General features: G+C 63.4%; 39 protein-coding genes and 2 pseudogenes. 29 read left to right on the forward strand and 12 right to left on the reverse strand.

Going from position 1 to position 40,510, the window contains the following annotated elements; genetic code table 11:
* Nucleotides 1–8 precede the first annotated feature (8 nt).
* Both gmtX and BO1_RS37330 read right to left on the reverse strand, forming a co-directional pair.
* The gene (gmtX, locus tag BO1_RS59730; RefSeq protein WP_156992610.1) at nucleotides 9–746 is read right to left on the reverse strand and encodes a gamma-mobile-trio protein GmtX; all 738 of its coding nucleotides are present in this window, start codon (nucleotides 744–746) and stop codon (nucleotides 9–11) included.
* Nucleotides 747–779: 33 nt separating this feature from the next.
* Nucleotides 780–1,310: a hypothetical protein gene (locus tag BO1_RS37330; protein WP_156992612.1), complete on the reverse strand. Its 531-nt coding sequence runs from the start codon at nucleotides 1,308–1,310 to the stop codon at nucleotides 780–782.
* Between BO1_RS37330 and BO1_RS58345 the strand changes: the two genes are divergently transcribed.
* Nucleotides 1,300–2,844 (forward strand): VPA1269 family protein, encoded by a 1,545-nt coding sequence (locus tag BO1_RS58345; protein ID WP_156992614.1) that lies wholly within the window; start codon nucleotides 1,300–1,302, stop codon nucleotides 2,842–2,844. The genes BO1_RS37330 and BO1_RS58345 overlap by 11 nt on opposite strands.
* 1,811 nt (nucleotides 2,845–4,655) lie before the next feature.
* Here BO1_RS58345 and BO1_RS37340 read toward each other — a convergent pair.
* Nucleotides 4,656–6,158 (reverse strand): tyrosine-type recombinase/integrase, encoded by a 1,503-nt coding sequence (locus tag BO1_RS37340; protein WP_028221934.1) that lies wholly within the window; start codon nucleotides 6,156–6,158, stop codon nucleotides 4,656–4,658.
* On the reverse strand, nucleotides 6,155–7,117 hold the full coding sequence (locus BO1_RS37345) for a DNA-binding protein (RefSeq protein WP_028221935.1): 963 nt from the start codon (nucleotides 7,115–7,117) through the stop codon (nucleotides 6,155–6,157). The genes BO1_RS37340 and BO1_RS37345 overlap by 4 nt, the downstream gene beginning before the upstream one ends.
* Before the next feature lie 285 nt (nucleotides 7,118–7,402).
* Between BO1_RS37345 and BO1_RS54370 the strand changes: the two genes are divergently transcribed.
* The 5 genes from BO1_RS54370 (at nucleotide 7,403) to BO1_RS37370 (ending at nucleotide 10,859) form a co-directional block, all read left to right on the forward strand.
* Nucleotides 7,403–7,897, forward strand: coding sequence for an HAD domain-containing protein (locus BO1_RS54370; protein ID WP_043288212.1), 495 nt, complete (start codon nucleotides 7,403–7,405; stop codon nucleotides 7,895–7,897).
* Nucleotides 7,894–8,412, forward strand: coding sequence for a 3'-5' exonuclease family protein (locus tag BO1_RS37355; protein WP_028221936.1), 519 nt, complete (start codon nucleotides 7,894–7,896; stop codon nucleotides 8,410–8,412). The genes BO1_RS54370 and BO1_RS37355 overlap by 4 nt, the downstream gene beginning before the upstream one ends.
* Nucleotides 8,413–8,507: 95 nt before the next feature.
* Nucleotides 8,508–9,089: a helix-turn-helix domain-containing protein gene (locus BO1_RS37360; RefSeq protein WP_028221937.1), complete on the forward strand. Its 582-nt coding sequence runs from the start codon at nucleotides 8,508–8,510 to the stop codon at nucleotides 9,087–9,089.
* Nucleotides 9,090–9,456: 367 nt separating this feature from the next.
* Nucleotides 9,457–10,176: a hypothetical protein gene (locus tag BO1_RS60645; RefSeq protein WP_063744743.1), complete on the forward strand. Its 720-nt coding sequence runs from the start codon at nucleotides 9,457–9,459 to the stop codon at nucleotides 10,174–10,176.
* 17 nt (nucleotides 10,177–10,193) lie between these two features.
* Nucleotides 10,194–10,859, forward strand: a complete 666-nt coding sequence (locus BO1_RS37370) for a hypothetical protein (protein ID WP_245643998.1) — start codon at nucleotides 10,194–10,196, stop codon at nucleotides 10,857–10,859.
* Between the two features lie 166 nt (nucleotides 10,860–11,025).
* Here the strand turns inward: BO1_RS37370 and BO1_RS54380 are convergent, their stop codons facing one another.
* On the reverse strand, nucleotides 11,026–11,457 hold the full coding sequence (locus tag BO1_RS54380; protein ID WP_052409739.1) for a hypothetical protein: 432 nt from the start codon (nucleotides 11,455–11,457) through the stop codon (nucleotides 11,026–11,028).
* 270 nt (nucleotides 11,458–11,727) lie between these two features.
* On the reverse strand, nucleotides 11,728–12,177 hold the full coding sequence (locus tag BO1_RS54385) for a hypothetical protein (protein ID WP_156992616.1): 450 nt from the start codon (nucleotides 12,175–12,177) through the stop codon (nucleotides 11,728–11,730).
* A gap of 456 nt (nucleotides 12,178–12,633) precedes the next feature.
* Between BO1_RS54385 and BO1_RS37385 the strand changes: the two genes are divergently transcribed.
* The 5 genes and pseudogenes from BO1_RS37385 to BO1_RS37410 all read left to right on the forward strand — a co-directional run bounded on the left by BO1_RS37385 (nucleotide 12,634) and on the right by BO1_RS37410 (nucleotide 16,982).
* Nucleotides 12,634–13,323 carry a hypothetical protein gene (locus BO1_RS37385; protein WP_028221939.1) on the forward strand — a complete coding sequence of 230 codons (690 nt, stop codon included), beginning with the start codon at nucleotides 12,634–12,636 and terminating at the stop codon, nucleotides 13,321–13,323.
* Nucleotides 13,324–14,084: 761 nt separating this feature from the next.
* Nucleotides 14,085–14,879, forward strand: coding sequence for a TIR domain-containing protein (locus BO1_RS37395; protein ID WP_028221940.1), 795 nt, complete (start codon nucleotides 14,085–14,087; stop codon nucleotides 14,877–14,879).
* A 55-nt stretch (nucleotides 14,880–14,934) separates the two neighbouring features.
* The gene (locus BO1_RS37400; RefSeq protein ID WP_028221941.1) at nucleotides 14,935–15,402 is read left to right on the forward strand and encodes a hypothetical protein; all 468 of its coding nucleotides are present in this window, start codon (nucleotides 14,935–14,937) and stop codon (nucleotides 15,400–15,402) included.
* Between the two features lie 778 nt (nucleotides 15,403–16,180).
* Nucleotides 16,181–16,603, forward strand: a pseudogene (locus BO1_RS37405) (MFS transporter); the annotation flags it as partial.
* 133 nt (nucleotides 16,604–16,736) lie between these two features.
* Nucleotides 16,737–16,982 (forward strand): hypothetical protein, encoded by a 246-nt coding sequence (locus BO1_RS37410; RefSeq protein WP_028221943.1) that lies wholly within the window; start codon nucleotides 16,737–16,739, stop codon nucleotides 16,980–16,982.
* Between the two features lie 139 nt (nucleotides 16,983–17,121).
* On the opposite strand, the gene BO1_RS37415 is transcribed toward BO1_RS37410, so the two are convergent.
* The gene (locus tag BO1_RS37415; protein WP_028221944.1) at nucleotides 17,122–18,120 is read right to left on the reverse strand and encodes a D-2-hydroxyacid dehydrogenase; all 999 of its coding nucleotides are present in this window, start codon (nucleotides 18,118–18,120) and stop codon (nucleotides 17,122–17,124) included.
* A gap of 302 nt (nucleotides 18,121–18,422) precedes the next feature.
* Here BO1_RS37415 and BO1_RS37420 point away from each other — a divergent pair, with 302 nt between their 5' ends.
* The 4 genes from BO1_RS37420 (at nucleotide 18,423) to BO1_RS37435 (ending at nucleotide 22,176) form a co-directional block, all read left to right on the forward strand.
* Nucleotides 18,423–19,613 carry a CaiB/BaiF CoA transferase family protein gene (locus BO1_RS37420; protein WP_028221945.1) on the forward strand — a complete coding sequence of 397 codons (1,191 nt, stop codon included), beginning with the start codon at nucleotides 18,423–18,425 and terminating at the stop codon, nucleotides 19,611–19,613.
* 15 nt (nucleotides 19,614–19,628) lie between these two features.
* Nucleotides 19,629–20,606: a hydroxymethylglutaryl-CoA lyase gene (locus BO1_RS37425; protein WP_043288216.1), complete on the forward strand. Its 978-nt coding sequence runs from the start codon at nucleotides 19,629–19,631 to the stop codon at nucleotides 20,604–20,606.
* A 10-nt stretch (nucleotides 20,607–20,616) separates the two neighbouring features.
* Nucleotides 20,617–21,000, forward strand: a complete 384-nt coding sequence (locus BO1_RS37430) for a VOC family protein (protein ID WP_028221947.1) — start codon at nucleotides 20,617–20,619, stop codon at nucleotides 20,998–21,000.
* A 276-nt stretch (nucleotides 21,001–21,276) separates the two neighbouring features.
* Complete coding sequence (locus BO1_RS37435) at nucleotides 21,277–22,176, forward strand: LysR family transcriptional regulator (RefSeq protein ID WP_028221948.1); 900 nt, start codon at nucleotides 21,277–21,279, stop codon at nucleotides 22,174–22,176.
* Between the two features lie 84 nt (nucleotides 22,177–22,260).
* Here BO1_RS37435 and BO1_RS37440 read toward each other — a convergent pair whose 3' ends face one another.
* On the reverse strand, nucleotides 22,261–23,709 hold the full coding sequence (locus tag BO1_RS37440; protein ID WP_028221949.1) for an MFS transporter: 1,449 nt from the start codon (nucleotides 23,707–23,709) through the stop codon (nucleotides 22,261–22,263).
* A 287-nt stretch (nucleotides 23,710–23,996) separates the two neighbouring features.
* On the opposite strand from BO1_RS37440, the gene BO1_RS54390 reads away from it, so the two are divergent.
* From BO1_RS54390 to BO1_RS37470, 7 genes are all read left to right on the forward strand, one after another.
* Nucleotides 23,997–24,992, forward strand: coding sequence for a LysR family transcriptional regulator (locus BO1_RS54390; RefSeq protein ID WP_043288218.1), 996 nt, complete (start codon nucleotides 23,997–23,999; stop codon nucleotides 24,990–24,992).
* 371 nt (nucleotides 24,993–25,363) lie between these two features.
* Nucleotides 25,364–28,255 carry a xanthine dehydrogenase family protein molybdopterin-binding subunit gene (locus BO1_RS37450; RefSeq protein ID WP_028221950.1) on the forward strand — a complete coding sequence of 964 codons (2,892 nt, stop codon included), beginning with the start codon at nucleotides 25,364–25,366 and terminating at the stop codon, nucleotides 28,253–28,255.
* Nucleotides 28,252–28,983 (forward strand): (2Fe-2S)-binding protein, encoded by a 732-nt coding sequence (locus BO1_RS37455; RefSeq protein ID WP_028221951.1) that lies wholly within the window; start codon nucleotides 28,252–28,254, stop codon nucleotides 28,981–28,983. The genes BO1_RS37450 and BO1_RS37455 overlap by 4 nt, the downstream gene beginning before the upstream one ends.
* A complete protein-coding gene (locus BO1_RS37460; protein ID WP_028221952.1) occupies nucleotides 28,980–30,224 on the forward strand; it encodes a cytochrome c in 1,245 nt (414 codons plus the stop codon). Before BO1_RS37455 ends, BO1_RS37460 begins: the two co-directional genes overlap by 4 nt.
* 150 nt (nucleotides 30,225–30,374) lie before the next feature.
* Nucleotides 30,375–30,761, forward strand: coding sequence for an aggregation-promoting factor C-terminal-like domain-containing protein (locus tag BO1_RS37465; protein ID WP_043288219.1), 387 nt, complete (start codon nucleotides 30,375–30,377; stop codon nucleotides 30,759–30,761).
* 581 nt (nucleotides 30,762–31,342) lie between these two features.
* Entirely contained in the window at nucleotides 31,343–31,705 is a 363-nt protein-coding gene (locus BO1_RS59735) for a hypothetical protein (RefSeq protein ID WP_156992618.1), read from the forward strand.
* A gap of 186 nt (nucleotides 31,706–31,891) precedes the next feature.
* Nucleotides 31,892–32,584 (forward strand): NnrU family protein, encoded by a 693-nt coding sequence (locus tag BO1_RS37470; RefSeq protein ID WP_028221954.1) that lies wholly within the window; start codon nucleotides 31,892–31,894, stop codon nucleotides 32,582–32,584.
* 311 nt (nucleotides 32,585–32,895) lie between these two features.
* Here BO1_RS37470 and BO1_RS37475 read toward each other — a convergent pair whose 3' ends face one another.
* Complete coding sequence (locus tag BO1_RS37475; protein ID WP_028221955.1) at nucleotides 32,896–33,624, reverse strand: maleate cis-trans isomerase family protein; 729 nt, start codon at nucleotides 33,622–33,624, stop codon at nucleotides 32,896–32,898.
* Between the two features lie 70 nt (nucleotides 33,625–33,694).
* A pseudogene (locus BO1_RS37480) lies at nucleotides 33,695–33,910 on the reverse strand (MFS transporter); the annotation flags it as partial.
* 36 nt (nucleotides 33,911–33,946) lie between these two features.
* Between BO1_RS37480 and BO1_RS37485 the strand changes: the two are divergent.
* Nucleotides 33,947–34,156, forward strand: coding sequence for a hypothetical protein (locus tag BO1_RS37485; protein ID WP_028221957.1), 210 nt, complete (start codon nucleotides 33,947–33,949; stop codon nucleotides 34,154–34,156).
* A 22-nt stretch (nucleotides 34,157–34,178) separates the two neighbouring features.
* On the opposite strand, the gene BO1_RS37490 is transcribed toward BO1_RS37485, so the two are convergent.
* On the reverse strand, nucleotides 34,179–34,445 hold the full coding sequence (locus tag BO1_RS37490) for a hypothetical protein (protein ID WP_028221958.1): 267 nt from the start codon (nucleotides 34,443–34,445) through the stop codon (nucleotides 34,179–34,181).
* Nucleotides 34,446–34,625: 180 nt separating this feature from the next.
* On the opposite strand from BO1_RS37490, the gene BO1_RS37495 reads away from it, so the two are divergent.
* Entirely contained in the window at nucleotides 34,626–34,895 is a 270-nt protein-coding gene (locus BO1_RS37495) for a MoaD/ThiS family protein (protein ID WP_028221959.1), read from the forward strand.
* 130 nt (nucleotides 34,896–35,025) lie between these two features.
* Complete coding sequence (locus tag BO1_RS37500) at nucleotides 35,026–36,240, forward strand: WD40/YVTN/BNR-like repeat-containing protein (RefSeq protein WP_028221960.1); 1,215 nt, start codon at nucleotides 35,026–35,028, stop codon at nucleotides 36,238–36,240.
* 162 nt (nucleotides 36,241–36,402) lie between these two features.
* Here the strand turns inward: BO1_RS37500 and BO1_RS37505 are convergent, their stop codons facing one another.
* Nucleotides 36,403–37,500, reverse strand: a complete 1,098-nt coding sequence (locus tag BO1_RS37505; RefSeq protein WP_028221961.1) for a branched-chain amino acid aminotransferase — start codon at nucleotides 37,498–37,500, stop codon at nucleotides 36,403–36,405.
* On the opposite strand from BO1_RS37505, the gene BO1_RS59740 reads away from it, so the two are divergent.
* The 4 genes from BO1_RS59740 to ctlX all read left to right on the forward strand — a co-directional run bounded on the left by BO1_RS59740 (nucleotide 37,501) and on the right by ctlX (nucleotide 40,443).
* Nucleotides 37,501–37,767, forward strand: a complete 267-nt coding sequence (locus tag BO1_RS59740; protein ID WP_156992620.1) for a hypothetical protein — start codon at nucleotides 37,501–37,503, stop codon at nucleotides 37,765–37,767.
* 7 nt (nucleotides 37,768–37,774) lie between these two features.
* A complete protein-coding gene (locus BO1_RS37510) occupies nucleotides 37,775–38,206 on the forward strand; it encodes an Lrp/AsnC family transcriptional regulator (RefSeq protein ID WP_028221962.1) in 432 nt (143 codons plus the stop codon).
* Between the two features lie 168 nt (nucleotides 38,207–38,374).
* Nucleotides 38,375–39,454, forward strand: a complete 1,080-nt coding sequence (locus BO1_RS37515; RefSeq protein WP_028221963.1) for an ornithine cyclodeaminase — start codon at nucleotides 38,375–38,377, stop codon at nucleotides 39,452–39,454.
* Nucleotides 39,455–39,501: 47 nt separating this feature from the next.
* Nucleotides 39,502–40,443: a citrulline utilization hydrolase CtlX gene (ctlX, locus tag BO1_RS37520; RefSeq protein WP_028221964.1), complete on the forward strand. Its 942-nt coding sequence runs from the start codon at nucleotides 39,502–39,504 to the stop codon at nucleotides 40,441–40,443.
* Nucleotides 40,444–40,510 lie beyond the last annotated feature (67 nt).

A 40,510-nucleotide genomic window follows, 5' to 3' on the forward strand; every position in this document is an offset into this window, starting at 1 on the left:
TATCTTGGTTAGCCACTGCGCTCGGGTAGCCCAACTGCTCGTCGTAATGCGTGGACAAAGCCGACCCGCGCGAGCCGTCGTCCGCTTCGGCCGAATAATTCGCCGGTCGCTTCATTGACACAGAATCCTTCTGCGTCGAAGGCCTCTATAAACTTACGTATCGCGTCTTGTTCGCCGGCAGTGAAATTGATCCCTGTGGGGCGCTTCGCCTCTTTTAGAAGCTCGGCCAACTGCTCCAAGCTTTCGATTTTATGCTGGGCGAGAGCCGCAGTGATCGGGCCGAGTGCTTCCACTCGTCGCATTCCAGCCCTCAAAGTTGAGACCTGGTTTTTTAATGATTGCAGTTCGGCCACTAACAACTGCACCTCTGCTCGCGCCATGGGATCCGATATCCGCGATAGAAGATCTTCTTTTTCTGAGTTCGGACGCTTCCGTTCGCTGCGGAGAGCCTGAGCGGCTTTGGCAAGAGTTATCAGCTTCGCATAGCCGCCCCGGTCGTTAGCTATCGACTGAGCCTGCGGTCCGCCCCAAGTATCTACGCAGAGCTTGCCAACAGCGGCCGTCGTCACCAGAGCATCGGCGCGGTCAAGCGTTGTAATCGCCCATCCAATACGATCCAGCGTGGACTGTGCCTTTTCAGTGCTTTTCTCGCCCCTAAGTTGCTCAAAGAATGCGGTCACAGTAGCCCACCGAGGCTCCTCGCGAAAGGTAATTTTCGACAGTTCGGGATTCCGATATTTTTTCACGATTGTGTTCCCATACGATTTGCGTGACGTCTCTCAGCTACCTGGGAGAAGGCCGGCCTGCGAATGGGATTGGGAAGCCAGTGAGATGGACGACCGTGGTACAAACCTTACGGGTTGTCCAAGTATTGTTTCGATTCCCTCTTGAATGCGTTCAATGCCGAAGGTCCGAAGTGAACGCGTTCCGTCGGCGATGCTATCGAGAATTTCGTCGCCGGCAAGTTCACCAAGAAATCTGCCAAAGGCATTGCCGGCCCTGTTGGCTTCTTCCGCAGGAAGCCGAAATAGCATCGCCTCAAATCCTTCTCTTTCCAGTAATTGATCAAGAAAGAGATTCCGCTTGAAGGTCGCAGATTTGCAGTCAATTTCAGGAAAAATCTCAATGCTGCGACTAAGGAAATCTAACATTCTGAAGTCGGTAACTTCAGTCAACGATGCCGTTACTTCGTTACGACCGCCCGGCGAGACCATGGAGAAAATTTGATCGTCTCCAGCCTTGTATTGGTTATCGGCTAGCTGGAGACTTGCCATCGCGAGCCGATAACGGGCTTGGAGCGTGCTGATCATCGAATCGATCTCGGCTTCTGTAGCGTCGATGGAATGCTCCACCGCTTCCCGCTTACCCTGGTTCATCCTTTGCGAAATGCGTCATCACGGCCTGCTGCTCTCAACCATAGGCTACGCTGCACAAGTTTTACCGCATCCGTTCGGCAAAACGCACTCCTCGAAACTCCTCGACAGGTTCACTCCGTTCGAACTCAGACTGGCGGAAAAAGAAGGAATAAGAAAGATGGACATGCTGGAGCTGCTGCTCTGTATGAGTCCCATTCACAACCTCTCCGATTTTCCAATTGACGATTTCAAGAAGACGCTTCTCGCAATGATGGAGCAGTTTCCGGAGGTCGATAGTGACCAACAGAAATTTCTTGGGTCCGTGCGCCGCCTTGCACGCGCACTTGACCGCGTGGCGCTCGAAGAGCGCAATCCTTATCATCCATTGGCCCGAGTTCAATTCGAACAGGTTTCGCTGGACGGAGGTTGGCGCAAGAAGGGAATGAGAGAAGACCCGCTTACTATGGCAATCAACCCTATCGTACTCAAATGGGGACGCTCGTTCCGCAAGTGGATTGACTCACAGCATTGGAAGGCACCCGGCAGTAAAACAGAGAGTTGCCGGGCAATATTGCACTATCTTGAGTGCCAGTCTGACCCACCCGAAATACACGCGGAGGATTTGCGCCGAAGGATGTTCGGGGCCGAGAACCGCCTCTATAATTGGCTCTGCAACAATGGGGCATCGTCTGGTGCGCGGCAAAGCATGCAAACCATCTTTAGTTTTTTTGCCTGGTACGGCGAACAAAATCCGGAGTTCGTCACACCACTTCGAAAATCGGAACTTCCTCCAGCGCCCAGTCGTTCCTCGAAGACCAACAAGGCACTCATTCCGCGCACTATTCTCGAAGAAGCCAAGAGAATCTGTCGCGAACTCATTGAGGTAACACTTTCCGGACAAACCGAGCTTCCGAATACCTTCCGATGTGTCAAGCAATTTAAGAACGTCTTGTCTTGTAATTTTGCCGAGCCAGGAGTTGGACTCGTCACCAAGTTGGTACCGGTACTCCCTGTACTCATGTACACGTTATTAACCCTTCCGATCAGGAGTATCCAGGCACGACTGCTGGATAGCGGAGAAGCCGACGATGAGTTCCCGATCGCCCCACCCGCCGATGCTCCGATCGGACAGCGTATTGAGTGGATATCTAACACGAGTCCGCTTGCAAGAAAAAAACGTGCCGAAGGATGGCTTCGACGCATGCACGACACCTCAGTTTCAAAAGATTACCTCGGATTCTGGATCAATTCGAACAAAACAAGTGCGGTGGGACGTGGCGAAGCTAAAGATTACGGATACCAAATTCCATGGCAACACGACGAACTCATCGGCATCTTGATGCGGCTTCGCGACTGGCAGATGTCAAATAATCCGATCGAAACTCTGAGCTCTCGGGGGGATCTGTCTGAAAGAACTTTACGCCCGACGGCGGCCCTTGCGAAATTGATGCCTCCATCGGTCGCCCCTCTCCCGTTCCTGAGAGGCTAACAAAGTAATAAGGATGGTTTGTCCGCTTGGGGCGGACTAGCTTGATATAGACTTGGTGCAACTGCCAGAAGAGGCGTCCGACCTCCGGATTGCGCCAATAGATTCGGGTCCGTGGACCGGTGAACCGCGTCTGTTCGTCTAATAACATTGATTTCCAACCTGCAAACAGCGGATCAGTAATCGACAAGCAATTGCGTGGGACAAGCTGATACCGCGCACGGAGATACTCGCTCCGTCGGGACTGCTCCCGATTCACCGGTCCAGTTTCCGGGTGATATAGGAATACCAATGCGCTACCAGGTTGTGCAGGGTCTGGCACGACATCCGACAAAAAAAGGTGTAATGGTTCGGATTTTCGGAGTCCCCCATACATCAGCAGAAGAAAGTAAAGTGTATCGCGCACCGTGTGAGGACAAATGCCGCGGATAAGATCGCGCTGCCGCCGCGAAATGAGTCCTTTTGCGAAGAACGCGACTTCCAAGGCCTTAGGAAAAGGAATGGGTCGGCCTCGCCCACGCCCCTGCGCGATTTGTCGTTCAAAAGGTGTGAATGAAGGTGGGTCAGGCTCATCGGTCTGATCCTTCAGGTGAGCCAGCATCGAGGTATTGCGTCGGATGGCGGATGCAAAATTCTTCCTCAGCCAATTGATTCGGCGTTTTGTCTTGGGATTGAGCGTGACGAGCGATCCCTCTTCTTCCAGGAAGCCGCCGAATGTTCGGATTGCATCAAGCATCCTTTTTGTCTGGTCGGCGCTGGCTGGTAACCAGTACAGCCCTTTGGGATCTGATCCATCAAGTCGTATGGTGCCTTTCAGAAGGGCTACGATAAAGTCAGCGATTAGAGCGTCTGCAGAACTTTGGGACACAAGTCCCCGTGCGCTCCCTGTAACCGCATAGAACTCGTAGAGCCGTCCCACCGCCTGTGCATGCAGGTGCTGCCATGTGCCGGATCTGCCTCGATATGCGGGTCGCATGAGAAAGCTGTAGAATTCGTAGCAGATCTCTCCGTCAGGAAAGAAGATCAATGGCAACGACGACCCGAGGGGACTTGCTACCGGCAGCCACGCGAGTGTCGTGCGCTGTAGAGCGTTCATGCGCTATCAGTTCTGAAATTTTGCGATCTTTGACGTGTCATAGTGAGGCGATTGAGACTTCTCGCGTCGCCAGCCGTGCGAAGTGACGGCAAACTATTCATACGTACGTGAACTACGATGACATTGGTGTGTCGCCAAAGGTGCTAGAGTTAGCGCCCACGTTCGAAATATGTCTGCTTGCTGACTTCTGGGAACTGTTTATCCGGTTTATCCAGAACTGGTTTTCGCGCGTGAGAGCTGTTCGCGACTCTGACGCTGGCATTGTCCTCAAGGCGAGCGAATTAACCCGGAGCACAGTCTGGACCACCTGGGAGGTCATTTCGGGCGGTACGCATCAAGGGGGACGCATCCAACCGGCTATCCTCTGGTCCGAGTATCCGGAGATTTATCCGGTTCGCAAGAACTTTATGGCGTCCATCGATGGTGACATTCGTTGGCTCTCCTGTGAATGCTTCCTGCATTGGCAGACAGCCACCAACCTCAGATTTAAGAAAGGGGGCGGACGCGGGCGTGGCCGTTCGCGCTCCTGTCAAAGATTCGAAAGATACACTGTGCGGCCGCGTCCTGGTTTGCTCGTGTGAATTCTGGTTGCGACGGCACATGGGCGCTTTGTGTCGGATTTCAAGAAGAGCAAATACTGACGATCTGTCATCCTAAAATTTTGCTTCAGGTTGAAGTGGTGGATGAAGCCAAAGCAGATACATGCTTCGCATGATCGCTACGATATCTTTCCTGGAAAACTCTCCTCCACAAACGCGCGCAGCTGCGTGGTGTCGGTCCGCGCATAGGCCGCCGTGGTCTGCACCGAGGCGTGACCGAGCAGCGCCTGGGCCACCGGCAGCGGCACGCGATTGTCGACGACCAGGGTGCGCGCATAGCCGTGCCGCAGCCAGTGCGTGGAAGCCGCGTCGAGCGCGGCGCGCATCGCGGTCTCCTGTGAAGGCAGCCGCGCGGCGGCCAGCGCAAACACTGCCCGCACCTCGTCGTACAGGCCGCTCGCACCCAGCGCGCGGCCGCGTTCGCTGTGGATGAGCGGTAACCGCTCGCCGGGCGGTGGATCGGCAGGCAGGCCGCGCAAGCACCGGTAGGCGCGCAGCGCTGGGAGGCAGGTTGACGGCAGGGGAATTGCGCGCTGCTTGCTGCCCTTGCCGACCACGTGCAACGTCCACTGTCGGGCCTCGTCCACGTCGATGCGCGGCAGCGCGAGCGCCTCATGCCACACCAGTTCGGCGAGCCGGATGCCGGCAAAGCGGTACAGCGCCCAGATCGCGCGGCGCCTGGCCCAGACCGTTGCCGGGACGTTTTCCGGTGCGTCGGCGGCCGCGATGGCATCGCAGTGGGCGAGGGCGGTGGCGGGCAGGAACCGCACCGGCGTCCACGTCATGCGGGCGCGCCGCCCGGCCGCCAGTCCCTCGGCCGGATTGACCGTCAGATACCCGGTGCGGTGCCACCACGCAAACAGGCTCGAGACCACGGCGAGCGCACGGGAGACGGTCGCCGGCGCGGCGCGCGTGCGCTTGCCGGTGGTGTCCTGTCGGGGCGCCTGCAGGGCGTCACGGTACGCCATCAGGTCCTGGCGGGTGAGGTCCGAGAAGGGCCCCAGGCGTTCGCGTGTGCACCAGCCCGCGAGCCGCCGCAGCTCGGTGACGTAGGCGCGCAGCGTGTGCGGCGAGTGCGACGCCCGCTCGCGCAGGAAGAGGCGTATCGCCTGCGCGTCATCGGCGACGCCCAGCGTGTTGGTGAGCGCTGTGGCATTCGCGAAGCGCCCGGCGCGGGCGAGCCACGCGCGATCGCCGCCGGCGGCCAGTACCACACCGTCTTCGGTGGCCGCGGGTGGAGCCGTCAGTACGGTATCCGGTACATCGTCGGGCGACGCCAGCCGGAAGCGCCGCCGGTGCTGCCGCAGGGTCTGCTCGAGCACGGTGGCGGCTGAAGGGGCCGAACTTTCCGGCACCACGCGCAGGCGCCCGCGCGCCCAGTACTCGATGATGGCGTCGTGTTCGAGCAGCAGGGCGAACACGGCGGGGTGCTCCCGTTTGGCGTCGGCGAGCGACGGGCAGCCCCGCTTGAGCGCCGTGAGCGTCCAGCGCACGTAGACCGGGTGGCCGAGCGCGTGAGAGAGGTATGCCAGCGCCGCTTCGGTCGCGTCCGGCAGGCGCTGCGGGGGCCGGCAGCCGGTATCGAGCCAGTGGGACAGACTGGACGGATGGGACGGCTTCATCGCGCTTTCCGCGTGGACGTGCCGGCGGCCGCCTTTGTCGCTTGGACCGCGCGGGCCGCGCTGTGCGCCGGACGCCGTGCGCCCGCAGTCTGCTGCTTCGCCGTCGCGGTGCCGACACGCGCCAGCGTCTGTCGCTGCGCGTCCACCACCGTGGTGAGCGCCGCCGCTTCGGCGGCGGCGTGCTGCCGGGCGTTGCGCTCGTCTCCCAGTTCGGTCAGCAGCCGCTCGCGCAGCGCCTCGAGCGCGGCGAGCCGCTCGCCCGCGCGCACGAGCTCCGCCTCGAGGCGCTGCCGTTCGGTCTGGAACGTTTCGCGCTGATGCGCGGTTTCGCGCAGCAGCTGTTTCGAGAGGCCGTCGTAGCGGGCGCGCTCGGCGGCGAGCGCCCCGGCATGTTCACGGACGGCCCCGGCTGCGGCCGTCTCTGCGGCGGCCAGCCGGGACTGCAGTTGCCCACTGGCCGATTCCAGCGCCTGGGCGCGCTCGGCGAGCGCACGGCTTTCGAGCCGCAGGGTGAGCAGGGCGTCGTCGCGCGCGGTGAGCTGGGCGCGGAGGTCGGCGAGCTCGGTGCGCAGCAGCTCCGTGCGCAGCTCCGCCTCGTGCCGCGCGGCATCCGCGGCTGCCTTGACCTGTTCGGCCTGCTGCCGCAGGTGCACGACGCCGTCCAGCTGCGTGGCGACGGCCGCTTCCCACAGCGCGCGCATCTGCGCGGCGATTTCGGGCGGCAGGTCGGGCACAGCGAAGCCGGTGAGGCCCGCCTGCACGAGCTCGGCCTCGATGGCGTTGAGGTGCCGCGACAGCATCGCCGGGTCGCCGGCGCCCAGGCGCGCGCGCAGCTTGCGCACCGAGACGATCTTGCGGAAACGCGCGTCGGAAGCGGGGGCGGGGTCGCCCGCCTCGGCCAGCATCGCGAGGACGGTGGTGCGGATGGTGTCGGCGGAGACGGCGGCGGGGCGGGCCATGGTGGGCTCCAGCGAAGGATTCCACGTGCCGCGCGGCGGAAAGTCCCGCCACGCGGGGCGCAGGGCGCATTTTCCAGTCTAGTTCACGCACAGGCCGAACGTTAGATGACCCGTTTTCGGGCAATGAAAACCGCGTGTGCCGCGATAATCCGCCGCTTATCACGGCGAGGCCACATGCCGCGATCGCTGGAAAATTGACGTTGGGTTACCCCTGGACACTTTACGCAAGTGATCGATTTTCGATCAAGAAACGCAGCAACCTCGACACCTCCTGAGATCCTGGCGATGACTAACCTGGTGCTGTTTCTGGATTTTGACGGCGTACTGCATCCGTACGATGAGCCTGCACTCGACGAAAACTTTCGCCTGATACAGAACCCGGATCTCTTCAAGTGGCGCCCAGTCCTTGAGCAGTTGCTCGAGCCTTTTCCTGATGTACGGATCGTGGTTAGCTCGGACTGGCGAAGATTGTTCGGCGATGCAGCCCTTATTGAGTTGCTGGGCCCGCTAGGAGAACGGTTTGCCGGTGTCGTGGAGGGTTATGGCCCGACGCGGGCCGTTGAAATCCTGACGGAGGTGCAGCGCAGGTCGATTGCTCACTGGCTGGCACTGGATGATCATCCGAGCGTTGTCGCGGCGGCGAGGGAGAATTCGCGCTTCATCGTCTGCTCCGGACAGACCGGTGTGGCATCAATTGACGTGCAACAGGCACTTCGTCAAGCGCTGGGAGTCGTTCAGGAGCCAGGTGAACCCAGCGCCCGGAGGCACGCTCAGTCATGACGGATACCCGCTTTCACGGCGCGCTGGTCTGGCCGGTCCCGCCCGAGGCTGGCAGCGGCTGGAACAACCGCTACTTCCTCGACACCGAGTTCACGGACTTCCAGCGCTGCCAGCTGATCAGCATCGCCATCGTGGGCGAGAGCGGCTATGAGTTCTACGGCGAGCGCACCGACTACGATGCGGCGCTGTGCAGCGACTTCGTCCGCGCGGTGGTGCTGCCGCAGCTCGGCCGCTTCGAGGAGCGGGCCATGCCGTTTGTCCGGCTGCGCGAGGCGCTGCAGGCGTGGCTTGTCGACATCCCGGCGACGTCCGGCCCGGTGCTCTGCTACGACTATGAAACGGACCTGAACCTGCTGCGGTTCCTGCTTGCTGGTCCGCTGCCGCGCGGCTGGACGCTCGAGAACGTCGCGGGCCGGTGCGACAGGGAGCGGCGCGCCGCGTACTTCGCCCGGCATGGCGGCGAGCACCACGCGCTGCATGATGCGCGGGCGAATGCGTACGCCTTTGCCGGCTGAATGCGGCGGACATGTCCGCGGGAAAGCCGCGTTCTTGCGGTCGGTCGCATGCAGTCTTTCGATGAACTTTGCAGGTATTCAGGCAGGAGACGAGGATGACCAGAGGCCGTGTATGGATTCCGCGACCCGATGCACCGCAGATTGCGCAGCGCCTGCGTGAGCGCCGAAGGTCGACGGGACTGACCCAGGCCGAACTTGCGGCCAGGGCGGATCTGGCGCACTCGACCTTCGTGCACTGGGAAAAGGGCAGGTTGCCCGACACCCTGGCGACGGCGACAGTGAACGCGCTCGAAGCAGCCCTGCGGGTTCCGCCAGGGTGGCTCATGAGTCACGAAGCGCCGCCGTTGCCGGATCCCGCCGTCCTCATGGACGACGCAGCTGCCTGTACACAGGCCGGGCCCGGCGGGCTTCCGGAGCGCATTCCTGCGGCCTGCTGCGAGGCAGTCGGCCCGCCCGCCGCGCGGCTGCGGGCGGAACTTGGGCTGTCGGTCGCGGAAGTCGCGCGGGCCTGCGGGGTGTCGCGCCCCACGCTGTTGCAGTGGGAGCGGGGCGCATTTCCGAAAGCGCTCACGGGGCGGCAACTTTGTGCCTGGGCGCGTGCACTCCGGCTTGTGCCGGGTCAGCTGCTGGCGCTGCCGGCCTCGCATCCTCGGGCGCACGATGGCAGCGCCACGTGAGCGCATTGAACGGCCGTCGATGTCTTGCCTGCATTGGTCGCTTCCTTTCGCGACACCTGTCTGGATCCGCCCTCATGAGCGGCAATGACGAAGCGGTCCCCGTCACACCGGATGTGCCTGTGCCATCGGGCGCAGCCTGGCCAAAGCGCCCTGTGCGGACGCGTCAATCGCCGGGCCCCGCGCCAGTAAATGGCCACAATGGCCAGGGGTTCGCCGCGCGTCTGGCCGACAGCGCCGGGTCTCACCGGAGCGCCTGTCCGGTCGCGCCACGGGGCACACAGGTGCCTGTCCTCACGGGCGCTCTCACGCCTGTCTGGAATTTTGCGGACGGGGTCCGCGGCACGACGAGCTACGAAAAGGGATAGCCATGCGCGAATACCGGGACAGGGTCATTGAGGAACTCGCGGTCTGCACATGCGACCGCTGTGGCCGGCGCATGACGCCCGACGAGCCAGCCGAGTGGTACGAAAGGGTGTCGCTCGGCTGGCGCTGCGGCTTCGATTCAGTTTTCGGCGATGGCGCACGTGTCAGTCTGGACCTGTGCCAGGGCTGTGTGCGGGACACGCTGGGCCAGTGGCTGTGCATCGATCCTCAGGATGCGTCCACCGACCATGCCAGCCTGCGCGGGCTTGCGGCGCTCACGCCGGTCCGGGCACAGCAGGTGAGCGCCAACGGCCTACTGACGACACTGAAAGGCGTGGTGCAGCACGAGGGTCAGGGCGCAGGCACGCAGTCGATGAATGCCGCGATCGCTGCCGCGGCGGCGGACGCTGGGGCCGGTAAACAACAATTGCCTGACGCCATGCAGCCGGCGCCGGAATTTCACTGGAACTACCGGGTCATGGAGTTTCATGAGGGTGGTGAGACGTGGAGGGAATTCCGGGAGGTGTATTACCGGAATGGCGAGCCGGAAGGCTACTCGTCCGTGTGTGCCAGCCCGTGCTGGGATGAAGACGACGAGGCAGCCAGACGGATTCTGGACCGGATGCGGGACGCCCTGGCCAGGCCAATCCTGCGTCCGGGGGATTTTCGCCGCCGTGACGCGGAGGGGGAAGCAGGCAATGACGGTGTGCGAACAGGATCGTGAGTGGATGCCGCGACCCGATGCACCACAGATTGCACCGTGCCGGCGTGAACGCGGCGGGGGCCTTCGGGCTGATCCCGGTCGGACTTGCGGCCAGGGTCAGGCGGGTGCACCCGACCCGCGTTCACCGGGAAAAGGGCAGGCTGCCCGCCCCCCTTGCAACAGCTGGGGGGAACGCGCTGGAAGCGGCGCCGCAGGTGGGGTCACGGTGGGGTTATCAAAAGGAGAGGGAGAGGCGGATGCTTCGAGTCACCATTGAGTTGCTGCCCGGTGGGCGGGAAAGCGGAAAGAGTGTCATCGCGACGGCGGATATCGCGCGGGTGAGCGACGCGCCGTTCGGGGCACGCGCGGATTACGGCGTCGTCCTGAAAGATGCGGTGCTTGGCGAGATCGGCGGGCGCGCCGTGGTGCGCAGCTATCCGCGATGGGCGACCAGTGTGTGGGACCTCGTTGCGCGTGGCATTGCCGCTGCGCTGAATCAGGATACCGAATCGTTGCCACCGCGACCGGTGAAGCCGGAGGTGACGGTTCATACGAACGAAGCAGGCTTTCGCTACGTGCGTCTGGATGAAATCCCCGAGCCGACCCGGACATTCTTCGACCGGAAGCTTGCCGGCTCGGGCATTCCCGATCACGGTTGCGCCTACGCGCACGACTGGTTCGACTTTCTCAACGGCCAGCGCTGAAGTCAGTCAGGGCGCAACGCTCACGTGACGCGCGGGTTGGGCCTGCGTGTGCCGGGTTCCGCCGGTTGAAATACGGGGAGAGCCGACGTGCATGCCCCGGCGACGTTTTTCATCAGGCGGATGCGGGCATGAATGAACCGGGCAGTGCGGCATGGTGTGTGCAGAACTACCCATGCACCGGGCCCACCACATGATCCTTTGCGGCGGCCACGACTGCCGCGGCGTCCGACGCCAGGACCTCGCGAGGACGCCTGCCATGCAGCATGCTGCAGGTCGACTCGAACCAGGAGGCCATCCGGAACGGGTGGTAGCCCGCACAAACGCGCAGAATCTCTGCGACCTCAGGGATCGGGTGGCCGGTGTCGTCAAAGAGGTAGGCGGGGTACAAGGTCTGGCCAGCCAGTTCGATGGCGAAAATTCTGGCGTCCTGCGTCCACCGGCTCGCCACTTCAGACGGATTGGCGGCTTCCGGGGCGTGCCGCTCGCCGACCGTTTGCGCCGTCATCCATTCCGTTCCGTTCATCACCGCTGCAACGGCCGCCGATAACGGATCGACGCTACGCTTGTCAGTCTGATCGATACCGCGATGTGAGTTCATGCCAGATCCTTCATGAGTTGCAGGTGGCCGGGCGGACCCTGCAGCACGCGGCCGGCGGAGCGGACCTTGAGACCGGATCCCGCCAGGACGAACCTCTGTCACCGCTGAGTACTTCCGGCCAGGACCGGCGCACGTTCAGGCAGCGGATTTGCTGTATGGAGGGTCCGCTCACCGCTTTCGTCAAGCGGCGCGGTGACGTGCTCCGTCGTCGTCTGCGAAGAACGCTGGCGTTGGCTTGTCCAGAACTCACATGCTGTTCGATGTCACGGGTCAACCCTTCATCGGGTGGCCTGGGCATCGGGTTTGCCGCCAGTCCGCGCCGATCGTTTCTCCGGGGTGGCCACATATTTCGCACAACCGGCCGCTCATCATCTCGGCCAGTTCAATGATGGCGCGCTGTTGCGCGTCGGCGCCGGAGACACTGAAGCGCAGCGTCCCGAACTTCTCCTTGACCTGCGCCACGACGACCTGCGGCGCACCGGACCGGGTAGTGAGCTGCAGCTTCGCGCACAGCACATCGATCAGATCGAACCAGCCGTCTCCGCACTCGAATCCCCACAGGGAGAATACCGTTGGCATGGCATCCAGAGCGTCGGTGACGGGCGGATTGACAGCGAAGATGAGCGGGTACTTTTCCCGCAGGATATTCGATAACTCCTCGCGCACCGCTTTTTTCTCCCGTCCCAGTTTTGTTGCTGCAGCGACAGAATCGATTGTCACATAGTGCCGCGTCCGGCGGGACTCGGCTGTCGAACGCGGTACGGCGCCGGGCGGCGGAGAACAGCCGAACGGCAGCGTCCTGCATCAGCGAATTCACACTCCCGACACGAAACGGCCGGTCGACCCATTGCAACATGTAGGGCGGCTTTCAAGGTCACTGCGTCCCTCGACTGGGCACACCGCTCGCCCCCTACTCATGTCTCATGCGGCAGGCATAACCGACCCGGGGGAGCCCGTCGCATGAAGAATTCGATGTTTCCAGGTTCTGCCTAAAAGCGGTCATTCGGAGACGTCACGCCGACGGTCGCAGTGCGTCGGCGATACGCGCTGCGCCAGAAATGCGGTGCTACGAACAGACGGCTGACCATTTCTGTGGTCATGATTTGGTGTGGCACGGGCGGCTTGTTGCTGACCGCTCGTTCAACACATGCCAAATGGCTTCATGAGGGCGCCGCCATGCTTGCTAGCGCCGCGATGTTGCGGAGGAGTGCACCCACATCCCTCTTTGGATTCGGCGCCATCTGCCGCGCGGCCGTGATGGTTGCCATGATGGCAAGCGGACCCTCCAGTTCTGTCTGGGCACAAACCCCAGCGACGACGAATCCTGTCGCGCCGGTTCCCACTTACCGGGTCGGCGACCGGTGGGTCCTTGTGTATGGCAAAACCGCGATCGAGTCTACGGTCACGTCGGTCACCGACACGCAGACGATATTTGCCGAAACCAAAAATTGGGGCACGCCTTACGAACTGGCTTTTGATGCGCAAGGCAATCTGCTTCGATCCGGCGACACCAGCTATGAGCCGTGTCTGTGTTCACTGAGCTTCCCGATGTCGGTGGGCAAGAGCTGGTATGCCCGATGGACTGTCCGAAACCCATCCGGCAGCCACCAGGTTGAAGCGCACGTCTCCGTTGAAGCGTTTGAACGTGTGAAGGTGCGGGCTGGCGAATTTGACGCCTTCAGGCTTGTCATGCACGGCATCTCAACGTATCAGGGAGTCAGTCTGTTTAATGTACCGTGGGATGCGACCTTCTGGTATGCGCCCGCGGTCAAACGGGTCGTGAAATCAGAGTCTGTGTCGTACGTGCGCTATCAGGGTTCAAGGACCGAGAAGTTCGAACTGTACGACTTTTCACTTGCACCCTGATGTGCGGGCGGTGTTTCCGCGAATCTCCATAAGAGCTCATCTCGGCACAGATCGACCACGCCGTGCGGCCTTCTCCGACGCCTGCCTTTACGCGCCGGAGGATAGCCATGAGTCGGGCATCGCGCTGACGACCAGCTGGCGTGAGCTGATTTCTAGCCTATGGCAGAATTATGAATGACCTCGAATGCCGGCAAAGGCCGCATTGAGCACTTTGTCTGACCGTCAGCTTCCGAGGGCTCTACGGCCGGTCCAAAGGCCCGTTTCACCGCTCGGAGAACGGCAGGTTGTGGCCGGTTCACCCGCTGAGCTAGGACGCCACAAAGCTGCCGCTCGTGGCCGGGAATGGGTTGAACGGCAGCTAACGGAGAAAGCCGGCGAGCGCGCGCGATCGGCCATGAAGCGTCATTAGCCAATCGTGTCGTTCGGTCGTTCAGACGACTGCTTCGCTCAGCATACGGCCATTCAATCGCTGACAGAGAATAATTGCTGATGCCAACGTTCGATTGACCCGTACGCCGAGATTGTCTGAGCCAGCGTTTCCGGCAAACCCTGCCCCGGGAGCGACGATTCCGCATCCAGCTCGGCGGTTCACATGGAGATCGGCACGTGGATCAAATCGGCATCGGCATGAACAACGAACAAGCTCCACGAGTGGCGGCAGCAGCATCGAATCTGCTCTCGGAAGCGTGAGGTGGAATCCGTCAGCCAAGGGCGAGAAATTCCCGGTAACATGCCATCAACAAACCAACATGGGGCTGGGAATGGATGACGTTGGAACTGCTATGGCAAAGCTTGCCGGCATTCGCAAAGCTGTCGCCGCCGCTTTGGATGAGAAGATTCTGACAAGAAGTCGTGAGGCGGACCCGCGCAGGAATTTTGATCCAGACGCGGTAGGCTACCATTTTAAGCAGACCGCGAATCTGGTAAACCGACTGCGTGAGTTGCTTCCAAACCTCTATTTAGACCTCCAGCAGATCGCTACGGAGCCAACGTCTGAGGTGGTAATGCTAGGGAAGTCAAACGAGACTCGACTTTTCTATGGGCGAGAACAACTTGAGCGGCTCGGCCGCGACATAGATCAGGTGCTAGAGATTCGTGCGAACAGCGAACTCTCGCAGCCAGCGGCCCGAGCCGCTAAAGAACTCAGGCGGATCTTCGTCTCCCACGGTCGATCAAACGACTGGCGCGAAGTTCAAGCGTATATCGAGAAGGATATTGGTCTTGCAACGCTGGAACTAGCGCAAGAGGCAAGTGCTGGGCAAACGATCATTGAGAAGTTGGAGAGTAACGCTGCTGCTTGCGACGGCGCAGTGATTGTCATGACAGGCGATGATATGGACGACGAGGGCAAGGCGCGTGTGCGCGAGAACGTCATGCACGAGATAGGATATTTCCAAGCAAAGTACGGCCGCTCTCGCGTCTGCGTTCTGCATGAAGATGGTGTCACCATCCCCACAAACCTAGGCGGCGTGGTCTATGTGCCGTTCCCCAAAGGTAGCGTCGGCGCTTCATTCGGTGTGCTCGTTCGCGAGTTGAAGGTCATGTACAAGCTTTGATGAACTCCATTCGGATGTCGCTTCCGGCGTCGATCATAATCTGGACGCACGCACAATGAAGTTGTACTTGATCGGAACAGCTCATTCCTTTCAAAAGAGGCTGCGCTGCGCGCCATCGGCGTGCAGCGATGAGTTCAAGAACTTTGTGGTCTATGCGGCGGTTTGCCACTCCGTCAGGACCATTGGTGAAGAACTGAGCAAGTCCGTTCTTGGTACCGATGTAATTTCTCTGTGCGCCGAGGTCGCCGGGGAGTTATCGATTTCGCATCTGTACTGCGACCCCGACAATGCCGAGCGAGTCGCGGCCGGTCTTCCGGTTGAGGATTGTCCATCCACTTGGGGACCGCGTGAAGAAGAATGGCTGGCAAGGTTGGATATAAACGAGTTCCCGGTCTTGTTCGTTTGCGGGGCTAACCACGTGGACTCGTTCGCGGAGAAATGCCGAGCACGGGGAATCGCCGTTGAAGTACTGAAGCATGACTGGGAACCGTCGGTTTCCGTAGACGGAAACACGATAATCTGACCGCCCTTGGGCGTTTTCCCTCGTCGAGATTGAGCATTTGCTGCCGTGGTATTTGCGTAGTATTGGCAAAAATTATTCTTTGAATATTAAAAGAAGTCAATTAATTTGATGGCTTATTGATGAGTGAACGGGAGTGAAGGTAGGAATCCAAAAATATAAATTGCAAATCGATTGCTTGATGAGTTGCTGCTGTCAGCAATCGGCCACATTGCTGACGTTCCTCCCGGCCCGCCCCAATGTCGGCTAAGGCCGAATTGCGCGCGTAGCGCGTCCGTCAGGTTACGGCGTCATGCCGGTCGATCGGGCGAGCGAGGCCGTGGGGCCGGTTGACGGGTGTCCCGCTGTCAGGGGGCGAGGGCACTGCTGGCCGTGAGAAGGGGCGTTATCACGGCCGGAGTTGGAGTCGAGCGAGGAAGAACGGGTGACGCTCGCGCTTCAAAAAACCATTCGGAGCGGAGGTGCCGTTTGTGAAGGGGACGTTATCGTGCTGATGTGAGTATTAATGTGATGAATGTGATTCGCCTAAGGTGCGCCACTTATCCGCGGCATGATCTTGTAGTCGCACGCTGACTTCGTCGGTCCGCCCGAAATGCGCACCGACTCAATTCTGAGCAAAACATTACAAAATGTAATTTCTCGGGCCGCGGTTTCACATCATGAAATGATGTGAAAAATCTACCCCAACCCCAATCACAAAAGCTAGTCAGTTCACTTCGTGAACAGATATAGATAAACCGGTGCAGCAGTCCTAAAAGTATCAATCTAACACCCCCCACAATCGCCCGTGATGGGCGCGTTGTCCGATCGCATCGGACGCCTGCGCATCATGCTCACCACGTCGGTTTTGCTGGCGGCGCTCACGTACCCCATGTTTGCACTGCTCAAGGCGCATCCGACGCTCGGATGGCTGCTCGTGCTGCAGGGGGCGGCGGGCATCTTCAAGGCCGCCTATTCGGGCCCGATGCCCGCGTTGATGTCCGAGATCTTTCCGGTGCGGATGCGCTCGGCCGGATTGTCGATCGCGTATAGCCTCGGCGTGACGCTGTTCGGCGGTTTCGCGCCCACTATCGCCGAGCTGCTGATTCACTGGACCGGCGATACGCTGGCCCCCGCCTATTACGTTTCGCTTGCAGCGGTTGTTTCGGGCATATCGCTGTCTATCGTGGGCTGGCGCATGCGCCAGCCATCACATGCCCATTGAATGCAATACAAAAATTCTTTTTTTGCCACGCGTGCCCGCGTCACTGAACGGATTGCGAAGCAGTGCTATATTCCCGATTTCGTCGCAATTTAGCGATGAAATGTTTACGTTTTGACAGGTAGCGGAGAGTGTAATGGCGATCGAATACCGAGGCTTTCAAATCAATGTCGATACGAAAGCGGACGCGACGGACACGCAATGGCTGTGCCGCGCGGAAATCAACGGGGCAGAGGATGAAGTGCGCGGCGTCGCACTGCCTGGCGTGGAGCTTGTGTTTCCCAAACTCAAGATCGACGTGCTGATGGTGGTCAGCATGGTGGAGCACAAGGCGCGTCAATCCGTCGATGAATGGTTTGCAGCGCAGCCGGCAATGGCGTGAGCGTCATGACGGAGATTGGCTTTCAAGTCTGAAAGACTGGGAGCCATTGCAGGGGCCCACAAGGGCCCCTTGTCATTTGTGTCGCGGCAACAGCTCGTCATCTGTCGCTTGTTTCCGGCAGGAAACGCCGGTTTCGTGATCAGTGCGGCCGCACGATATTACGTGGCTGGCCGGCGTAAAAGCCGGCGATGTTGTCGATCAGTTGATCGGCGAGCGCCTGGGTGGCCTCGTCACTGGCCCATGCCACGTGGGGCGTGAGGATGAAACCCGGGTGCGCGAGTATCGCCTGAAACGGGTGCGTGGCCGGCAGTGGTTCCTCCGACACGACATCGAAACCTGCCCCCGAAATTTGACCGGACTGCAGCGCCTGCACTAGCGCCGCTTCATCCACGAGCCCGCCGCGTGCGGTATTGATGAGCAGCGGGCGGCGCGCCATGCGCGCGAACGCGTCCGCATCGATCAGGTGGCGCGTCGCGGGCGTGAGCGGGCAGTGCAGCGAGACGATGTCGCTGTGCGCGAGCAGCGCGTCGAGCGGCATGCACTCGTCGTCCGAGTCTGTGCCACTCTCGTGATCCTTCTGCGTCTCATGAGCGGCGAATACCACGCGCAGTCCCAGCGCGCGCCCCATGGCGGCCGTCGCGCGCCCGAGCGCGCCGGCGCCGATGATTCCCAGCGTCGAGCCGGCCAGGTTGCGGATCGGAAAATCGAAAAAACAGAACTGACCCGATTCGAGCCAACGCCCGGCGCGCACGGCCTCGCGATAGTCCAGCAGACTGCGTCGCAGCGCGAAGATCAGCGCGAACGCATGTTCCGGCACCGTGTGCACCGCATAGTCGCGGATATTGCTGACGATGACACCGCGTGCCGCACAGGCCTGCAGGTCGATGTTGTCCGTTCCGGTGGCGGCCACCGCGATCATGCGCAGCCGGGGTGCCGCTGCGAGCGCCGCCGCCGTGATGGGTGTCTTGTTGGTGATGACGATCTCGGCGTCGCCAATGCGCTGCGCGACTTCGGCGGGTGCCGTGCGCTCGAACGTATGCAGGACATGCTCGAACGGCAAGGGACGCAACCGCGTTTGCGGCGGGAGCGTAGCGCGGTCGAGGAAGACGATCTGGGTTGGCGCGGCGGAGCGGGTCATGGGCGGACGCGAAAAAAATGAGCGGGAGCGGAAACGCGCGAAACAAACGGCGCGCTGGGCCTTGGCGTACGACGAGGCCGCATTGTGGAGCGCGCCGGGCCCACGCGGCTTGCTCATTGCGACACTCGACTTTCCGATGAGGAAATAGGCGGCCCCCGTTCCCGCTACGCGCGCCATGCGGGACGGCTCGGCGCCGCCCAGCCTTTCCATTTGATCAAGCCAGATTGAGCAACCGTCGATTATCAACGCGCACGATCGGGCTCATCATGGTGTCCAGAGTCGAAACCATTCTGGAGACAGCCATGTCACGTCCCCTCACCGGCATCCGCGTGCTGGAACTCGGGCAGCTCATCGCAGGCCCGTTCGCCGGGAAAATGCTCGCCGAATTCGGCGCGAGCGTCATCAAGGTCGAGCCGCCGGGCACCGGCGATCCGTTGCGCAAATGGCGCCTGCTGCATGAAGGCACTTCGGTCTGGTGGGCCGCGCAGTCACGCAACAAGCAGTCGCTCACGCTCGATCTGCGCTCGCCCGAAGGTCAGGACGTGATTCGCCGTCTCGTATCGGAAACCGATGTGCTGATCGAGAATTTTCGTCCCGGCACGCTCGAAGGCTGGGGGCTCGGCTGGGAAGCGCTCAGCGCGATCAATCCGGGACTGATCATGCTGCGCGTCTCCGGCTACGGACAGACCGGGCCCTATCGCGACCGGCCCGGCTTCGGCGTGGTCGCCGAGGCGATGGGTGGCCTGCGTCACCTGAGCGGCGAGCCGGGGCGTACGCCGGTGCGCGTGGGCATTTCGATCGGCGATTCGCTTTCGGCGCTGCACGGCGTGATCGGCGTGCTGCTTGCGCTGCGCCAACGCGAGCAGCACGGCGGCAAGGGCCAGGTCGTGGACGTCGCGCTCTACGAGTCCGTCTTCAACATGATGGAGAGCCTGTTGCCCGAGTATTCGGTGTTCGGCGCGGTGCGCCAGCCGGCCGGCAGCAGCCTGCCCGGGATTGCGCCGAGCAATGCGTACCGCTGCAGTGACGGCAAGTACGCGCTGATCGCGGGCAACGGTGACAGCATCTTCCGCCGCTTGATGGAGTTGATCGAGCGGCCGGACCTCGGCAGCGATCTGGCGCTCGCACAGAACGACGGGCGCGTGGCCCAGGTCGAGCGCATCGATGTGGCGATTGGCGACTGGTGCGCGCGCCACACGCTCGACGAGGTGCTTGCCGCGCTCAACGAAGCGCGCATTCCGGCAGGGCGCATCTATGACGTCGCGGACATTGCCGCCGACCCGCACTATCAGGCACGCGAGATGATCGTCGAAGACACGCTGCCCGACGGCACGCCGGTGAGCGTACCCGGCATCGTGCCGAAGCTGAACGCCACGCCTGGCGTCATCGAGCGTAGCGCGCCCACGCTCGGCGAGCACACGGACGCCGTGCTCGAATCCATTGGCGTGGATGCCGCGACGCGTGAAGCATGGCGTGCACGCGGTGTGATCTGAACGGAGACGAAGGCAATGACACAAGAGACCAAACAGGCCACCCAGGCGAAGCGCCTGTATCTGAACGAAGTCGCCACGCGCGATGGCTTCCAGAATGAAGCGGCGTTCATCGACACCGACGACAAGATCGCGCTCATCGACCAGTTGAGCGCATGCGGCTACGCGAAGATCGAAGTGACTTCGTTCACCTCGCCGAAGGCGATACCCGCGCTGCGCGACGCCGAGGCCGTGATGCACGGCATCGCGCGCGCGCCGGGCGTCGTCTACACGGTGCTGGTGCCCAACGTGCGCGGCGCGGAGCGTGCGCTGTCGTGCAACGTCGGTGAGGTGAACCTCGTGATGTCGGTGAGCGAAAGCCACAATCGCACGAACCTGCGCATGACGCGCGAGCAGTCGTTCGCACAGCTATCCGATGTGATCGAGGCCGTGCGCGGCACCGGCGTGGCCATCAACGTGTCGCTTTCCACGGCGATGGGGTGTCCGATGGAGGGCGACGTGCCCACTGCAACGGTGCTCGAATGGATGCAGCGCTTCGCGGAGCGCGGCGTGAACGGCTTTACCCTTTGCGACACAACCGGCATGGCGCATCCGGCCCAGGTTCGCGCACTGTGCGCCCGCGCGAGCGAGGCGTTCGGCGCACTGGAACTCACGCTGCATTTCCACAATACTCGCGGCATGGCGCTCGCGAACACGCTTGCCGCGCTCGATGCGGGTATCGTGCGTTTTGACGCCTCGCTCGGCGGCCTGGGCGGGTGTCCCTACGCGCCGGGCGCGACCGGCAATGTCTGCACCGAAGAGCTCGTTCACATGCTCGAACTGGACGGCTACGACACGGGCGTGGATCTTGCGGCCGTACTCGAGGCAGCCGCGCGTCTGCCGGCGCTGATCGGGCACGACGTGCCGAGCCAGATCCTCAAGGCCGGCCGCCGAATGGACCTTCATCCGTTGCCCGCCGGCGCGCAGGACATGCCGGAGCAACGCGCATTTCTTTAAGGAGCGAAGCATGGCACTGATCGATCACCTCGACCATCTGGTGGTGACCTGCGTGGACCCCGAGGCCACGAAGCATTTCTACACCGAGGTACTGCAGATGCAGCTCGAGACATTTGGCGCGGGCCGGATCGCGTTTCGCTTCGGCAACCAGAAGATCAATCTGCACGTGCGCGGCTCGGAGTTCGAGCCGAAGGCGCATGTGCCGGCGCCGGGCGCGCTCGATTTGTGCTTCATCGCAGCGGTGCCGCTCGACGACGTGATCGCGCATCTGGGCAAGTTCGACTGGCCGATTGTCCTGGGGCCGGTCGAGCGCACGGGGGCGACGCAGAAGATCCGCTCGGTCTACGTGCGCGACCCGGATCTGAATCTCATCGAGATCTCGGAGCTGATCTGACGATCCGGCACGCGACGTTTCCGATCGGGGAATAACTTTTCTCGTTTTCTCGATCGGTGCCTCGCCGCATTGCGCGGGGCTTGTCGCTTTCGTTGCCCGCACAAAGACGCGCCGTGTGCGCGTCTTTTTCATTCTCCGCCGGCCTGCGGTCCTTCACGACACCGCTTTGCGCATCTGGACGCGATGGCCGCATACCCTGCGGCCGGCTACTTTCGCGCGCGTCACGGATGCCGCACAATGGCCACTTCAAACGGCTTTTCCTCCAGCGTATCCACCATGGTCAATCCGCTTCATTTCGATCTGCAGTCGCTGCGGGTCTTTCTGCTCGTCGCGGAGCATGGCAGCCTGACCAAGGCGGCCGAGCATGGCCAGCTCACGCTTTCCGCGGTCAGCAAACGCATCGCGGAGCTCGAAAGCGTCACGGACTGCGCGCTTTTCATCCGGCGCGCGCGCGGCGTGGAGCTGACGCCGGCCGGTCTCGCCTTGCTCGAGCATGCGAGTCGTGTCATCGACCAGGTCAACCGCATGGCGAACGAAATGGGCGACTACGCCGCCGGCGTGCGCGGGCACGTTCGCATGTGGGCCAATACCTCGGCGATCGTGCAGTTCCTGCCCGTTGATCTCGCGGGCTTTCTCAACGGCCATCCGGGCATCAAGGTGAGTCTCGAAGAGCGCCTGAGCCACGAGATCGTGGAGGCGCTCGGCTCGGGCAAAGCCGACATTGGCGTGTTCGCCGAGAACGTGCCCGCGCAGGGCATCGAGCGGCGTCTCTACAGGCGCGACGAACTGGTGCTGCTCGTGCCGCAGGGGCATCGTTTCGCGCAGCAGGACATCATCCGCTTCGCGGATACGCTCGACGAAGATTACGTGGGCTTGAGCGATGGCAGTTCGTTGCTCGCGCGCATGACCGATGCGGCGTTCGCCGTCGAGCGTTCGCTCAAGTTGCGCATTCAGGCGTCGAACTTCGATGGCGTGTGCCGCATGATCGAGGCGGGCCTGGGCATCGGCGTCCTGCCGCGCGATTCGGTCAGCGACGAGCGCGGCAAGATCGGTGTTTCCAAAGTGAAACTCAGTGATGCGTGGGCGACGCGCACGCTCTGGGTCGGGGTGAAGGCGGGCAGTGCGTTGAGTTCCGATGTCCTGAGCCTGTTCGACTATATGTCGGCGCGCACCTAGCGCGCACTTGAAACGCACGCGGGCCGTGGCCACGCGAGGCGTGGCGCACGGCCCATGACACGGGAGCGGCGGCAGGTGTGAGCGTCAGACAGGATTGATCTCGTCCTGGCTGCGCCGCGTGGTGAGCGGCCCGAGCGTTCGCAGCGTGACGGCGACAATGGCGAGGGCGGCGGAAATCACGCCGAACATCGCGAGCGGGCCGTGCTGGTTGAGCACGGGCAGCAGAATGAACGGCAGGGCGCCACTGACGAAACGCGAGAGCGAGTAGGTGCTGCCGATTGCCGTCGAGCGCACGCTGGCGGGAAAGATCTCAGCCTGGTAGACGTGGTAGGCGTTGCTGAACACATTCGACGCGCACGTGGTCAGGACACCGAACAAGACGATCAGGCCGATGTGGTTCGAATAGGCGAAGCCGAGGCCGAACAGGGCGATTGCAACGAGCGAGGCGATCACGAGCGTGCGCCGCTCGATCCAGTTGAGCAGCGGCACGGAGAGCAACGAGCCGATGGGGTAGCCGAGAAACGAGAGCGCGACGAAGAGCGTGCTGCCCGTCACGTCGAAGCCGCGGCTCTTCACCACGACGCCGGCGAGCGTGCCGAAGCCGTAATAGCCGAAGCCCTGGAACAGGTGGAAGATGGTGAGCATCAGGTAGCGCTTGCCGTACGGTGCACGGCGCAGCAGGGCGATGCGCTCGCGCAGCAGCAGCGGGTGCTTGCGTTCGCCGGATTCCGCAAAGGCGGCGGGCATGGCGACGCCCGCGCTTTGCGCGAACCGGCGCAGCGTGGCATGCGCCTCCTCCACGCGCCCTTGCGCGAGCAGCCAGCGCGGGCTTTCGGGAAGGCGATGCTTCACGGTCAGCACGAAGACGGCGCCCAGTCCGCCGATCGCGAGGATCACGCGCCAGCCCGTGATCGCGCCCACATGCAGCGGATTGAGCCAGACGGCGAGAAAGCCCACGAGCGGCACGGCCACATACGAAGTGGTATAGGCCCACGCCGCAAGGCGCCCACGGCGGTCTTTCGGCAGGATCTCGGAGAGGTAGCTGTCGGCGACCGGATAGATCGCACCCACGCCTACGCCCGTGAGAAAGCGGCAGGCGACGAGCATGATGGCGTTGACCGAAAACGCGCCGATCAACGAGAACGCGCTGTACCAGACGAGCGTGAGCAGAAACGCGCGGCGCCGGCCAATACGGTCAGCGAGGCTGCCGAGGCAAAGCGACCCGAAGAACATGCCGATGAACGCCGAAGCGAGCAGCAGCTTGAACGCGGTGCTGTGGCCGTCGAGACCATACTCGTTTTGCAGCGCTGAGCCGATCGAGCTGACGAGAAAGATTTCGTACATGTCGAAGAACAGGCCAATCCCCACGACCCACACCACGAAGCGGTGCAGCGCGCCCACGGGCATCTCGTCCATGAAGCTGCCGAGCGTCGTTGCCGCGCGGTCGAGCGCTTCGCGCTGGCCGCCGGCGAGCGGAGCGAGCGAGCTATCGCGGGCCGAGGGCCCGCCCAGATCCAAAGGTTGGCTGTTCATCGTGTCTCCAGATATCGGTATGCCGCGGCTATGCCAGCGGTCGATCTCGCTGCGGAGCAGGGCCGTGTGAGCCGCTGTCCGTGGCGGGGTACGCCGCATGGAACCCGCAGGGCGCAGGGAATGGGCGCTGAGGCCAAGTGTGGGAGATTTTTGCCAGCACGAAAATTGCGGATGCCTCAAGCATGCTTTCCCGCGGAGAAAGGCTCGCCACGGTTTGGCATTGAGCGATGCCACAATCGCCACTAGACTGATAGAAACCACTTAACAATCAATCACCCGGCTCGCCGATGGAACCTTCACTCCTGCCGTCTCTCGCGTGGTTTGCCCATATTGCTCATCACCGCAGCTTCACGAAGGCGGCGGCGGAGATGGGCGTGTCGCGCGCCGCCCTGTCCCAGAACCTGAAGGCGCTGGAGCAGCAATTGAACGTCCGGCTGCTCTATCGCACCACGCGCGACATGTCGCTCACCGAAGAGGGGCAGCGCCTGCTCGATGAGCTTCAGCCGGCGCTGGGCTCCATCGAGCGCGCGGTGCGCAACGTGGGCGAAGCGCACGCGGAACCCTCGGGCCTGCTGCGCGTGAACACCTCGCGCATTGCCGCGAAAATGTTGGTCGAGCCGCATCTGGCCGAGTTTTTCGCGCGCTATCCGAAGCTGAAGCTGGAACTCGTAATGGACGATGGGCTCGCCAATATCGTGGCGGACGGCTGCGATGCCGGCATTCGGCCGGGCGAGAGCCTCGCGGGACACATGATTGCCGTGCCCATCACGCCGATGCTGGAAATGGCCGTGGCGGCCGCGCCGGACTATTTCGCGCGCCATGGCACGCCCGTCACGCCCGCCGATCTGGTCCAGCACAATTGCCTCTGCTATCGGCAAACGTCGAGCGGCGCGATCTTCCGCTGGGAATTCACGACGCCCGACGCAGAGGGCCGCCCCTTCGTGGTCGAGCCGCAGGGCGCGTTCACCACCAATGATGACGACGGCATGATCTGCGCCGCGCTTCAGGGCGTCGGCCTCATTCAGCACATGGAGATCGCCGTGCGGCAGCACCTGGCCGAAGGCACGCTGGTGCGGGTTTTGCAGCCGTGGTGCAAGCCGTTTCCGGGCTTTTACTTCTACGCGCCTTCACGCGAGCGGATGCCCGCCAAGGTCAGGGCGTTGATGGCGTTTCTCATCGAAAAGCGCGAGCTGATGTCTGCGGCTCAGGCCGGGGTGCGGGCGGGCACGGCCAAGGGTAAAAGCCACAAGCGGGCGCCCAGGCCGCCTCGTCGGCCCGATTAATTCGTCATGCAGATTAATTGACGGATGAAAGGCATCGCCATCGCTCTGGGTGACCCGTTACTCGCGAGGACGAAGCCGGCGAGCGCCGCGGACGGTGCGACACGAATGCCCCCGGCCATTGCCCGGGCAGCCGCTATCGCAGGCGGGCTAAAATCCGCTCATACTTGCATTCGAACAGGCTCCGGGTGCAAGACGCAGCAAAGCCATGCGTGCCGCAAGCGCCCATGGCGCCGGGGTTATAAGCGCAATAATAAGTTCCACATGTGATAACCGCTATGGGCTCGAGCGGGTGCGGATGCCAGAATGCGGGCCGCTCCGCAAGGCACAAACTGTCGCCTTGGCGAGTCGCGCACGCACCTGGAGGTCCCCTCATGAAAAGCCACGGCCTGTCACGGCGAGGTTTTCTCAAAGCCAGCATGCTGGCGGGCGTGGCGGTATATGTGGCGCCGTTCGGCAGCCGCGCATTCGCTGCCCTGTTCGAAGAAAAACTCCTCACACCGGTCAAATGGGATGCCGCCAACGGCACACCCAAGTTCCGTATCGATGGCATCGCCAAAGTCACGGGCTCGAAAATCTTCGCGCGCGATGTGCGCGCGTCGGACATGCCCCATTGGCCGCAGCAGCAGGCCCACGCGCTGATCCTGCGCGCGACCCAGGCCGACCGCCTCTATGAAGGCTTCGACCTGACGCTGCTCGGCGACGACCTCAAGCCCGACCGCATCGTCACCGCCGAGGACCTCGAGCGCGACGGTGTCGCGTTCCCGGCGTTCTACGGCGACGACATGCTGCTGCCCGCGGGCAAGACGCCGGCCTACCTGGGCCACGCGGTCGCCATCCTCATCTACCACGACTTCGCGCGCTTCCGCTTCGCGAAGAACCTGCTCAAGTTCCGCGACGACGTGATCCGCTACGGCGCGGTGACCGGGCCGCTCGAACGCGACCCGTGGGGCACCTTCCGCTTCGTGCGCGTGGGCGGCAAGACGCCGTATGACGACGACGTCTATTCGAGCCTGAAGGACGCGCCGATTTTCCCGAGCATGATGCGCAAGCATCTGCCGGTCTGGCCGGACGCCAACGCGCACGGCAAGGTCGACGAGCAGGGCATGGCGTACGCCGCCCAGATCGCCGACGAACTCGATCATCCGTCTGCCGACTGGCTCGTGTTCGACCGCGAGTACAACACGCAGTCGATCGACACCGCCGCGCTCGAGCCCGACAACGCGAACGGCTGGTACGACGCCGCCACGCAGTCGCTGCACCTCGTGGTGCCGACGCAGTCGCCGCTCGAAGTCGCGGGCTCGGTCGCGGAAATGGCCGCGAAGAGCCACTACCCGGTCAAGCAGCTATTCCTGCACCCGTGCTACACGGTGGGCTACGGCTCGAAGGATCACTTCAACGTGCCGTACTACGGGCTCGTGGCCGCGCTCTATGGCGACGGCCGCCCGGTGCGTTTCGCGAACGATCGCTACGAGCAGTTCCAGACCTCGCTGAAACGGCACGCGTTCAAGATGCATTACCGCATCGCCGTGGACCGCAAGACGGGGCTGCTGCAGTCGTTCAAGGGCGACTTCGAGGCGAACGGCGGCGGGCGCTGCAACTTCTCGCCTTCGGTGGCGATGGTGGGCGCGACGGCCGCGCAATCGATCTACTACTTCCCGAAGAACGATTTCGCGACGGTGGCGATCGCCTCGCGCGCGATCGACGCGGGCTCGGCGCGCGGCTACGGCACGCTGCAGAGCATGGCCGCGACCGAGATGGCCATCGACGAAATCGCCGCGCAGCTCGGGGTCGATCCGATCGATTTCCGTCTGAAGAATGCGCTGCGCTCGGGTATGAAGAACACCCAGGGCGCGATTCCCGCGGGCGCGATCCGGGTGGACGACGTGCTCGAACGCGCGAAGGCCCATCCGCTGTGGACGCAGCGCGCGAAGCGCAAGGCCGAGTACGAGGCCGCCAACCCGGGCAAGCGCTACGGTGTGGGCTTCGCCTGCGTGCAGAAGGACTTTGGTACGGGGTCCGAAGCATCGCTCGCGAAGGTCGAGATCGACGAGAACGGCGCCATCACGCTCCATCACACGGGTGCGGAGATCGGCACGGGCATGTCGACCTCGCAGGCCGTGGCCGTGGCGAAGTGGCTCGGCAAGCCCGCGGCGGACATCCGCGTGGCCGTGACCGACTGGCCGGACCTGCCGATGGTCACGAGCGGCGACCCCTACATCATGAGCCAGGCCGATCAGGACAAGTTCAGCGTGAATCCGCGCTGGACGCCCAACATCGCCTCGCCGTCGAGCGCCACGAATTCCGCGTTCTACTTCACGCACAGCACGCGCGAAGCCGCGCGCGCCGTGTTCCGCTATGGCCTGTGGCCGGCGGCCATGTCGATCTGGTCGCAGGGTATCGGCGGCGGGCAGGCCGCGCCGCTCGTCGTGCGCATCGAAGACGCGCGCTGGGTGGACGGCAAGCTCACGGCAGCCGGCCTCGAGCCGCTGCCGCTCGAGCAGCTCGCGAAACAGGCCCACGCGATGGGCCTCGCGACCGGCGCGGTCGTGCACGTGTTCAATCGCTGGCAATGGGCCGAGGCCGAATTCGATGTCGGCGGTGCGGTCGAGCGCCTGCCGATCGACGGCCTTTCGCTGCGTTATGGCTCGGCCAGCGCGAGCGGGAACGGCACGCCCGCCGCCGCCCCGGACGCGGCGGCAAGCAAGGGCGCGCCCGTTGCCATGGCACCCACGACGCTGCCGCCCACGGCGAACGGCTATCGCGTGCTGGACCGCAAGCGCGTGTTCATCCCGCCGATGAGCCGCAACAACGCGGCGGTGACCTACTACAGCGCGGTCGGCACGCTCGTCGAGCTCGCCGTGCACGAGGCCACGGGCAAGGTGGAGCTGCTCACGCACCACTCGATCATGGAATGCGGCAACCAGATCTCGCCGCAGCTCGTCTCGGGCCAGCTGCAGGGCGGTGTCGCCATGGGCATCGGCCACGCGCTGCACGAATATCTGCCGCTCTATGAAGACGGCCCCGGCAACGGCACCTGGAACTTCAACCGTTACCACGTACCGCGCGCCTCGGACGTCGCCGTCTGGACGCAGACCGGCGAAGTGCTGCCGGTGCTCTCCGAAACCGATCCGCCCAAGGGCATTGCCGAAGTGGTGATGATTCCCGTGGTGGGCGCGGTTGTGAACGGCGTCGCGCACGCCATCGGCCATCGCTTCACCGACTTGCCGGTGACCCCGCAAAAAATCCTGGAGGTGCTCGCATGACGCTCGCCCAATCCGCTGCATCCGCGGCCAGCGCCAGCGCCGCCGCGGTGGCTTCTCAGGCTGCTGCGCAAGCAGCAAGCCAACCCGACGCTGCATCTGCCGCGCAACCGGACTCGCAACCCACTGCGCAAGCTGGCGCGGCAGCGCCCGCGCCCGCGCCCGTTGAGCGTCCGCTCGTGCAGTACAAGCCGAAAGCGCTCTCGCTCACCATCAACGGCAAGGAAGTCGGCCCGTTGCAGGTGCCCGAGGGCCTCATGATGATCGAGTTCCTGCACGAGTACGCAGGCCTGACCGGCTCGCGCCTCGGCTGCGGGCAGGGCGTCTGCCATGCGTGCGTGGTCATCCTCGACAAGCCGGACGGCACGAGCGAGGAAATGCGCACCTGCATCACGGGCGCGCACTTCTTCAATGGCCGCAAGATCCGCACGATCGAAGGCCACGCGAAGCGCAACGAAGCCGGCGAGGTGGTCGAGCTCTCGCCCATTCAGCAGAAGTTTCTCGATCACTTCAGCTTCCAGTGCGGCTACTGTACACCGGGCTTCGTCAACGCGGCGACCGTGCTGCTCGAGCGCCTCAAGCGCGAGCCCGTTGCTAAAGCCGATGTCGAAAGCACGATCATGACCGCGCTCGACGGCCACATCTGCCGATGTACGGGCTATGTGCGCTATTACGAGGCGGTGAAGGACGTGGTGATGAGCACGCCCGGGCTCGTGAAGGACGCGGCATGAAGCGCGCTCTCCTCAACCGCCTCGCGCATGGCGTGCTGCTGGCCGCCTGCGCACTCACGCTCGCGGCTTGCGGCCGCGAGGAATCGTCCACGTCGGGCGCGGCGTTCACGTCCACGCCCGAGCAGGTCGCGCGCGGCCGTTACCTCACCAGGGCCGCCGACTGCGCCGCATGCCACACCGCGAAGGACGGCGCGCCATTCGCGGGCGGCGCGCCGCTCGCTTCGCCGTATGGCACCTTCTACGGCTCGAACATCACGCCGGACAAGGATCATGGCATCGGCAACTGGAGCGCCGACGACTTCTACGCCGCGCTGCACGACGGCAACGCGCGCGGCAAGCGGCTCTATCCGTCGATGCCCTATACGTCGTACCGGCAGCTCTCGCGCGCCGACACCGACGCGATCTACGCCTACCTGATGACGGTGAAGCCGGTCGCGCTGGCGAACCGGGAGAACGAGCTGAAGTTCCCGTACAACCTGCGCTTCGGCATGGCGTTGTGGGACATGGTGTTCCTGAAGGATGCGCTGCCCGATGCCTCGGCGGGGCAGTCCGCCGACTGGCAGCGCGGCCGCTATCTTGCGAACGCGCTCGGCCACTGCGCCGAATGCCATACGCCGCGCAACGTGTTCGGCCAGCTCGTCGATGCGAAGCCGCTCTCGGGCGCCGCGCTCGGCCGCGTGGTCGCGCCGGACATCACGCCCGCGGGCCTCGCCGGCCGCGGCTGGACCGCCGCCGACCTGCAGACGTTCTTCAGCGTCGGCATCGCGCCGCAAGGCTCGGCGTTCGGCGAGATGTATCCGGTCGTGCACCTGAGCACGCAGTACCTGAACAAGGACGATGTGCGCGCGCTGTCCGTCTATCTGCTCGGCGACACGCCGCCCGCGCCGCAGCCCGTGAAGGCCGTGGACGCCGACGCGGCGCAGCTCGCGGCGGGCCGCTCGGTGTATCTCGCGGTGTGCGCGGGCTGTCACGGACTGGCGGGCGAGGGCAAGCCGCACGTGGCGGTGCCGATGAACGGCAACTCGACGGTGCGTCAGGCCGATCCGCACAATCTGCTGGTGGCGATGCTCGACGGCATCGATACGCAGAAGTTCGCGGGTCTGGAGGACATGCAGGCGATGCCGGCATTCGCGTCCACGCTCAGCGACAATGAGCTTTCGCAACTGGCGAATTATCTGCGTGCGACGTGGGGTGGACAGCCCGCGAATGTTGCTGCGGCGGATGTGAAGGCGCTGCGGTAGGCGTTGGATTAAGCGCTGTGCGCGGTTGTTTCTGAAAAGCGGGCCTCGATTTTCGAGGCCCGTTTTTTTTGTCTGGCTTGATCGAGGGCAGAACGTTTGCCGTGCGTTAGAGATAGCTTGGCGACTCCGTTAACGACAGGAGATTCGCTGATGGCCGGTACTCACACCCATTCGCATCGTCCGAAAAAGCATCCAAAACACGCTTGGTCGGAGAGATCTGTAAGTATAGTGCCGCTGAGTTCACAACTTGCACTACGGGATGCGATGCAGAAAGAAGGCATTTCACCTTCGGATTACAACGATCTTCTATGGATCATGACCCAGGAATCATCGGGTGTCGTCAACGCGCGCAATGGGGCTTCGTCGGCGCGCGGCCTGTTCCAGTTGCTCCGCGCACAATATGATTTGAACCCGCACGGCGAGGCGTCATTCGGGAACGCGGTTGAAGAATGCCAGGGCGGAATCCGCTACATTTACGGCCGTTATCACACGGCGCGCCGTGCGCGCGATTTCTGGCAAAGTCACCACTGGTATTAAGATCATGCGCACACCATTAAAAGCCGTCGCGTTGCTGTTCCTGTGTACGGCGTCAGGCATCGTTCACGCGCAGCAACCGCCCAAGTTCGAGGACTGTCCCGCAACGGTCGAGGCGAGACGCGCACCTCCACGCCTTACGTTCGATACACGGTCGCGCGAATACAACAGCACGATACGGGAGGCCGCTAGAGGCGCGGTCAATTTCGCTGGGCACTTCGTCCTTGCGCAATGGGGGTGTGGAGCCGGTTGCATTATGGCTGCAGCTATCGACACGAAAAGCGGTCGAGTTACGTCCTTGCCGTTCACCATTTCAGGCTGGCCGTTAGACGTGACAGAACCGCTAACCTACCACGCGAATAGTTGTCTGCTGGTTGTCCAGGGAAGCCGGGACGAAAGCAGGGAGCACGGTACATACTGGTACGCCTTCGACGGCAAGGCGTTCCGGTTGCGCGCAACAGTCCCGGAGCCGGCCCGTTAGGCAACCTGGGAGCGCGGCAAACTGCAATTTCTCCCAATAATCGGGCAATCTCTTTTTCCGACCGGAAACGTTTTCGCCTGCGCACGCCGATACGAGTCCAACTATGAGAGCGATCGCAATATTAGTAACGGCAATTGCGCTAGGTTATATGTTCTTTACGCATCGAGCAGACTCACAGGCTTATAGCTGCGTTCGCAGCACATCACCCGATGGTCGTTATATTGCCGAAGAATGCACGCTTGATTGGGATCGCGGTGACAATCCCAAGTACGTTGGCAGGCTCTATGACGCAGCCTCTGGAAAGTTGCTCGCGCGGCGGACGTTACATACGCCGGTTCCTGGCATCACTTGGGTCAATCAATACCTGTTGTTTTCCAGCGGTGGCGATGACGAGGACATGGTAGCTTTGCCGCTTTCACTCTATGACCGATTCAATGCCGCATATTGGCGACTGACGCGGTGGTAGATTAACAAGACCCGCCAAAATCCTGCTGCACTCGTGATATGAACGCATCATGCGCGGCCGCGTCCCATAAAGGAGTAATCTTCGATACGCTACGCGGAACGCGCACCTAGCCGGTTCCGCGCACGCGCGTCTTCGCACATGAGACCCTTGCGGATTGCCGACGATATGACCTGAGGAGCAGAGCCGATGGGAAGCCTCAACGCAGTCGTGGCGGCGTCAGTCGCCTTCGTGGGCGGTCACTTCATTTTGTCCCATCCGTTGCGCAAGCCTTTGGTGGGCGCGATCGGCGAGACCGCGTTTCAGGGCGTCTATTCGCTGGTCTCGTTCGCGACGCTCGGCTGGATGGTCGTGGCCTATCGCCGGGCTCCGCTGACCGAGTCGTTGTGGGCGGTCGGCGACGGCCTCTGGGCGGTGGTGACGGTGCTGATGCTGATCGCGTCGATCCTGCTGATGGGCTCGCTGATCCGCAACCCCGCATTGCCCACGGGCGGGCGCCCCGGCGCATTTCCGGAAGCGGCGCTCGGCGTGTACGCGGTGACGCGCCACCCGATGATGTGGGCCTTCGCCTTGTGGGGGCTGTGCCACATCGCCGTGTATCCGGTGCCGAAGAACATCGTGGTTGCGGCGGCGATGGTGGTGCTCGCGCTCGTTGGCGCCGCCTTGCAGGACCGCAAGAAGGAGCGGCTGCAGCCCGAGCAGTGGCCCGCGTGGGAGGCGAAGACGAGCTATCTGCCATTCGCAGCCATCGCCGCGGGCCGCGCGCGGCTTGGCGGCTTCGGCATGCACGCGCTGGCGGGCGGCGTCGTGGTCTGGCTCGTCGCCACCTGGGCGCACAGGCCGCTTGCCGGCATGGTCGCGGGCATCTGGCGCTGGCTGTAGTGGCCTGTATTGGGTCCGTGGTTGGCTCGTGTTTGGGTTTGCGTGGTTTGTGGCTGACTGGCGTGCCTCGTGGTGGCCGCGCGAAGGCATCGCGCGGCTGCGCCTCAAAGCTTCGGCCGGTCGGTCGGGTCCATCGACGTTCCCGGAGTGCCCGGCGTGCGGGCGCTCACCTCCAACTCTTGCGCGAGCGCCGCGTGGCGTTCGGCAGAAGGCTTCGCGTGCTGTGCATTGCCCCGCACAGGGGCAACGCTTGCGGCCCGCCGCGAAAACAAGGAAAGGCCAACTCCCAATCGTTCGGCATGGCCCCTTCCTCAAACGACTTCGCTGAACAGACGCCCCCAGCCCATCACGCGGCGCGTGTCGTAGCCAGCGAGTTGCAGCGACTTCCAGACCACCGTCGAGATCGTGTCGTAAACGGGAATGCCCGTTTCTTCCTCCAGCGCCGGCACGAGATGCGCGGCCTTCAGGTTCGTGCAGAAGGTCGAGATCGCGCCGGGTTTGGCCACCGCCACTTCGCGTACCATCTCACGGATCTGGTCCGCCGTGACTTCCGAGAACGAGAAGTTGACCTTCAGGTTCAGGTGCCGCTCGGCGATGCAGTTCAGGCCAACGCTACGGTAGTTGGCGACGATCTTTTCCTGGACGTCGTCGAGGTAGGGCGTGACGAGGCCGAATTCGTCGGCGCCGGTCTTCTTCAGGATCTCATTGAGCGCGAGCACGGAGGTCGTGGCCGGAATGCCCGTGGCCTCGGTGATGCGGCGGCACAGGCGCTCGTCGGCTTCGAAGCCGAGCCAGCCCGAGGAGGTGCCGTTCCAGCCAATCACATCGACTTTCGCGTCGGCCAGCAGTTGCGCGGCCTGCAGGATCTTCGAGTCGTCGAACTGGCCCAGTGCCTGGTCCGAGAGCGAGATCTCCGTCACGGGAAAGCGGGCGAAGTGCGCCGAGACATCGGGCAGGCCCACGACCATCGCGCTCGTGAGCGGCTCGAGCGCGGTGTTGGACGAAGGCGTGAGCATGCCGAGGAGGGTGCGCTTTTCCATGTTGATAGCTCTGTGATGAGGTGTTGAGAGAGTAACGCGATGTGCCGGGGTATCGGGTGAGGAAGTCGCGTCAGACGAGAATCTCCTTTTCGTAATCGATGATGCACGAGCACACCAGCAGGCCAACGCCAGCCGCCGCGAAGAACATCAGCGCGAGGAAGGTCGAGTGAGTGAGCTGCACGATCGCGCCGACGACGACCGGCACCGGGATGCCGCCGATATTGCCGCCGAGATTCATGAAGCCGCCCAGAAAACCGACCTTGTTGCGCGTGCCGAGCGAGGACGGCGACTGCCGCCGGGCGCGCATATCGACGAGCAAGACATGTGCACGGCGTTCGACGTTTCGAAGACGCCTTTGCGTGAGGCGTTGAAGGTGCTGGTCTCCGAAGGGCGCGAGCGTGGCGCCGCCAATGCCGGCTGGCTGCGCTGGTCCGAATCCATGGACGAGCACGAAGCGATACTCGCCGCGCTCGAAGACCCCGCCCACGCCGATCTGCCCCAGATCCCGCGCATGCACTCTGAACAGGTTTGACGCCCGCGTAGCGGCTGCGCGGCTAGCTGCGCTTCGAACGCCTGATGCGCTTGATGACGAGCAGGCATAGCGCCGGCACATGAACGACGCCCATCCCGCAGGCGATCACGGCCCACGGCGGCGCGACGGAGCCAGTCAGCATCGCGCTCACCACGCCGAACCCGAGACCCACGAGCAGCAGCGACGCATGCGCGATGAGCCGTTTCGGTCCTGAGGGCGTGAAGCGGGGAATGTTCGCGTGGACAAAGACAACGATCAAAAGGGCGAGTGTGGCGACCAGGGGGGCCATGAGATTCCTGTGTGTCCTGTGCTTGCGAGGATGAGTCGTTCGCGAGTGCGTACTTCGTGATTGTGCACGGACGAGCGTCGGGCTGTCATGGGCCACGCCGGCGATCACGCGGAAACGCGCGCCAAATCGCCTAAACTACAAAACCGGCGGCGACGGGCCTTTCCCGCGCCGCCACCCGCCATGGCCCACATCTTCTTCGCCGCCTCGATCCAGCGGCATGTCGCGACGCCCGAGCGCGAGATCGATGCGCGCACGCTGGGCGAGGCGCTGGAGGCCGTGTTCGCGGCACAGCCGCGGCTGCGCGGCTACATCCTCGACGATCAAGGCGCGCTGCGCCGGCATCTGGCCGTGTTCATCGACGGCCGGGCCGTGCGCGACCGGCAGCATCTGTCCGATGCGATCGGCGAGGCCAGCCGCGTTTATGTCGTTCAGGCGTTGTCGGGCGGCTAATTTCGGCGCAGATCCGTACTGCGAAGCATGGGTCGCACCAAGCGCTTTGCATGGGGCCGGAGTCAGTGTTGAAGCACTCACGCCGGCCGACAGCTAGAGCGCCAGGTGCGGTTGACAGGAGGCACTCCACATGAGCGATCGATTGCTTGTTGCAACGCGCAAGGGACTGTTCGTACTGCAAGACGATGGCAAGGGCGGCTGGACTTCCAGCGCGCCGCATTTCGCGGGTGAGCCGGTGAGCATGGTGCTGCCCGATCCGCGCGATGGGACGCTCTATGCCGCGCTCAATCTCGGCCACTTCGGCGTGAAGCTGCACCGGCTGCGCGCGGGCCAGACGGATTGGGAGGAGTGCGCGGTGCCTGTCTACCCGCCGCAGCCTCCGGACGAGACCCGCGCAGGCAACGGCGCGAGCGCAAGCGCAAGTGAGGACAAGGCCACAGGCAACGGCGCGCAAAGCCGCGCCGAAACTGCCGTGGACAGCGGCACGGACAACGCGGACGCCGCCGAGCCGCGCCCGCCGTCCCCGCCCTGGACGCTGCAGCAGATCTGGTCGCTCGAGGCGGGCGGCCCGGACGAGCCGGGCGTCCTGTGGACCGGCACGATTCCCGGCGGCCTGTTCCGCTCGGACGACGGCGGCGACACGTGGGTGCTCAACCGTGCGCTGTGGGACCGCCCGGAGCGCCCCGAATGGTTCGGCGGCGGCTACGACGCGCCGGGCATTCATTCGGTGATGATCGATCCGCGCGACAGCCGGCACGTGACGATCGGCATCTCGTGCGGCGGCGTCTGGCAAACCTTCGACGGCGGCGCGAACTGGCGCCTGAGCTCCGAGGGCATGGAAGCCGACTACATGCCGCCCGAGCGGCGCGGCGACGCCAACGTGCAGGACCCGCACCGCGTCGTGCAATGCGCGGCGAACCCCGATGCGCTGTGGACGCAGCACCACTGCGCGATCTTCCGCTCGACCGACGGCGCGGCGCACTGGCAGCGCATCGAGGCGCAGCCGTCGAGCTTCGGCTTCGCGGTGGCCGTGCATCCACGCGAACCCGACACCGCCTGGTTCGTGCCGGCCGTGAAAGACGCCTGCCGGATTCCGGTGGACGGGAAGTTCGTGGTCACGCGCACGCGTGACGGCGGCCGGACTTTCGAGCGCTTCTCGAACGGGTTGCCGCCCGCGCCGGCCTATGACCTCGTCTATCGGCACGGCCTTGACGTCGACGATACAGGCACGCGTCTCGCGATGGGATCGACGACCGGCGCGCTATGGACCTCGAACGACGGCGGCGAAAACTGGCGCCTGATATCCGCGCATTTGCCGCCGGTTTATTGCGTGCGGTTCGGCTGAGGACTCCTGATTAAATTCCCCGCGCGATACCGCTGCCGGTGCCCTGCGTAGCTGAAGGGGGGCGGGCAGACCCGGCGCGCTCTATGGCGCGCCGGTCGCCCGTATTGTGCGGGAGCAGCCGCTGCCGCGCTCGATGCGCGCGGGCATGCCCCCGAAAAGGCTTTACGACTTGACGTTCCAGACCCAGTCTGCCGGGTCGGCAACCTTGCCGCGCTGGATGCCCGTGAGCAGCGTGCGCAAGCGGCGCGTGACTTCGCCTTCGCCGCCGTCGCCGATCGAGAACTCGCCGCCCGCATGGCGCACGCTGCCGATTGCCGTGACGACCGCCGCTGTGCCGCAGGCGAACGTCTCTTTCACGCGGCCCGAGGCGGCGTCGTCGCGCCAGGCGTCGAACGAGTAGGGCGCCTCATTGACGGTGAGGCCCTCCTTGCGCGCGAGCTCGATGATCGACGCGCGCGTGATGCCCGGCAGGATCGTGCCGGACAGCGGCGGCGTGACGAGCGAGCCATCGTCGAGCACGAAGAACACGTTCATGCCGCCGAGCTCCTCGATCCAGCGGTGCTGCGCCGCGTCGAGGAACACGACCTGGTCGCAGCCGTGCGTCGACGCCTCGGTCTGCGCGATCAGGCTGGCCGCGTAGTTGCCGCCGCACTTGGCCGCGCCCGTGCCGCCCGGCGCCGCGCGCGTGTACTGGTCCGAGACCCACACCGTGACTGCCGACTTGCCCGACTTGAAATAGGGACCGACCGGGCAGGCGATCACGCAGAAGATGTATTCGTTGGCGGCCCGCACGCCGAGGAAGCTCTCGTTGGCGAACATGAAGGGACGCAGGTAGAGACTGCCGTCGCCGCCCGGCACCCAGGCACGGTCGATGTCGACGAGCGCCTCGACGGCGCGCAAGAACAGCTCTTCGGGCAAGTCGGCCATCGACATGCGCGCGGCCGAGTTACGGAAGCGCTTGGCGTTTTCCTGCGGGCGGAACAGCGAGATCTGGCCGTTTTCGCCGCGATAGGCCTTCATGCCCTCGAAAATCTCCTGTGCGTAGTGCAGGACGGCGCAGGCCGGGTCGATCTGGAACGGGCGGCGCGCCTCGACCTTCGCGTCATGCCAGCCGATGCCTTCCGTCCAGCGGATCGTGACCATGTGATCCGTGAAAACGCGTCCGAACACCGGATTGGTCAGCCGCGCGGCGATCTCGTCGGCCGGCGTGGGATTCGGGTGCCGTTCCACGGCGATTTCAAGGGGACGGGGGGTGTTCATATGCGTCGTCTCTCGCGGTTATTGATCGAAAAAGCCCAGGCCGATGTTCTATCAGATTTCGCGGGGTTCGGCGAATCGGCTTTGCCGTTTTCCGCCGTGCCGCTGCGGGGCCGGCCATTGCCGGATCGGCATAAACGTGGCAAACGCGACGAAATCGCCGATAATCCGGGCAAATTGCCAACCGGAGCGGGCATTTTGACAAGTTGGCATGGCGCGAGCCCATGCTTCGCTGCATATTCGCAGCTCTCTCGCTCCCGCCAGGAATAATTAAGACATGATCAGCCTCGACGACGTCGACCGACAACTCATTGCGCTGCTGCGCGACAACGCCCGAACCTCCGTCGTCACCTTGGCGAAGCAGTTGCGGGTGGCGCGGGCGACCGTCCAGAACCGGATCGCGCGGCTCGAGGAAAACGGCGTGATCGTCGGCTACACGGTGCGCCTGAAGCCCTCGGCGGAGAAGCACCGCATCCGCGCGCTGATGTCGATCGCCGTCGAGGGCAACCGCGCCGCCGACGTCGTGAAAGCGCTGCGCGGCTATCCGAACGTGGCGGCCATCCACAGCACCAACGGGCGCTGGGATCTGATCGCGGAATTGCAGGCGGATTCGCTCGAGAATTTCGACCGCGTGCTGGCCTCGATCCGCCTCGTCGACGGCATCGCCAACACCGAGACCAGCATCCTGCTCTCGACGCACAAGGCCTGAACGGCCGCCCCCGCGGGCAAGATGCCAGCCGGGCCTGGCAAAGTGGCCAGTTTGCTGCGCGTTTTGCCAGCTTTGCCTGCTTTCTGTTGGCGCGCTTCATCGAAATAATCTCCTCATTGCGCGGCGCACGAGCGCCGCAGGCCGTCCAGCCAACCCAGGAGACATTTCATGACCCGCTTTCTTGACGTTCCCGCCACCAGCAAGCTGATCGCGCAAATCGGCGTGCCTCGATGCCTGAGCGAGCTCGTCGATGCGCTCGAAGCCGATTACCGGCGCTGGGCCGATTTCGATAAATCGCCGCGCGTCGCCTGCCACTCGCGCGATGGCGTGATCGAGCTGATGCCCGTAGCCGACTCGAAACTGTTCGCCTTCAAGTACGTGAACGGCCATCCCGTCAATGCGCAGCGCGGCCTGCATACCGTGATGGCGTTCGGCGCGCTCGGCGACGTCGACACCGGCTATCCCGTCCTCCTCGCCGAGCTGACGCTGACCACGGCGCTGCGCACGGCGGCGACGTCGGTCATGGCGGCGAAACAGCTCGCGCGGCCCGACGCGCGCACGATGGCGCTGATCGGCAACGGCGCGCAAAGCGAGTTCCAGGCGATCGGCTTTCATACGCTGTTGGGCATCGACGAGATTCGCGTGTTCGATATCGACGCGCAGGCGACCGACAAGCTCGTGCGCAATCTCGCGGCGTTTCCGCGTCTGAAGATCGTGCGCGCCCGCTCGACGGCAGACGCGGTGCGCGGCGCCGACATCGTCACCACGGTCACGGCGGACAAGGCCAATGCCACGATCGTCACGCCGGAGATGATCGAGCCCGGCATGCATCTGAACGCCGTCGGCGGCGACTGCCCTGGCAAGACCGAGCTGCACGAGAACGTCGTGCGCATGGGCCGCGTGATCGTCGAATACGAAGCGCAGAGCCGTATCGAAGGCGAGATCCAGCAATTGCCGGCGGACTTCCCCGTGATCGAGTTCTGGCGCGTGCTGCAGGGTGAGGTGCCGGGCCGCGAAAGCGCATCGCAGGTCACCATTTTCGATTCGGTGGGCTTCGCGCTCGAAGACTATTCGGCGCTGCGCTACCTCTATGAGCGCGCGATGCAATATGGCGTAGGCGACGACATCTCGCTGATTCCGCCCGCCGCGGACCCCAAGAATCTGTTCGGGCTGATTGGCGGCCACGCGCCAGCGGCGCCTGCCTCGCCCGTGGCCAGCGTGGTTGAAGCCGTCGTGCTGGCGGATTGAGCGCACCGCATCGCCTGGTTCCCGTTGACCGACACTCGCTACCTTCCATGAGCCTTCTTTCGATTCAGGCGCCGTCCGCTGTCGTGATGATCCGGCCGCACCGCTTTCACCCGAACCCCGAAACCGCGGCCGACAACGCGTTTCAGTGCATGCCGACGCCGGGCGAGGCCACGGCCGCCGACGCCATTGCCGAGGCGGCGCGCGACGAGGTGACCGAAGCCGCGCAACGGTTGCGCGACGCGGGCGTACAGGTGCACCTCTTCGACGACTTCGGCGAGCGCAGCACGCCGGATTCGGTGTTCCCGAACAACTGGTTCTCCACGCACCACGGGGGGCACGTCGCGCTTTATCCGATGTATAGCGGCAATCGCCGGCGCGAGCGGCGCACCGACGTGATCGAGATGCTCAAGGCCGAGTATCGCGTGCAGGACGTGATCGACTTTTCGGGCCTCGAATACGACGATGTCTTTCTCGAAGGCACGGGCGCGATGGTGCTCGATCATGTTGCGCGCGTGGCTTACACGGCGCGCTCGCGCCGCGCCGATCCGGTTGCGCTCGAACGCTTTTGCACGCACTTTAATTTCGAGCCGATGTGTTTCGATACGGCGGGCAGCGATGGTCAGCCCATTTATCACACCAACGTGATGATGAGCGTCGCGACTGACTTTGCGATGATTGGGCTCGATATGATTAGCGATGCCGCGCGGCGTGAGGAGATTCATCGGCGTCTTGCGCAAACTGGCCGCGCTGTGATTGGGCTCGAGAATGCGCAGATTGAGAATTTCGCGGGGAATGCTATTGAGTTGTCGGGGCGCGAGGGGCGTGTGCTGGCGCTTTCTCGGCGGGCGGTTGATTGTCTTTCGGTGGGGCAGCGGAGGGTGATCGAGCGATCGGCGCAATTGTTGCCGCTCGATGTGGCGACCATTGAAATGGCGGGTGGGTCCGTGCGGTGTATGCTCGCTGGGATTCATCTCGCGAAGCGGAATTGAGGGCGCTGGTGCGCTTTCCTTATTCTCGCTTGGTGCTCGGCGCTTTGGCCTTAACTTGTATTCGCGG

The organism is Paraburkholderia oxyphila NBRC 105797 (assembly GCF_000685075.1).
Taxonomy (GTDB): domain Bacteria; phylum Pseudomonadota; class Gammaproteobacteria; order Burkholderiales; family Burkholderiaceae; genus Paraburkholderia; species Paraburkholderia oxyphila.

Bases quoted from the DNA above. Each gene is read 5' to 3' on its own strand.
- BO1_RS60645 (WP_063744743.1), top strand. From the start codon at position 9,457: ATGCGCGAATACCGGGACAGGGTCATTGAGGAACTCGCGGTCTGCACA.
- BO1_RS37440 (WP_028221949.1), bottom strand. From the start codon at position 23,709: ATGAACAGCCAACCTTTGGATCTGGGCGGGCCCTCGGCCCGCGATAGC.
- BO1_RS37470 (WP_028221954.1), top strand. From the start codon at position 31,892: ATGGGAAGCCTCAACGCAGTCGTGGCGGCGTCAGTCGCCTTCGTGGGC.
- BO1_RS37385 (WP_028221939.1), top strand. From the start codon at position 12,634: ATGCTTGCTAGCGCCGCGATGTTGCGGAGGAGTGCACCCACATCCCTC.
- BO1_RS37425 (WP_043288216.1), top strand. From the start codon at position 19,629: ATGACACAAGAGACCAAACAGGCCACCCAGGCGAAGCGCCTGTATCTG.
- BO1_RS37510 (WP_028221962.1), top strand. From the start codon at position 37,775: ATGATCAGCCTCGACGACGTCGACCGACAACTCATTGCGCTGCTGCGC.
- BO1_RS37450 (WP_028221950.1), top strand. From the start codon at position 25,364: ATGAAAAGCCACGGCCTGTCACGGCGAGGTTTTCTCAAAGCCAGCATG.
- BO1_RS37395 (WP_028221940.1), top strand. From the start codon at position 14,085: ATGGATGACGTTGGAACTGCTATGGCAAAGCTTGCCGGCATTCGCAAA.
- BO1_RS37460 (WP_028221952.1), top strand. From the start codon at position 28,980: ATGAAGCGCGCTCTCCTCAACCGCCTCGCGCATGGCGTGCTGCTGGCC.
- BO1_RS37370 (WP_245643998.1), top strand. From the start codon at position 10,194: ATGCACCACAGATTGCACCGTGCCGGCGTGAACGCGGCGGGGGCCTTC.
- BO1_RS37345 (WP_028221935.1), bottom strand. From the start codon at position 7,117: ATGGCCCGCCCCGCCGCCGTCTCCGCCGACACCATCCGCACCACCGTC.
- BO1_RS54380 (WP_052409739.1), bottom strand. From the start codon at position 11,457: ATGAACTCACATCGCGGTATCGATCAGACTGACAAGCGTAGCGTCGAT.
- BO1_RS37415 (WP_028221944.1), bottom strand. From the start codon at position 18,120: ATGACCCGCTCCGCCGCGCCAACCCAGATCGTCTTCCTCGACCGCGCT.
- BO1_RS37475 (WP_028221955.1), bottom strand. From the start codon at position 33,624: ATGGAAAAGCGCACCCTCCTCGGCATGCTCACGCCTTCGTCCAACACC.
- BO1_RS37500 (WP_028221960.1), top strand. From the start codon at position 35,026: ATGAGCGATCGATTGCTTGTTGCAACGCGCAAGGGACTGTTCGTACTG.
- BO1_RS59735 (WP_156992618.1), top strand. From the start codon at position 31,343: ATGAGAGCGATCGCAATATTAGTAACGGCAATTGCGCTAGGTTATATG.
- BO1_RS37420 (WP_028221945.1), top strand. From the start codon at position 18,423: ATGTCACGTCCCCTCACCGGCATCCGCGTGCTGGAACTCGGGCAGCTC.
- BO1_RS37455 (WP_028221951.1), top strand. From the start codon at position 28,252: ATGACGCTCGCCCAATCCGCTGCATCCGCGGCCAGCGCCAGCGCCGCC.
- BO1_RS37400 (WP_028221941.1), top strand. From the start codon at position 14,935: ATGAAGTTGTACTTGATCGGAACAGCTCATTCCTTTCAAAAGAGGCTG.
- BO1_RS37430 (WP_028221947.1), top strand. From the start codon at position 20,617: ATGGCACTGATCGATCACCTCGACCATCTGGTGGTGACCTGCGTGGAC.
- BO1_RS54370 (WP_043288212.1), top strand. From the start codon at position 7,403: ATGACTAACCTGGTGCTGTTTCTGGATTTTGACGGCGTACTGCATCCG.
- BO1_RS37355 (WP_028221936.1), top strand. From the start codon at position 7,894: ATGACGGATACCCGCTTTCACGGCGCGCTGGTCTGGCCGGTCCCGCCC.
- BO1_RS37360 (WP_028221937.1), top strand. From the start codon at position 8,508: ATGACCAGAGGCCGTGTATGGATTCCGCGACCCGATGCACCGCAGATT.
- BO1_RS37515 (WP_028221963.1), top strand. From the start codon at position 38,375: ATGACCCGCTTTCTTGACGTTCCCGCCACCAGCAAGCTGATCGCGCAA.
- BO1_RS59740 (WP_156992620.1), top strand. From the start codon at position 37,501: ATGCGTCGTCTCTCGCGGTTATTGATCGAAAAAGCCCAGGCCGATGTT.
- BO1_RS54390 (WP_043288218.1), top strand. From the start codon at position 23,997: ATGGAACCTTCACTCCTGCCGTCTCTCGCGTGGTTTGCCCATATTGCT.
- BO1_RS37505 (WP_028221961.1), bottom strand. From the start codon at position 37,500: ATGAACACCCCCCGTCCCCTTGAAATCGCCGTGGAACGGCACCCGAAT.
- BO1_RS37495 (WP_028221959.1), top strand. From the start codon at position 34,626: ATGGCCCACATCTTCTTCGCCGCCTCGATCCAGCGGCATGTCGCGACG.
- BO1_RS37330 (WP_156992612.1), bottom strand. From the start codon at position 1,310: ATGATCAGCACGCTCCAAGCCCGTTATCGGCTCGCGATGGCAAGTCTC.
- ctlX (WP_028221964.1), top strand. From the start codon at position 39,502: ATGAGCCTTCTTTCGATTCAGGCGCCGTCCGCTGTCGTGATGATCCGG.
- BO1_RS37340 (WP_028221934.1), bottom strand. From the start codon at position 6,158: ATGAAGCCGTCCCATCCGTCCAGTCTGTCCCACTGGCTCGATACCGGC.
- BO1_RS37485 (WP_028221957.1), top strand. From the start codon at position 33,947: ATGTGCACGGCGTTCGACGTTTCGAAGACGCCTTTGCGTGAGGCGTTG.
- BO1_RS37465 (WP_043288219.1), top strand. From the start codon at position 30,375: ATGGCCGGTACTCACACCCATTCGCATCGTCCGAAAAAGCATCCAAAA.
- BO1_RS37435 (WP_028221948.1), top strand. From the start codon at position 21,277: ATGGTCAATCCGCTTCATTTCGATCTGCAGTCGCTGCGGGTCTTTCTG.
- BO1_RS37410 (WP_028221943.1), top strand. From the start codon at position 16,737: ATGGCGATCGAATACCGAGGCTTTCAAATCAATGTCGATACGAAAGCG.
- BO1_RS37490 (WP_028221958.1), bottom strand. From the start codon at position 34,445: ATGGCCCCCCTGGTCGCCACACTCGCCCTTTTGATCGTTGTCTTTGTC.